Raw genomic sequence first — 55,193 nt, 5'->3', positions numbered from 1 at the left:
TCGGGGTGGCCGAGCGCCGCGTACGTGCCGCGCAGGTGCTTGGGGATCTTGGGATGGCTTATCGTCAGCCCGCGCACGTGCGCCTCGTAGATCACCGTGTCGTGGTACGGCGTCGCCGGCGGCCGGTCGTGCCCCCACCCGAAGAACGGGTTGATCACGATGGACCGCGGCACGTACGGGGACGAGTCGGCGTCGTTGCGCGTGTCCGGCTGGCCGAACCGGTAGCCGTAGACCGCCTCGTGCCAGTCGACGCCGCCCTCGATCGCCATCGCGTACGGGTCGAGCAGCAGCTTGTTGGGGTTGCAGCGCAGCCCGCGCGCCGGCTCGTACGGCCCGTGCACCCGGTAGCCGTAACGCTGGCCGGGGCCGATGCCGGGCAGATAGCCGTGCCAGATGAACCCGTCGACCTCCGTGAGCGGCACCCGCGACTCGACGTTGTCCTCGTCGAACAGGCACAGCTCCACCGCCTGAGCGACCTCGGTGTAGAGCGAGAAGTTCGTGCCCGCGCCGTCGTAGGTCGCCCCGAGAGGATAGGGGTCTCCAGGCCAGATCTCGATCATCGAGGCTCCCTTGCGGTCTTTCCCCATGTTCTGTTCCCCCGCTCCGCCGGACAAGGCCACCCTGTTCCTTCCCACGCGTCCGTCCGGAATACTCCGAAAAATCGAGTGAGCCGCCTCCGACGGCGCGGTCTCGAAGGCGGCTCACGTGTTCGGCCCGGTGGGGGGTCTGGCGAGGTTCGCGGATCCGGTGCGCGGCCCCCGCGCACCGGATCCGCACCCGCGATCGGACGACGCGACGCTGCGCCCCCGATCCCCCGCGATCAGGACGGTCGATCCTCGCTCTGGCAGGAGCGAACGATCGTGGCAGCCGGGCCGACGAGCCCCCGTCGGCCCAGCCTTATGTGACGGACGGCCTCTGGTGAGCCATCACGCCAGGGAATGAACGCGGCATTTCGATCTCTGGTGGTTTGATCAAATCAGCCCCAGGGCATCCCCCTCTCTTACGGCTTGGCTGACTTTTACCCTCCGACGCCGGAATCCCACCCCGAATTGGCACTTGCCATAGGAACGTGCCGGTGACGATTACCTACCGCACATGCCTTCGAAACCGAACCCGGGGGTACGCTCCGGGGCAACCGGCCACCGCGCGGGAAGGGAGTGTGCGGCGATGACCATCCCCAACCCGACGCTCCGGCAGCGGCAACTGGCGATGCGCTTACGCGAGCTGCGCAACGAGAAGAACCTCAGCATCGCCGAGGTCGCCCAGCTCCTCCTGTGCTCCCCGGCCAAGATCAGCCGGATCGAGACCGCCCAGCGCGGCGTCAGCCTGCGCGACGTGCGCGACCTGTGCCGCCTGTACGAGGTCTCCCCCGCCGAGTCGGCCCAGCTCATGACGCTGGCCAAGGACGCCAGGCAGAAGGAGTGGTGGCAGTTCTACGACAACCGCGAGCTGCGGCAGATGCTCGGCCTGGAGGCGGAGGCCAGCGCCATCACCGAGTACGAGATCACCACCGTGCCCGGCCTGCTCCAGACCGAGGACTACGCCCGCGCCGTGATCCGCGGCTGGCTGCCCCGCATCGCGCCCGACGTGCTCGACGACCGGGTCAGGGTGCGGATGAAACGCCAGGAGTGGCTGCACCGGCCCGACACCCTGCGCTACTGGGTCCTGCTGGACGAGTCGGTGCTCTACCGGCACGTGGGCAGCCGGCAGACCATGCGTGAGCAGCTCGACCGGCTCATCGAGCTGAACGAGCTGCCGCACGTCACCATCCAGGTGATCCCGTTCACGGCGGGGGCGCACGTGGGTTTCGACAGCACCTTCCGGCTCATGGAGTTCGACCACGACTCCGGCATCGCCGACACCATTTTCGTGGAACATCAAATGGGCCTTTTCTACCTGGAGGCCGATAAGGTGGTCCGGCGTTTTCGCGAGATCATCGACCATCTGCGGGCCGAGGCCCTGGGCATCCAGGAATCGAAGCGGCGAATTACCGAGATGGCCGCAAGCTTCGGCTAGCACTCCGTCACGAGATCATCTCTTTTCTCCGGCCACCTGGCATGATGCCGCCGACACATCAAGAGCTCGCTTCCGTGGCAAGTGCCAGGTGCTACTGTTCATCCATTGGGACGCTTTCGCTCTCCACGTGAGATCGCCGGTGTCCGAGTTACACGTTCCAGCGCGCCCGGCGAGGTCCGACCGCCGCCGCGCCCATTGTCGATGCACGAGGGGGAGACAATGACGTCCCACCACCCTGACGTCCAGGCGGGTCCGCGCTGGCGGGCCGCCTCGCGCTGCAACAACGGAGAATGCGTCGAGGTCGCGTTGCTGTCCGCCGGCGAGATCGGCGTGCGGGACAACAAGAACCCGGCCGGCCCGGTCCTCACTTTCAGCGCCCGGGAATGGGACGCGTTCCTGCGTGGAATACGTCAGCCCGACTGAGCGCGCGGCGCTTTTCACGGCGGTCGTCCGCACGGACGCCCGCCTTTTGTTTTGTCCGGCTCAGGCGGGTGCACTGCCCCTTTTGTCGCCTGGTCATCCTCGGCTGTCAAGGTAAAATCACCTTCGGCTCAATACCTCTACAGCCGCCTTCAGGAGGTAATGGATGAAACGCCCACCTGCCCTTGACCAGGCACGCTGGCAACGGTGCAACAATGGCGACTGCGTCGAGGTCACCATGCTCGCCGACCGGGTCTGGGTGCGGGGAAGTCAGGACGCCAGCGGTGCCGTCCTGTCGTTCACCACCGACGAATGGGCCGCGTTCCTCGACGGCGTACGGCGCGGCCACTTCGATCTCGAACGGCTCGGGCCCCAGGTCTGACCGGCCACGACGTTCTCCGTCGGGCTTCGTCGGGGGCCATCGGGGTTTCAGGCCGCGGCCCCCGGCAATATGCCGACTCCATGGGCGGTTTCAAGAAGTTCTTACTCCGAGGCAACATCGTCGAGCTGGCCGTCGCCGTCATCGTCGGCGCGACCTTCAGCGGGCTCGTCCAGGCACTGGTCACCGATCTCATCACCCCGCTCATCGGCGCGGTGACCGGCGGCCGGCAGCCGAACTTCGCCGAATACTCCTTCACCGTCAACGGCAGCCAGTTCAAGTACGGCGACTTCCTCAACCACCTGCTGACCTTCCTGGTCATCGCGGCGGTCGTCTACTGGCTGGTCGTGGCCCCGATGACGCGGCTGATCCACCTGTTCGAGCACGACAAGGCCGCGACGACCAAGGAGTGCCCCGAGTGCCTGTCCGAGATCCCGGCCGAGGCCAGCCGGTGCGCCCACTGCACGGTGGAGCTGGTGCCCCAGTCCGAGAAACCGCGCTGAACCGTACATCACGGACTCTTGACCCCAGTGGCGCGCCGGCACGGTGGTCGTTCGGCAAGATGGACCGATGAGCGTTGAGTTGATGGTCTGGGACGAGCCCGTGCCGATCAGCAGGGATCAGGCCCGGACCACGTATCTGGCGGTGAAGCGGAGCGACCCCGTCGAGGGGGACGTGCCCGACGTCGCCAAGGAGCTGCCCGGGCAGGTCACCCTGTACCCCGGGCACGTCCTGGTGACGATGGACCTGGACACGATGGACGAGAGCTCGGCCCAGGTGTTCACCACAGCCCGCGCGCACGGCCTGGTCTGCTACGACCCCCAGCGCGACCTGGTGCACAACGTGGCCCCGCTCGGCGTGTACGAGGGCATGCAGCTCCACACCGGCGACGGGATGGTCGTGCACGATCCCGACCTCGGGCTGGTCGACGACGTCCTGGCCACCCTGTCGCCGCAGAACCCGTTCGTCGCCCTGGTGAACTTCGGCCGGCACTTCCTCCAGGTCTCCCCCGGCTACGAGCTGGAGTACAAGGAGGGCACGATGGTCCGCGCGGTGGTGCCCGAGCTGGCCGAGGTGCGGCAGGCCTTCCACGAGTACGCCACCGGCGAGCGCGGGTTCCTCACCCGCCACGCCTGGACTCAGGCGTAGACCTGGGCGAACAGCTCCGGATCGACGTTCCCCCCGGACAGCACGGCCACCGTGCGCCCGGCGGGGACGCGTCCCGACAGCAGGGCGGCGGTGGTCGCCGCGCCGCTGGGCTCGGCCACCAGCCGGGCCGTGCGCGCGATGTGCCGCATGGCCGCCCGAAGCTCGTCCTCCGACACGGTGACGATGCCTTCGAGGTGCTCGCGCAGATGGGCGAAGGTCAGCTCGGACACCTGGTGCACGCGCAGCCCGTCGGCGATGGTCCGGAACGTGCGGGCGGTCTCCCAGGCGACGACGCGCCCGGCCGCCAGGCTCTCGGCGGCGTCGGCGGCCAGCTCGGGCTCCACGCCGTACACGCGCACGTCCGGCCGCAGCGCCTTGACCGCGGCCGCGACGCCCGCGGCCAGCCCGCCGCCGCTGACCGGCACGAGCACCGCCTCGACGTCCGGCAGGTCCTCGACGATCTCCAGCCCGATCGTGCCCTGCCCGGCGATGATCGCGCGGTGGTCGTAGGGCGGGACCAGCGTCAGGCCGCGCTCGCCGGCCAGCCGCTCGGCCGTCACCTCGCGCTGGTCGGGCGGCACGACCACCAGCTCGGCGCCCCACCCCTCGATGGCCGCCGCCTTGACCGCCGGGATGCCCTCGGGCACGACGACCACGCACGGCACGCCGAACCGCGCCGCCGCGAACGCCAGCGCCTGGCCGTGGTTGCCGGAGGAGTGCGTGACGACGCCGGCGGGACGCAGCTCGGCCAGCGCGTTGTAGGCGCCGCGGATCTTGAACGACCCGACCGGCTGCAGGCTCTCGGGCTTCAGCCACGCCTCGCCCATCCTCAGGAGCGGCGTGCGCACCGCGGTTCCGTCGATCCGGCCGGCCGCCGCGCGGATGTCGTCGATCGTCACCAGGTCCATACGGTCACTCTAGGCTCGGACCGGCACAATTCGGCCAGCTCCTGCTCCATGGCAGGATCGCGAGACATGAGAACTCTGTACCCGCCCATCGAACCCTACGAGTCCGGCCTGCTCGACGTGGGTGACGGCAACCAGATCTACTGGGAGGTCTGCGGCAACCCCGACGGAAAGCCGGCCGTCATGCTGCACGGCGGGCCGGGCGCCGGGTGCAGCGCCAACCACCGCCGGCAATGGAACCCCGAGCTGTACCGCATCGTCCTGTTCGACCAGCGCAACTGCGGGCGCAGCCTGCCGCACGCCAGCACGCCGGGCACGTCGCTGGCCGCCAACACCACCTGGAACCTGGTGGCCGACATGGAACGGCTGCGCGAGCACCTGGGCATCGAGCGGTGGCAGGTGTTCGGCGGGTCGTGGGGCAGCGCGCTGTCGCTGGCCTACGCCCAGACCCACCCCGACCGTACGACCGAGCTGGTGCTGCGCGGGATCTTCACGCTGCGCCCGCACGAGCTGCGCTGGTTCTACCAGGAGGGCGCCAGCTACCTGTTCCCCGACCTGTGGGAGTCGTACCTGGCGCCGATCCCCGTCGAGGAGCGCGGCGACCTCATGGCCGCCTACCGCGCCCGCCTCGAAGGCGACGACGACGCGGTCCGGCTGGCGGCGGCCAAGGCGTGGTCCCAGTGGGAGGGCGCCACGATCACGCTGCTGCCCGACCCGAGCCTGGTGGCGGAGTTCGGCGAGGACAAGATGGCGGTGTCGTTCGCCAGGATCGAGAACCACTACTTCCACCACGGCGGCTGGTTCGAGCCCGAGCAGCTCATCAAGAACGTCGACCGCATCCGGCACATCCCGGCCGTGATCATCCAGGGCCGCTACGACGCCTGCACGCCCATGGCCACCGCCTGGGACCTGCACAAGGCCTGGCCCGAGGCCGACTTCCAGGTGGTGCACGACGCCGGGCACGCGGCGACCGAGCCCGGCATCGTCGACCGGCTCATCGCGGCGACAGACGGCTTCGCGCGAGCCTGACCGCGGGGGTGACCGCGCCGACCAGCAGCAGTGCGAACAGCGGCGCGAGCACCAGGCCGAGCAGGAAGCCGCCGGCCACGTCGTGCGGGTAGTGCACGCCGACGAACACCCGGGAGAAGCCCATCAGGGCGGCCAGCGGCAGCACCACCCAGGCCAGGGTGCGCCAGACGAGGATGAGCGTGCCCGCCGCCCCGGCGGCGATCACGGTGTGGTTGCTGGGGAAGGACCAGTCCGTGGAGGGCGGGCAGGCCGCGATCGTGGCGATGCCGCCGCGGCACGGCCGGTCCTCCCGGACCAGCAGCTTCACGCCCTCGCTCACGACGTACGCGCCCACCACCCCGGCCGGCCCGGCGATGGCGAGCGCGAGGTCGCGGGCGGGGGCCTGGCGGGCCCGCCACCAGCACACGAGGAACAGCGCCGCGAAGATGAACAGGCCGGCGTCCGTGCCGAACTCGGCGAGGGCGTGCAGCCACCCGGGCGTGGTCAGGGCGAAGTCGACGATGTCGCGGTACACAGGTGTCCAATCCGTGAACGGGTAGTGGACACGACCTTATGAACTTTGATCGTCAAATGCTTCGACCGAAAGGGCGATTCCGGTCCTTACCCAAGATACTGGCGCACGAGGAGGGCACGCCGCTGCTCCAGCTCTCCCTCGGTGATGAGGCCGCGGTCGAACGCCTCGGCGGTGGCGTCCCGCTCGGCCAAGTAGTACGCGGCCATGATCTCGCTGCGCAGCGGGGTGAAGCCGCGCTCCACGCAGTCGGAGAAGACGGTGACCTTCTGCTCGACGACGCCGGCGGGGACGGTGCACGTCAGGTCGTGCGCCTTGAGCTGCTGAACCGCTTCACGAAGGGTGACCGGGCCAAGGGACCCGTTGAAACGGGTGTCAAGGGTGATCTTCACTGTTTTTACGCCTCCAATCGTTTCAAACGCATCGGCAGAGACCGCGTATTCCCAGTTCAGAGCGGGTAAGGAGGCAAACGTGATCGGAGAGCACGTGATCGTCGGCTACAGCAACGACCCCGGTGGGCGGGACGCCCTCGCGCTCGGGGCCGCCATCACCCGGCTGACCGGGGGCGAGCTCACGGTGGCGTCGATCTATCCCCCGGGCAGCCCCGGGCTGGCCGTCGAGGCCCAGGCCAACCTGGCGCACGCGGGTGAGGAGCTGGGCGTCGTCCCGGCCGAGTACATGGCGTTCGAGAGCCGGGGCACCGGCCGCGGGCTGTCGGTGCTGGCCAGCAGGATCAGGGCCGACCTGATCGTGGTCGGCTCGGCGAGCGGCGGCCAGTACGGCCGCATCGCCGTCGGCAGCACCGCCGACCACCTGCTGCACCTGTCGCCGGAGGCGGTGATGCTGGCGCCCTCGGGCTACGTGCCGCCCGACGAGCCCGCCCGGCTCACCCTGGCCTACGTCCACCGGCCGCAGTGCGACGCGGCGGTCGAGCGGGTGGCGCAGGCGGCGCTCCGGTTCGACGTGCCGCTCCGGCTGATCACCCTCGACCTGCGCACCGAGAACCAGGGCAAGCTGCGCGACGACCTCGCCCTGGCCGTACGGCTGGCCTGGGAGAGCACCGGCATCGAGGCCGAGTCGGAGGTGGCCGAGGGCCACGACGTGCAGGCCGCGCTCAAGGACGTCGAGTGGCTGCCCGGCGAGCTGCTGGTCTGCGCCGCCGGCGAGGACGCCCAGCCCCACCGGGTGTTCCTGGGCGAGCTGGCGATGAAGGTGCTGCGGTCGTCGTCCTGCCCGGTCACCGTGCTGCCGCGGGGGTTCTCCTAAGCTTCTGGGCGTGCGTGTCGCCCGATTGATCGTCGTCGTGGTGCTGGCCTCGCTGGCCGGCGTCTACGTGGTGGCCGGCGCCTGGGGGGCGCTGCCGGTGCTGGCCGCGCAGTGCGCCTTCACGCTGCGGGCCAGGAAGGGGTGGCTGCTCGCCGTCCAGGGCGTGCTGGTCTACGCGGTGACGCTGGGGCAGGGCGCGTCCGTCGCGATCCTGGGCTTCCTCGCCGGATCGCTGCTGGTGACGCGCTGGTGGGCGCTGGCGCCCGCGGTGGCCTTCAGCGGCGTCGTGATCCACCACTGGCGCAATTCCGGGGACGCGGTCTCCACGACGGACCTCGCGATCACCACGGTGCTGGTGTCGCTGGTCGTGTTCGGCCTGATCCGGCTGGTCGAGCGGGTGGCGGAGATGGAGGCCACCCGTCCCGCGCTGGCCGCGGCGGCGGTGGCCGAGGAGCGGCTGCGCATCGCCGCGGAGCTGAGCGACGGCCTCGGCCGCGGCCTGGCCGCGATCAGGGCGGGCGCGCGGCGGGCGCTGGCCGCGCCGCGGGACGCGGCCGGGACGCTCGGCGAGGTGGTCGCGACGGCCCGGCTGTCGCTGGCGGACGCCCGCGCCGCGGCGGCGAGCTACCGCGCGATGTCCCTGGCCCCCGAGCTGACCACCGCCCGCGCCCTGCTGGAGGCGGCCGGCGTCGGCGTGGAGGTGCGCGCCGCCCACACCGAGCCGCTCGGCCCGGCGGGCGCGCTGCTCGCCTCGGTGCTGCGCGAGGCGGTCACGGACGTCGCCCGCCGCGGCACCGCCACGGTGTGCGCGATCGAGACCTGGGAGGAGCCGGAACGAGCCCAGGTGCACCTGCGCGTGGCCGACGACGGCCGCCGCACGGCCGAGGACGACGACGACGGCGGGCTCGCCGACCCGGCGGGGCTCGCCCGCCAGGTGGCGGCGGCGGGCGGCACCCTCGCCCGCGGCCTGTCCGGCCGGGGCCGGTACACGGTGGAGGCCGTGCTGCCCGCCACGCGCCCGCCCGCGGCGGCCCGGCGCGAGCCGCCCGACGTCTCGGTGGTCCTGCTGGCCGCCGTGCTGGTCGGGTTCAGCGTCAAGGCGCTGCTGCAGATCCCGGCCGGGCTGCTGGTCCCCGCGGTCGCGGCGCTGGCCGTGATCGTCGTCATGCAGCTGCGCTCGGTCGCCGGCCGCCACATGGTGGCGCTGGGGGTGATGGCGGCGCTCACCTTCGCCCCGATCCCGGTGTTCGGGCCGATCTGGCTGGGGACGGCGGGCTTCCTCGCCGGTCCGGTGCTGCTCGCCTTCCGCCCGCGCACGGCCTGGCCCCTGACGGCCGCCATCCTGGCCGCCGTCTGGACCGTCGCCTCCCTGTACGAGCTGCCCGGCCGCGTCAACATCACGGTGAGCACGCTCACCACCGGCCTGGTGGTCTACAGCCTGCTGCGCCTGGCCCAGCTCGCCAAGGAGCTGCACGCGGCCAGGGAGAGCCTGGCGCGTTCGGCCGTCGTCGAGGAGCGCCTGCGGGCCGCCCGCGACCTGCACGACCTGCTCGGCCACAGCCTGGCCGCCATCCTGCTCACCTGCGAGCTGGCCCGCCGGCTGCCCGACCCCGTCCGGGAGCTGGAGAACGTCGTCGCCATGGCCGCGCACGCCGAGCACGACCTGCGCTCGGTCACCGGCGAGCAGCGCGAGCTGTCCTTCGCCGCCGAGGCCGAGTCGGCCGGGAAGGTGCTGGCGGCGGCCGGGGTCGAGGTCACCCTGCGCCTCGCGCACCCCGAGCTGCCGGCCGACGTCGAGACCGTGCTCAGCGCCGCGCTGCGCGAGGCCGTGACGAACGTCCTGCGCCACAGCGCCGCGCGCGCCTGCGTGATCTCCACCTCCGCGGCCGGCGGCGAGGTCGGGCTGGTCGTCCGCAACGACGGCGCGGCCACGGCGGCCCCCCGTCGCGGCTCGTCCGGGCTGGGCAACCTCACCACCCGCCTGGCCACGCTGGGCGGCCGGCTCACGACCGCCTGCGAGGACGGCTGGTTCCGGCTCGACGCGCGCGCTCCGCTAGATCCAGCCGGCCTCGGTGGCGATGCGCACGGCGTCGGTGCGGTTGCGCGCGTTTAGCTTGGCCACGATGGCCGTCAGGTAGTTGCGCACGGTCCCGGCGGTCAGGTGCAGCCGCCGGGCGATGTCGGGGGCCTCGGCGCCGCCCGCCACCAGCCGCAGCACGTCGGCCTCGCGCGGCGTGAGCGGGTTGTCGGCCAGGTCCCAGGCGGTGACCGCGAGCGACGGGTCGAGCACCCGGCCGCCGCGGGTGACCTCCCTGATCGCCGCGACCAGGTCCTCCGGCGGGGCCGTCTTCAGCAGGAAGCCGTCCACCTGGGCGGCCAGGGCGCGCTTGAGATGGCCGGGCTTGCCGTAGGCGGTGAGCATGAGCGTGCGGCACGAGGGCACCCTGGCCCGGATCTCCGCCGCGGCGGCCAGCCCGTCGAGGGTGCCGGGCATGTCGATGTCCAGCACGGCCACGTCCGGCCGGTGCGCGGCGGCGGAGGCCACGGCGGCGTCACCGGACTCGACCGCGGCCACGATCTCGAAGTCGGCCTCCAGGCCGAGCAGGGTCGCGAGCGCGTGCCTGATCACGGCCTGGTCCTCGGCCAGAAGTACGCGAATCACCGGACATGTCTATCAGTCCGCGCGCAGCACCCGGTCGTACAGGTCGAGGTAGCGGTCGGCCATCACGCCGGGCGAGAAGCGGCGCCGGGCCTCGCGGCGGCACTCCTCCGGATCGATCTCGTCCACCCGCTGGACGTACTCGGCCAGCTCCTCCTCGGTGTCGGCGAGGAAGCCGGTGCGGCCGTGCTCGATGATCTCGGGCAGGCAGCCGCGGCGCAGGCCCACCGGCGGCACCCCGAGCGCCAGGGCCTCGACGACCGCCGTGCCGCCCGGCTCGTCCCACTGGATGGGGAAGAGCGCGGCGCGGGCCGAGGCGTACAGGTCGTCCCTCTCCTGGCCGCCGACCGCGCCGACCCACCTGACCAGGTCGCCGTCGAGGTAGCCGGACACCTGGTCCAGGTGGTAGCGCACGTCGGGGTGGCTGTGCAGCGGGTGGTAGGGGTCCTGCAGGACGACGTCCAGCTCGGCCTGGCTGTCCCGGCCGCAGACCGGACCGGCCACGACCAGCGGCAGGCCGAGTTTCTGGCAGATCCGGGCGGCCACGTGCTGGCCCTTGAGGCCGCAGATCCGGCCCATGATCACCAGGTGCTCGCCGCGCTCGGCGCGGACGTCCTGGTCGGCGAGCGGGGTGGCCAGGTAGACGGAGCCCAGCGAGGCCGCGCGCAGGGCCTCCGGGGCGCGGGCGAGCTGCGAGTCCGACACCCCGTTGACCGCGATCGAGCGCGGGAAGGCGCCGTAGAACGCCGGGTGTTTGCGCAGGTCCCAGTGGAGGGTGTGGAGGACCGGCGGCCCGCCCAGCGCGGCCAGCACCGCCGGCCCGACGACCTCCACGTGGTCGTGCACGAGGTCGATGTCGTCGCGGGCGCGCAACTCGGCGGCCACCCGCGCCTGGTGCGCGTGCGCGATCCCCATGACCTGGTTGTACGGCTTCTGCAACTCCGCGAACTGGCCCTCGTCGTAGACGGCGATCAGCTCGTCGGCCTCCAGCGTGCTCGACGCCACGGAGGCCAGCACGACCTCGACGCCGCGTTCGCGCAGCGCCGGGACCAGGGTGGCGACGACGTTCTCGATGCCGCCGTAGCCGGGCGGCGGGACCGCCAGCCACGGTCCCGCGTTGATCAGCACCTTCACGCGACGTCCTCCTCCAGCATGAGCGAGGCGAGCGGCGGCCGTTCCGCCACTCCCACGTCCACCAGGCCGGCCCGCCCGTCGAGACCGAACTGCAGCAGCGTGTGAGCCGGGGGTGTCGAGGACACCACGCGGCCCTGGCGTTCCAGCCGGGACCACGCGGTGAGCATGATCTGCCCGGCCATCCGGCCGAGCGCGTTCACGGACTGGTGGCCGTGCGCGCGGGAGCCCAGGTCCACCTGGGCCATGGCGTCGAGTCCCACCAGTTCCAGGAGGTCGACGAGGAGGCCGAACTCCACGCCGTACTCGGTGACGAAGGGCACCTGTTCCAGCACGTCGCGCCGGGCGGCGTACTCGCCGCCGAGGGGTTGGCGAAAGCCCGCCAGCTCCGGCCAGAACAGGTTGAGCAGCGGTCTGGCCACCAGCTCGGTGACCCGGCCGCCCGCGCCGCGCCTGGGCACGCCGTCCTCGCCGGTGAAGGGCCGTTCGTACGTCGCCTTGACGAACTGGGTGCCCGGGTTCACCAGCAGCGGACCGACCAGCCCCGACACGAAGTGCGCGCCGAAGTTGAGCAGGTCCGAGTCGACGAACGCGACGATGTCGCCGTGGGAGGCGGCCAGGCCCTTCCACAGCGCCTCCCCCTTGCCCGACAGGCGCGGCAGGTGGGGCAGCACCTCGTTCTGCGCCACGACGCGCGCGCCCGCCGCGCGTGCCCGTTCCGCCGTCGCGTCGGTGGAGTTGGAGTCGACGACGAGGATCTCGTCGACGAGTGGCGCCTGCTCCACCAGTTCACGTCTGATCACGGTGACGATGTCCCCGACCGTGCGCTCTTCGTCGCGCGCCGGCAGGACGACGCTCACCGTTGTGTTTCCCTTGGCCTCGATTAAGGCATCCACCGGCCATTCCGCGGCCGTACTGGAATGCGGGCCGCACCACTCCTGGGCCCTGGCCAAGGCTCGCACATCTGTCTCCATGCAGTCAGCCCCATCTCATAGGGGCACGACCCCTGCCCGATCTATGCGCCTTCGAACATCCTTGTTTGTTAACCCCTAGACGTGGCATATGTCGGGTTGTGTCCCCAATTACCCGTGTCGGCATCATTGGTGCCGGAAATGTCGCCGCTCGCCACGCAGATGTCCTGTCCGGCTTCCCCGATGTGACGATTGCCGGGGTGGCCGACACCGATCTCCACAAGGCTGAGGCGTTGGCCTCCGCGCACGGCGCCCCCGCCTACGGCGACCATGCCGGCCTGCTGGAGGCCGGCGGTCTCGACGCTGTCTACGTCTGTGTGCCTCCTTTCGCGCACGGTAACCCTGAATACGACGTCTTGTCGTGCAATCTCCCGATTTTTGTGGAAAAACCCCTTTCTCTCGACCTCAAAACCGCAGAAAACATCGCGGCCGAAATCGACCGGCGCGGGCTGCCGTCCGCCGTCGGCCACCACTGGCGCTACCTCGACATCGTCGACCGGGCCAGGGAACGGCTCGACGGCCGTCCCGTCCAGCTCGCGCTCGGGCACTGGCTGGACAAGGTCCCGCCGGTGGGCTGGTGGCTGAAGGCGAGCATGTCGGGCGGCCAGATCCTGGAGCAGGCGGTGCACGTCCTGGACCTGGCCAGGCTGCTGGTGGGCGAGGTGTCGATGGTGCACGCCGTACCGGCCGGGAACGCCGTGGACGGCGAGATCGACCGGGCCACCTCGGCCGTCATGAGCTTCGCGGGCGGCGCGACCGGCCTGCTGGCCACCTCCTGCCTGCTGCGCCGCAAGCACCGGGTGGGGCTGGAGGTGTGCGCCGACGGCATCGCGCTGGAGCTCAGCGAGACCCGGCTGCTCGTAGACGGCGAGGAGTCCGTCGAGGACGGCGGGCACGCCAAGACCCTCGTGGACCGCGCGTTCATCGACGCGGTGCGCGGGAAGGACGCCGACGTGCGCGCGCCGTACGGCGAAGCCCTGCGAACCCACCGCCTGGCCGTCGCGCTGGCGCGCTCCGCGGCGGAACGGAGGCCGGTGATGCTGGATGACTGAGGCGACGAGCACGATCCTGAGCATCGAGGCGCCCGGCGAGGTGTGCCTGGTCGAGGAGAAGCTGCCCGGCCTGCCCGAGGGCGGGTTCATGGTCGCCACCACGCACAGCGGCGTCTCGGCGGGCACCGAGCTGACCTATCTCAAGGGCGCCAACCCCTACCTCACCTCGGCCTGGGACCCGGCGCTCGGGCTGTTCCTGCCGGGCACGCCGTCGGTGGCGTACCCGGTGCGCGGCATCGGCTACATGCAGGTGGGCGTGGTCGCCGAGACCCGCACCCGGGCCGTGGCCGAGGGCGCGCGGGTCGCCATGGCCTACGGCCACCGCACGGCGTACGTGGCCGACCCGATGGCCGACCGGTTCGTCGTGCTGCCCGGCGACATCGACCCGCTGCTCGGCATCTACGTCGCTCACATGGGCCCGATCTGCGCCAACGGCCTGCTGCACGCGGCCGCCGACCTGCACGGCCCGGCCGTCCAGCACCTGGGCGACGGCGTGCGCGGCCGCCGCGTCGCGGTGGTGGGGGCGGGCGTGGTGGGGCTGCTGACCGCGTCCTTCGCCCTGTCCTGCGGGGCCGCCGAGGTGGTGGTCGTGGACGAGACCCGGGCCAGGCTCGCGGTGGCCGAGGCGATCGGCGCGCAGGTCCTGGCGGCCCCCGACGACGACCCGGCGGTGACGCTGAAGCGCCGCTGGCGGCACGCCCCGGGCGACCGCGGCGCGGACCTGGTCTTCCAATGCCGCGGCCAACCGCGGGCGCTGGCCCTGGGGCTGCGGCTGCTGCGCCCGCAGGGCACGCTGATCGACCTCGCGTTCTACACCCAGGGCGCCGACGAGGTGCGGCTGGGCGAGGAGTTCCACCACAACGGGCTGGCGCTGCGCTGCGCGCAGATCGGCCGGGTGCCGCGCGGCCTCGCGCACGCCTGGGACCGGGAACGCCTGTCGCACGAGACGATCGGCCTGCTCAGGGAGCGCGGGAGGCTGCTACGCGAGCACCTGGTCACCGACGTCGTCGGCTTCGGGGAGGCCCCCGAACTTCTGACCGATCTCGCGGCCCGACGGCGGCAGGCCGTCCAGGCCGTGCTCAGCCACGACGTCGAGGATGAGGGCCGCTGACCAGCTGAAGTCCCGGCAACCGTGGCCGCGCAGCGTGAACGGGTTGAAGTACTCGCGGAAGCCGGAGTGGGCGACGGCGTGGATCATGCCCTCGGCGAGCAGGTCGGCCAGGTCGGGACGGCGGTCCCGGAGCCCCTGCCAGACCAGCCAGGTCAGGTTGATCCAGCTCGGCCCGCGCCAGTAGCGGGCCGGGTCGAACTCGGCCGTGGCCGGGGCGTGGCTGGGCAGCACGCCGTCCTTGAGGGAGAACTTGTCGAGGGCCGTGCCGATCAGCGCCTCGGCGATCTCCGTCGGCAGCCCCGGGAGCATGAGCGGCACCAGGCCGGCGGCGCTGCCCGAGCGGATCAGCCGGCCGGTGCGCAGGTCGCGGGGGCGGAAGTGGCCGTCCTGGTAGAGGTGGTCGACCATGGCCGCGGTGACGGCGGCGGCCTCGCGCCGGTGGGGCCCGGGGTCGTGGCCGCACACCTGCGCGATCTCGGCGAGCGCCGACTCGGCCACGCCGTACGCGGCGTTGAACAGCGGGTCCTCGATCTCGAACGCGCCGGCCCGCTGGTAGCCGCTGTCGCGGTAGGCGCCGGCGAGGGCGACGTACCGCTCGTAGTCGCGGTCGGTGGGGCGCTCGTCGGCGCTGACGGTGTTGAGGTCCCGGCGGACGAAGCCGGTCGCACCGGTCACCACGGCCCGCAGCGGCAGGTCCCAGGCCGGGCTGTTGTCCATGCCCGACTCCCACGGGTGGACGATCGAGATCAGGCCCTCGGGCGAGCGGCGGGAGGCGCGCAGGAACTCCTGCTGGGCGACGAGCTTGGGGTAGATCCTGGCCAGGAACGCCGGGTCGGGCTCGGCCTGGTGCACCTTCCAGGCGGCCAGCGCGTGCACCGGCGGCTGCACGATGCCGGAGGTCGCCGAGCCGGACGGCGCGCGGGCGCCCCAGAACTGCGGGCCGGGGAAGTAGGCGCCCTCGGGCACGACGGGGTTGAACACGATGTGCGGCACCCGGCCGTCGGCCCACTGGGCGCCGAACAGCGACAGCAGCTCCGCCCTGGCCCGCCGCGGCGACCAGCGGGCGTTGCCGATCGCGATGAAGGCGGAGTCCCAGCTCCACTGGTGGGGGTACAGCCGGCGGGAGGGAACCGTGTGGCTGCCGTCCCAGTTGGCGACGAGCACGCGTACGGCGTCGCGAAGGATCATAGGAATTTCCTGATGAAGGCCGCCGTCTGCGGGAGCACGATCTCGGGCTCGCCCCGCAGCCGGCATTCGAGGGCGAGGTAGCCGTCGAAGCCGACGGCGTCGAGCGTGGCGAGCTGCGCGCCCCAGTCGAGGTGACCGGTGCCGGGCTGGTTCCTGTTGGACTCGCTGATCTGCATGTGCGCGATGTACGGGGCCGCCTCCGCCAGGGACCGGCAGGGGTCGTCCTCCTCGATGTTCATGTGGTAGGTGTCGCCGACGATCCTGATCGAGTCCATCGAGCAGTACGAGACCGCGTCGGCCAGCGTGTTGACCATGTGGTTCTCGTACCGGTTGAGCGGTTCGAGCATGATCAGCACGCCGTTGCGCTGGGCGTGCTCGCCGAGGATGCCGAGCGCCTCGGCCAGCACCTCGCGGTCGTCCGCGGCGGTGCGCGGCGGCTCGAACGGCGGCAGCCGGAGCGAGAACTGGCCCCATGAGGCCGGGGTCATGACGCCGATGCCGCCCAGCTCGGCGATCACGGTGAGCTGCGACCTGAGCTGCTGGATGGCGTCCTTGCGCCTGGCCGGGTCGAAGTCGCCGATGAAGTGCGGCATCTCGACGCACACCGTCGGCATCACGACGCCGTCGGCCAGCGCCCGCTTCAGCTCGGTCAGCCGGCCGGCGAAGTGGAAGTCGCCCTTCCCCCTCAGCTCGATCGCGTCGAACCCGGCCTCCACCGCGAACGCGAACTTCTCCTGCAGGCTGCGGCCGGGCAGAAGCTGCTCCTGGGCGGCGAGCTTCATCGTGACTCCTCGAAGGTGAAGACGAGCTGGAGCACCTCGGACTGGTGCTTGTCGATCAGGTCGAACGCCTCGGCCGCCTGCTCGACCGGCACGAGGTGGGTGACCAGGTCGCCGACCTCGACCTCGCCCCGGTGCACGAGCTCCATGAACGTGCGCTGGAGGCGTTCGACGTCCCAGCGGTGGGCCAGCCAGGAGGCGACGCCGCCGATCTGGGAGGAGACGAGCTGCACCTGGTTGTGGTGGAACTCCTCGCCCAGCCGCAGCCCGATGCCGTCGCCCTGGTAGAAGCCGGCCGCCACGACCCGGCCGCCCTTGCGCACACTCCTGATGGCCTCCTGGAGGCCCAGGTGGTTGCCGCTGAGCTCGATCGCGGTGTCGGCGCCCTCGATGCGCTTGCGCAGGAACTCGGCGACCGAGCCGGACCGCACGTCGAACGTCTCGGCGGCGCCGAACTTCCTGGCGAGTTCGAGCCGGTCGGGGATGGCGTCGGCGGCCACCACCCGGGCGCCGCTGAGCACCGCCATGCGGGTGGCGAGCAGGCCGATGACGCCCTGGCCGAAGATCGCGATCTGGTCGCCCAGGTGCACGTCGGCGGCGTGGACGGCGTTGAGCGCGATGGCGCCGACCCGGGCGAAGACGCCCGCGACGGGATCGGCCCCCGGCGGCAGGATGTGCCCGGCCAGCTTCTCGGCGGGGACGACGGCCTCGGCGCGGTGGCCCCAGATGCCCCACACGAGGCTGCCGACGGGCGGCTCGGCGACGTCGGGGGCCGCCTCCACCACCTCGCCGACCTCCTGGTAGCCCCAGCCGGACAGGGGGTAGGCGTGCGTCTGGCCTTCGAGGAAGAGCCGGCGCTCGGTGTCCCACTTGCGGGTGAGGTAGGGATTGGTGCCGCGATATGCGGTCAGCTCGGTGCCCGCGGAGACTCCGGAATAGAGGGTCCGCACCCGGACGGAGCCCGGCACGAGTTCGGCGGGCGACTCCAGGCTGACGCTGACACGGCCTGGCTCTTGGAAGGTGATGACGCGCATACCCCACACTTACGCTTTTTGATCAAACAAAAGTCAGAGATTTAGTGTTTGTTTGCACACCATAGTTGCGCTCGAAACACTCGTAAGTCTACGACTTCCGTCGATCGCGGCCGATGGAATCCAGGTTTCCGGTAGGGCGCGTTCTGGAAAGAGACCTTACCGACATGTCACGCCCCGTCTGTCCACCTGATCCGGAAGCGCCAGAAGCACTTGTCCGGGCAGCAACCGGATGACCGAAATGAGATCAGACCAGATCGTTTCGAGGTGGGCGTCCGTGATCGGTTCTGGGGAAGATTTGCCGGATCGCCGACCAACCTTTTACCGAAAGCCCTGATGACGCGCGGGGGCGGCACGGCGAGGGTACAGGCCGGTCTCGTTCTCGCCTACGCCAGGTGCCTGGCCCTTTTCTGCGGGTAAGTGCGGCATATCCCCAACCAGAGGAGCGTGCCATGCCGAACAGGGTCACCGCCGTCCTCTCCGTCGCACTGCTGGCCTCGGCCGCCCTCACGGCCTGCGGCGACGGCGGCGAGCAGCAGTCCGGCGCGAACCAGATCACCGTCTGGACCGAGGAGAACCTCGGCGACCGGATGGCCGTGCAGAACCAGATCATCGCCGAGTTCACCAGGAAGACCGGGATCAAGGTGAAGCTGGTCGGCGTCGGGGAGGACCAGTTCAGCCAGACCGTGACGGCCGCCGCCGCCGCGGACGACCTCCCCGACGTCATCGGCGCGCTGCCGCTGGCCTCCATCCGCGAGCTGGAGGCCAACGACCTGCTGGACACCGGGACGCCGGGCCGGATCGTGGACAAGCTCGGCAGGGACTCCTTCTCGCCGCGCGCGCTCGAACTGGACTCCTCGGGCGGCAAGCTGCTGGCCGTGCCCAGCGACGGGTGGGCGCAGCTCCTGCTCTACCGCAAGGACCTGTTCGACAAGGCCGGGCTGGCGCCGCCGGACACCTACGAGGCGCTGGAGGCGGCGGCGGCGAAGCTGAACGCGGGTGGGGTGGCGGGCATCACGCTGGCGATCGCGCCCAAGGACTCCTTCACCGCGCAGAGCTTCGAGCACGTGGCGCTGGCGAACGGCTGCCAACTAGTCGACAATTCCGGAAATGTCACGCTCGACAGCCCACAGTGCGTGAAAGCCTTCGATTTCTACGCAAAACTGGCGAAGAACTACTCGGTCAAGGGCAAACAGGACGTCGACTCCACCAGGGCCACGTACTTCTCCGGGAAGGCGGCCATGATGATCTGGTCGTCCTTCATCCTCGACGAGCTGGCGGGGCTGCGTAAGGACGCGCTGCCGAGCTGCCCCGAGTGCCGCGCCGACCCCGAGTGGCTGGCGAGGAACACCGGCGTGGTCACGGCGCTGAAGGGCCCGGGCGCGAGCGCGCCCGCCCAGTACGGCGAGATCGTCTCCTGGGCGGTGCTGCGCGGCGCCGCCGCCGATCCGGCCGCCAAGTTCGTCACGTACATGATGGACGAGGGCTACGAGCGCTGGATCGGGATGGCGCCCGAGGGCAAGTTCCCCACCCGCAAGGGCTTCGCGGACAAGTGGAAGAAGCTGCCCGCGGGCGTGGACACCAAGAAGCCGCTGTCGGAGGTCTACCCGGCCGACGTGCTGGACGCGCTGCGCAGGAGCCCCGACACCTTCGCCCGCTGGGGCATCCCGCAGGGCCAGGGCAAGCTGGTCGGCGCCACGATGGGCGAGCTGCCCGTGCCCAAGGCCCTCAGCCAGGTGGCCGACGGCTCGCTGACCCCGCAGGCCGCCGCCGCCCAGGCCAAGAAGGACGTGGAGACCATCAAGCGCGGGATCCGGCAATGAGCGCACCCCGCACCCTGCGGCAGCGGGAAGGGCGGGCCGGGCTGGCGCTGATCTCGCCCACGCTGGTCATCACGCTGGTCGTGGTGGTGCTGCCGCTGCTGTGGGCGATCATGCTGGCCTTCCAGGACGTGCGGCTGATCAACATCCGCCGGGCCGGCGTCTTCGGGCACTACACGCTGGAGAACTTCACGTACGTGATCTCCGAGCCGGGTTTCTGGGCGTCGCTGGTCAACACCCTGATCTACACGGTGGCCGGGACGGCCTTGTCGATCGCCATCGGCCTGGTGACCGCGCTCGCCCTGCGCGCCAGGTTCCCCGGCCGCACCCTGGTCAGGGCCTCGATCCTGATCCCGTACGTGGCGCCGGTGGTGGCCGTGGCCTTCCTGTGGGAGACCATGCTGAACCCCCAGTACGGCATCGTGAACACCTGGCTGAAGGAGCCGATCGCCTTCCTCACCCAGGCCCAGGGCGACCTCCTGGGGCTGAAGGTGCCGGTCGCGCTGCTCACGGTGATCGCGTTCGAGGCGTGGCGGTACTTCCCGTTCGCGTTCCTGTTCATCCTGGCCCGGCTCCAGGCGCTGCCGGCCGAGCTGGAGGAGGCCGCGGTCGTGGACGGCGCCACCCCCACCCAGCGCTTCCGGCACGTGATCATGCCGCAGCTCTGGCGCATCGTGGCGCTGCTGGCGGTGCTGCGGTTCGTGTTCACCTTCACCAAGTTCGACGACGTCTACCTGCTGACCGGCGGCGGCGCCGGCACCGAGGTGGTCAGCGTGCGCGTCTACAACTTCCTGACCGCCCGCGACGACATCGGCGCCTCGGCCGCGCAGGCGATCGTCCTGGCCGTCGTCCTCGTCGTGCTGCTGGCCGTGTACCTGCGCTTCTTCTCGGGAGGCGATCGTGAGCAGGGATAGGTTCGAGCGCGCGCTGTTCGCGGTGCTGCGGCCGGTGGTCATCGTGTTCCTCTTCGCCGTCACCGGGCTGCCGTTCCTGTACATGGTGACGCTGTCCGTACGGGACATCCAGGAGCTCATCCTGGAGCCCGGCTCGGTGTGGCCACGGCACTTCACCCTGGACACGTACGTGAACGTGCTGACCACGCAGGGGTTCCTCACGTTCATCAGGAACAGCGCGGTCGTGGCGGTCGCCTCGGTGGCCGCCACGCTGCTGATCTCGATCCCGGGCGCCTACGCCGTCGCGCGGCTGCGCTTCTTCGGCCGGCGGCAGGTGCACTTCCTGTTCCTCGCCGTCTACCTGTTTCCGGCGATCGTGCTGGCCATCCCCCTGTTCGTGCTGTTCACCATGCTGGGGCTCAGGGGATCTCTGGTCGGACTGATCCTGGTTTATATCGCGCAGACCGTGCCCGTCACGGTATACATGCTGCGCAACTACTTCGAGACCGTGCCGCAGAGCGTGGAGGAGGCGGCCGCGATCGACGGCTGCTCGCGGCTGTCGACCATCTGGCGGGTGGTGCTGCCACTGTCCAAGCCCGCGCTCATGGCAACCGGCCTCTACGCGTTCATGATCGCGTGGAACGAGTTCCTGTTCGCCCTGCTGTTCCTCGTGGAGCGGCGGGAGAGCTGGACGGTCTCCCTGGGGCTCTCTCAGCTGGCGGGGAGCATAGAGATCCCCACGACGGTGCTGATGGCAGGATCCGTGGTGCTGACGCTGCCCATCGTGATCGTGTTCTTCGCCAGTGAACGCCTGCTGACGGAGGGCCTCACGGCAGGAGCGGAGAAGGGATAGACATGCTGACGGCAGGGCAGGTCCTCCAGCTCATCCGCGATGGCTCCTGCCGTACCCGCAAAGATTTGATCGAGTTCACCGGCCTGTCCCGGTCGACCGTCACCGACCGGGTCGACCGGCTCATCGCCGCCGGCTACCTGCACGAGTCCGGCGTCGGCGCCTCGGGCGGCGGCCGGCCGCCCTCGGTGCTCGACGTCGACGCCGGCCGGCGGCTGATCCTCGTGGCCGACCTGGGCGCCACCCACGCCCGGGTGGCGCTCACCGACCTCGCCGCCCGTCCGATGGCCGAGGAACGCGCCGAGATGCGCATCGACCGCGGGCCCGAGCCCGTGCTGACGTGGGTGCGCGAGGCGTTCCAGCGCCTGCTGGACAGGGCCGGGCGGCCGGTCGGCGACGTGTGCGGCATCGGGCTCGACCTGCCCGGCTCGGTCGACCACACCGGCGGACGGGTGATCAGGTCGTTCCTGATGCCGGGCTGGGACGACCACCCGATCAGGGAGGCCGTCGGGCGCACGTACGACGTGCCCATCCTGGTGGAGAACGACGCCAACGCGATGGCCCTCGGCGAGTGGTGGTCGTCCTGGCGGGAGACCGACTCGCTGGTCCTGGTCAAGGTGTCCACCGGCATCGGCACCGGCATCGTCCTCGACGGGCGGATCTACCGGGGCGTCGAGGAGGCCGCGGGCAACATCGGGCACGTCCGCATCCGGGAGAGCGACGACCGGGTGTGCACCTGCGGCTCGCGCGGCTGCGTGGCCTCGCTGGCCGGCGGGCACGCGATCGCGGCCGACCTGGGCCGGGAGACCAGCCGCGACGTCGTGCGCCTGGTGCAGGCCGGCGACCCGGCGGCGATCGCGCGCGTCCAGGAGGCGGGCCGCACGCTGGGCGTGGTGCTGGCCACCGCGGTGAGCCTGCTCAACCCCGGCGTGCTGGTGCTGGCCGGGGACATGGCCGAGACGGAGGAGCACTACCTGACCGGGATCAGGGAGATCGTCTACCGGCGGAGCCTGCCGTACACGACGCGCAACCTGGAGATCGTCACCAGCAGGCTCGGCGACCGGGCGGGGATCGTGGGCATGGCGGTGATCGTCATGGAGCACGTGCTCTCCCCCGCGGCCGTGGACGCCGCGCTGGCCGCCGTCGGCTGATCAGGCCCGCGCGCGCGGCAGGGCGGTGGCGGCCTCGGTGAGCGAGGGGCCGTACCAGGTCAGCAGGCGGCCGCTGACCAGCGCGCAGTCCACGCCGGGGAACGCCTCGGGGCCGTCGTCCGCGCTGAAGGCGTAGGGCTCGTCGGGCAGCACGACCAGGTCGGGGCGGTTGCCGGTCAGCTCGGGCAGCGGGATCTTCGGATAGCGGTCGGGGTGGGCGGCGTACAGGTTGTCCACGCCGAGGTGGCGCAGCACGTCCCCGGTGAAGGTGTCGCGGCCCACGACCATCCAGGGGCGGCGCCAGATCGGCACGATCGCGGTGCGCCGCGGGCCGTCCGCGGGGGCTCCCCACGCCTGGCGGGCCTCGGCCAGCCAGGCCGGGCGGTCCGTACGGCAGGCGTGCGCGAACATGCGCTCCAGCGAGGTGAACGCCTGCTCCAGCGTCTCGATCCTGGTCACCCACACCGCCACGCCCGCCGCGCGCAGGGCCTCGACGTCGGGCGCGCGGTTCTCCTCGGCGTTGGCCAGGACGACGTCCGGGCGCAGGCGCAGGACGGCGTCGAGGTCGGGGTTCTTGGTGCCCCTGACCCGGGCCACGTCCAGGTCGGCCGGGTGCGTGCACCAGTCCGTCGCCCCGACCAGCGCCTCCGGGACGGTCGCCGCCACGGACTCGGTCAGCGACGGCACCAGCGACACGATGCGCCGGACGGTCTGGGGTACCTCCACAGGGATCCCTGTGTCATCGTGGACCACGGCACCACCTTAGGTTGCGTTTTCCTGAAATATGCGTAGCACCACTCTTATGTCGGTATAGATCCGTAGAATCCCGGTAAAGATCGTTAAAACTCTGTGATCGGGGGCTCGACGGTTGGAGCACGAGGCATCGGACTTCGATCCGAACACGCCGAACGTGGCACGGCTCTACGACTACTACCTCGGCGGCAAGGATCACTTCCCGGTCGACCGCGCGGCGGCCGAGCGCATCCTCGCGGTGGCGCCCGAGGTACGGGCGGCGGCGCGGGCCAACCGCGCCTTCCTCGGCCGCGCCGTCCGCCACCTCGCCGAGTCCGGGATCAGGCAGTTCCTCGACATCGGCACGGGGCTGCCGACCCAGGGGAACGTGCACGAGGTCGCCGCCAAGGTCGCGCCCGGCTCCCGCGTCGTCTACGTCGACCGTGACCCCGTGGTGCTGGTGCACGCCAGGGCGCTGCTCACCGGCCACGGCGAGGACACGACAGTGGTCGAGGGCGACCTGCGCAACCCGGGCGACATCCTGCGCGACCCGGAGGTGCTGCGGACCATCGACTTCAGCCGGCCGGTCGCCGTGCTGCTGGTGGCGATCATGCACTTCATCGAGGAGTCCGACGACCCGGAGCGGATACTCAAGACCCTGCGTGAGGCCATGGCGCCGGGTAGTTACCTGGTCATGTCCCACGGCACCAGCGACGCCCGTCCCGACGCGGTCAGCACGGGCACCGAGGTCTACCGCAACGCCACCGCGCGGCTGGCGCTGCGCAGCCGGGCCAGGATCAGGGAGCTGTTCGAGGGGTTCGAGCTGGTGGAGCCCGGCCTGGTGTGGCTGCCCGAGTGGCATCCGGACCAGGCGGACACGATCGACTTCATGGACCACCCCGAGTCGTCGCTCATCGTGTGCGGCGTGGCCAGGAAGCTCTAGGACACGCCCATGGACCTCGGCCTCGCCGTCCCGCAGTACGGCGGGTTCGCCGCGCTGAGCAGCGTGACGCGGGTGGCCCGCGAGGCCGAGGCGATGGGGTTCGCCGGCCTGTGGGCGGGCGACCGGCTGCTGACGCCGCTGCGGCCCAAGGACCGCTATCCCGGGGGCGACGGCAGCGTGCCGCGGGCCCATCGGGTGTTCCTCGACCCGTTCGCGGTGCTGGCGGTGGCCGCGTCCGTGACCTCGTCGGTACGGCTGGGCACCAGCGCGCTCAACGCCTGCTGGTACCCGCCGCCGGTGCTGGCCCGCTCGCTCACCACGATCGACCACCTGAGCGGCGGCCGGCTGGCGGCGGGCCTCGGCCTCGGCTGGTCCTCCGACGAGTACGCCGCCGTGGGCGTGCCCTGGAAGGGCCGGGCCGAACGTTACGAGGCCACCCTCGACGCCCTGGAGGCGATCTGGGGCACGGACCCCGTGACGTTCGAGCACGACCTGTGGACGATCGCGCCCAGCCACATCGACCCCAAGCCGGCCCGCCGCCCGCCGCTGCTGCTGGCCGGGTTCGCCCCGGAGGCGTTGCGCCGGATCGGGCGCAGGGGCGACGGCTGGCTGACGGCCGCGCTGCCCGTGCCCGTGCTCCTGTCGATGTGGGAGACGGTCAGGGACGCCGCCGAGCGCGCCGGACGCGACCCGGACGCCCTGCGCATGATCCTGCGCTCCAACCCGGTGATCACCGGCGACGGCGCCCCGCCGCGCAGCGGCACGGTCGCCCAGATCGCGGCGTACCTGTCGCGGGCGGCGGAGGCCGGGGTCCACGAGGTCGTCCTGGACCTCCAGCACACCGCCGCCGACGACGACCACCTGCTGGAGCTGGCCGCCGACTTCCGCGAGCGTCTCGGCGCGGATTGAGCGCGGATTGAGCGCGGTTTGAGCGCGGTTTGAGCGAGGTTTGAGCGCGGGGTTACTTGAGCGCGGACAGCGCGCCCTCGTAGTCGGGCTCCTGGGTGATCTCGGGCACCAGCTCGGAGTAGACCACGTTGTCGTCGGCGTCGATCACGACGACCGCGCGCGCGGCCAGGCCGGCCAGCGGGCCCGACTCCTGGGCCACGCCGTAGTCGGCGAGGAACTCGCGCCCGCGCATGAGCGAGAGCATGGTCACCTTGTCCAGGCCCTCGGCGCCGCAGAACCGGTTCTGGGCGAAGGGCAGGTCGGCCGAGACGCAGAGCACGACCGCGTCGGGGTGCTCGGACGCGACCTGGTTGAAGCGGCGCACCGAGGCCGCGCAGACGCCGGTGTCGACGCTCGGGAAGATGTTGAGCACCTTGGTCTTGCCGGCGAAGTCGGCCAGCGTGCGGTCGGACAGGTCGGTGCCGACCAGCTTGAAGGCGGGCGCGGCGTCGCCGGGCTTCGGGAAGGCGCCGCCCACGGTGATCGGGTTGCCCTTGAAAGTGACGTCGGACATGAAAGCCTCCTGATAGCGATGTTCCCCGACCAGCGATCCTAGCGGCGCGATCTCCCCCGCGCCGTAGCGGCTCGGGCACGGCACAGCGACGACCCAGCGACGGCCCGGAAGCGGCCCGGAAGCGGCCCGGAAGGGCGCACGGGCGGCACGGCGACGGCCCGGCGGGCGGCGCCCGCCGGGCCGTCGTCCGTCGCCTGCGCCTAGACGTTGCGCCGGTACTGGCCGCCGGCCTCGAACAGGGCCTCGGTGATCTGGCCGAGCGAGCAGACCCGCGCGGCGTCCATCAGCACCTCGAACGCGTTGCCGTCGGACATCGCGACCTCGCGCATCCGGGACAGCTCCGCGGGCGCCTGCGACCGGTTGCGCTCGTGGAAGGCGCGCAGGCGGTCGAGCTGCGACTGCTTCTCCTCCTCGGTGCCCCTGGCCAGCTCCAGCTTGTGCGGGTCGGACTGCTCGGCGCCGGGGTTGCGGAAGGTGTTGACGCCGATGATCGGCAGGGATCCGTCGTGCTTGCGCATCTCGTACAGCATCGACTCGTCCTGGATCTTGCCGCGCTGGTAGCCGGTCTCCATCGCGCCGAGCACGCCGCCCCGGTCCGACAGCCGCTCGAACTCGGCCAGCACGGCCTCCTCGACCAGGTCGGTCAGCTCGTCGATGATGAACGAGCCCTGCAGCGGGTTCTCGTTCCTGGCCAGGCCCCACTCGCGGTTGATGATGAGCTGGATCGCCATCGCCCGGCGCACCGAGTCGGCCGACGGGGTGGTGACGGCCTCGTCGAAGGCGTTGGTGTGCAGGCTGTTGCAGTTGTCGTAGATGGCGATCAGGGCCTGCAGGGTGGTGCGGATGTCGTTGAAGGACATCTCCTGGGCGTGCAGCGACCGGCCCGAGGTCTGGATGTGGTACTTGAGCTTCTGGGAGCGCTCGGCCGCGCCGTAACGCTCGCGCATGGCCACCGCCCAGATCCGGCGCGCCACCCGGCCGAGCACGCTGTACTCGGGGTCCATGCCGTTGGAGAAGAAGAACGACAGGTTCGGCGCGAAGTCGTCGATCCGCATCCCCCTGGCCAGGTACGCCTCCACGTACGTGAACCCGTTGGCCAGCGTGAACGCGAGCTGGCTGATCGGGTTGGCCCCCGCCTCGGCGATGTGGTAGCCGGAGATGGAGACCGAGTAGAAGTTCCTGACGCCGTTCTGGATGAACCATTCCTGGATGTCGGCCATCATCCGCAACGAGAACTCGGTGGAGAAGATGCAGGTGTTCTGCCCCTGGTCCTCCTTCAGGATGTCGGCCTGGACCGTGCCCCTGACCGTGGCCAGCGTGCGGGCGCGCAGGTCGCGGGCCTCCTGCTCGTCGGGCTCGCGGCCCTGCTCGGCGCGGAAGCGGTCGAGGGCCTGGTCGATCGCGGCGTTGAGGAAGAAGGCCAGGATCGTGGGCGCCGGGCCGTTGATCGTCATGGACACCGACGTGTTGGGCGCCGCCAGGTCGAACCCGTCGTAGAGCACCTTCATGTCGTCGAGCGTGGCGATGGACACGCCCGAGGTGCCGACCTTTCCGTAGATGTCGGGACGCAGGTCGGGGTCGTGGCCGTACAGGGTGACCGAGTCGAAGGCGGTGGACAGCCGGGTGGCGGGCTGGCCCTCCGACAGCAGCTTGAAGCGCCGGTTGGTGCGGAACGGGTCGCCCTCGCCGGCGAACATCCTGGTCGGGTCCTCGTCGTCGCGCTTGAACGGGAACACCCCGGCGGTGAACGGGAACGACCCGGGCAGGTTCTCCGAGCGCAGGAAGCGCAGCAGGTCGCCGTGGTCGCTGAAGCGCGGCAGGGCCACCCGCGGGATGCGGTTGCCGGACAGCGTCTCGCGCCAGAGCGGGGTGTGGATCTCCCGGTCGCGGATCTTGACGACCAGCTCGTCGCTGCGGTACGCCTCCTTGATCGCGGGCCAGCCGTCGAGCAGCCGCCGGCTCTCCTCGCTCAGCTCCCCCTCGGCCTGCTCGGCGAGCCCGGCCAGCCGCGCGTCCTCGCCGTCCAGGAGCTCCCGTACGGCGGCGAGCTGCTGACGACGGCGCGCGACCTCGGCCTGGGCCAGCGTCTCGGCGTGGTAGCTCCGGACGGAGTCGGCGATGTCGGACAGGTAGCGCGCCCGGGCGGGCGGGACGATCGCCGCAGCCGCCTTGGAGGTGCGCTCGGTCACCACGGGCAGCAGCCCCGGCCCGGCGTCCGCCAGCAACAGGCCTTTGAGGTGCTGGTAGAGGGCGGTGACGCCGGCGTCGTTGTAGCGGGCGGCGATCGTGCCGAAGACCGGCATGTCCTCCGGCGACTGCCCGAACGCCTCCCGGTTGCGCACGAGCTGGCGGCGCACGTCGCGCAGGGCGTCCTCGGCGCCGCGGCGCTCGTACTTGTTGATGACGACGGCCTCGGCAAAGTCGAGCATGTCGATCTTCTCCAGCTGGGAGGCGGCGCCGAACTCGGGCGTCATGACGTAGATGGGCACGTCGACGTGCGGGACGATGCCGGCGTCGCCCTGGCCGATGCCGGGGGTCTCCACGATCACCAGGTCGTAGCCGGCCGCGCGGCACGCGGTGACCACGTCGTCGAGGCAGGCCGGGACCTCGTTGGCGGCCCCGCGGGTGGCCAGCGAGCGGAAGTAGGTCTGGGGGCCCAGGCTGTTCATCCTGATGCGGTCGCCGAGCAGCGCGCCGCCGCCGCGCCGGCGGGTGGGGTCGATGGCGAGGATGGCGATGCGCAGCTTGTCGTCGTTGTCCACCCGGAACCGGCGGACCAGCTCGTCGGTGAGCGAGGACTTGCCCGAACCGCCCGTGCCGGTGATGCCCAGCACCCGCGCCGGGCGCTCCTGGACGGCGACCGCCGCCTTCAGCCCCTCGGCCAGCCCGGCGGGGGCGCGGCCGGACTCCATGAAGGTGATCGCGCGGGCCAGCGCCGCCTGGTCGCCCGAGAGCACGGCCTCGACCGACGGCGGGTCGCCGAGCTCGTGGTCGCACTCCTCGATGAGCTTGTTGATCATGCCGGGCAGGCCGTACCGCTGGCCGTCCTCGGGCGAGAAGATGCGCGTGACGCCCCGCTCGTGCAGCAGCTCGATCTCCTCGGGGACGATCACGCCGCCACCGCCGCCGTACACCTTGACGTGGCCCGCGCCGCGCTCGCGCAGCAGCTCGACCAGGTAGGTGAAGAACTCGACGTGGCCGCCCTGGTAGGAGCTGATGGCCACGCCCTGGACGTCCTCCTGCACGGCGGCCGTGACGATCTCGTCCACGGACCGGTTGTGGCCGAGATGGATCACCTCGGCCCCCTGCGTCTGGAGGATGCGCCGCATGATGTTGATCGCCGCGTCATGGCCGTCGAACAGCGCCGCGGCGGTCACGAAACGGACAGGGTACGCCGGAACGTGCACGCCTGATCACTCCTTTGTGAGGGGACCCCTCCTGCGAAGATACTAGGACGTCCAACTATTTCGGTAGTAGGACGTCCTCGTAGCTCCTTCCGGTCTGGGTAAGGACTGCCCCAGGGGGTGACGCCGATGCGCGCGTTGACGTTCGAGCCGGGCCGGCAGGGGACACTAGAGGTGGAAGAGGTGCCCGATCCGGAGCCAGGGCCAGGGGAGCTCCTCGTGCAGGGGCTGGCGCTGGGGGTCTGCGGCACCGACAGGGAGCTGGCGGCGGCCGAGTACGGCTGGGCGCCGCCCGGCAGGAGCCGCATGGTCATCGGCCACGAGTCGCTCGGCCGGGTGCTCCAGGTGCCCGACGGGTCCGCCTTCTCCCCCGGCGACCTGGTCGTGGGCGTGGTGCGCCGGCCCGATCCCGAGCCGTGCGGGGCCTGCGCGCGGGGCGAGTTCGACATGTGCCGCAACGGCCGCTACACCGAGCGCGGCATCAAGGAGATCGACGGCTACGCCAGCGAGCGGTGGGCGGTCGAGGCCGGGTACGCCGTCCGCCTGGACCCGTCGCTGGAGAGCGTGGGCATGCTCGTCGAGCCGACGTCCGTGGTGGCCAAGGCGTGGGAGCACATCGAGCGCATCGGCTCGCGGGCCTGGTTCGAGCCGCGCACGGTGCTGGTGACCGGCGCGGGGCCGATCGGGCTGCTGGCGGCGCTGCTGGGCCGGCAGCGCGGGCTGGAGGTGCACGTCCTGGACCGGGAGGCGGGCGGGGCCAAGCCCGCGCTGGTGGCCGACCTGGGGGCGACGTACCACGTCGGCACCGGCCTGGACGCCTTCGCCGACGCCAAACCGGACATCATCATCGAGGGCACCGGGGTGGGGCAGCTCGTCATGGAGGCGCTGACCTGCACGTCCGCGGCCGGGATCGTCTGCCTGGCCGGGCTCGGCGCGGGCGGGCGCACCCACCGCCTGGACGTCAGCGAGATCAACCGGGACATCGTCCTGGAGAACGACGCGATCTTCGGCACGGTCAACGCCAACCTCCGCCACTTCAGGGACGCCGCGACCGCCCTGGCCCAGGCGGACCGGAGCTGGCTCGAACGCCTGGTCACCCGCCGCGTCCCCCTCACCCGGGCGAAGGAGGCGCTCGCCCACGAGCCCGGCGACGTCAAGGTGGTCCTCGACCTCACCAGTTGATCCCCGCGGCCTCAGTTCTTCGGGGCGCCTCAGTTCTTCGGGGTGTAGGGCTTGCGGCGGTTGGCGGGAACCTGGGCCGCGCCCGTCCGGCCGTCGCGCGGGGCGGGCACCTCGGGCGCCGTCGCCCGGACGGCGCGTTGCCGGAGCGCGGCGGAGGCGGACGTCCTGGCCTGCGTGGAGGGGCCGGCCGCCGGGGCGGTGCCCACGCGGATCGCGGCGGCCTCGCGCGGCGGCGGGGCGGGCGTGGGCACGTTCACCGGCGGCGCCCATTCCTCGTCACCCCTCGTCCGCGCGGCGCCGCGGCCCTCTGGCGCGTTCCAGAACCGCAGCCAGCCGAAGCGGCGATGGACGCCACGACGGCGGCCGGTCACGCGTAAGGAGAGCACGACGGTCACCAGCACCATCGCGACCAGCAACGCGGGCGGCGTGCCCAGGACGTCGAGCGGCGAGGACCGGCCCACGTCCGAGCGCGGCGCGGGCACGAAGGGCCGCTCGGTCGACCGGATCTCGGTCGCCTGGTCGGCCGCGGCCTTGACCACCCGGGGAAGGCCGTAGCCGACGACCTTGTCGGTGTCCCTGACCTTGCGCTTGAGCCAGACGCGGTCGACGTTGGCCTCGATGGTGTGGATCTTCTTGCCCTCGACCCGTTCCACGATCCCGACGTGGTCCACGCCCTTGTAGCTCTTGCCGCCGCCCCAGTCGAAGAAGACCAGCGCGCCGGGCTCGGGCCGCTGCGCCCAGGCGTTCTGCTTGATGAACCAGGCGGCGTGCGAGGGCGTCCAGGCGAACTGCCCGACGTACGGGCCGAGGCCGGTCCTGTCGGCCGCCCAGGCGATGAACATGTCGCACCAGGGCGCGTTGCGGTACTGGGTGTCCTGGACGCGATCCGCGTACCACTGGCCGAATTTGGTGGTCTGGCCGCTCTTCTCCTTGTAACCGAGTTCCTGCCGTACCTGCTTCAGCAGCGCGTCCGCGATCGGGTCCAGGGTGACTCCTCCCCGAAAAACCGACAAATCACGATGGACTGTAGTAGCGCCATCGCGGGATTGCTCGAATCATTCAGAAAGCGTCTATTTATCGGCCCATATTTCGGCATTGGGACGCATGCGACTGCTGAGACGGGTGGTGCGCCGCCCGTCAGGTCCCCGCGCCCACGCGGTAGACGCTCACCTCGCCCGCGCCCGGCGCCACCACGTCGGCCACGATCACGGTGACGTTGTCGGGCGAGCCGCCCTCGTTCGCCAGGTCGATGAGCCGCTGGACGGCCGCCGCCGGGTCTGCCACCGTGGTCAGCACCTCGTGCAGGACCTCGGGCCCGAGCACGGTGGTGAGCCCGTCGGAGCAGAGGAGGTAACGATCGTCAGGCTCGGCCTCGCGCAGCGCCATGTCCGGTTCGGCCCTGCCCTCGCTGCCCAGGACGCGCAGCACCATGGAACGCCGGGGGTGCACGGCGGCTTGATCCTCCGTTATCCGCCCTTCGTCCACCATCGACTGCACAAGTGTGTGATCCTTGGTCATCTGATAGAGCGCACCATCACGAAGCAGGTATCCGCGGGAGTCACCCAGATGAGCAAGGGCGAACCGGTAGCCGTCCCACAGCATGGCGGTCACCGTGGTCCCCATCCCCCGGCGGGCGGGGTCGATGTCGGCCAGTTCGACCAGCCTGCGGGCCGCCTCGTGCACGGCGCCCTCCAGGGCCGCCTCCAGGTCCGAGCCGGTCTCGGGAAGCGTGGCATCCAGCTCGCGCATGACGGCGATCGCCGCCGAGCTCGCCAGCTCGCCTGCCGCGTGCCCGCCCATGCCGTCGGCAACCACGAGCAACCGGCCACTCGCATAGCCGGAATCCTCGTTCTGCTCCCTGCGACGGCCCACGTCTGATCCGGCGGCATAGCGGATGTTGTGCTTCATACCCAGCAGTAAATCATTGGTTGAAAGACTTCACAAGCAGATGCGCTGAAGACTCTTGTGAACTACTGTGGCCTCATGAGCCACGACCCGACCGTGAACGCCGGGGACATCGCCCGGCTCGCCGGTGTCGGGCGTGCCGCGGTGAGCAACTGGCGCCGCCGCCACGACGACTTCCCCCAGCCGATCGGCGGAACCGCGAACCAGCCGCTGTTCTCGCTGCGGCAGGTCGAGTCCTGGCTGCGCCGCTATGGGAAGTCCTACCAGGTCTCGCTGGGAGATCGGGTGTGGCAACGCCTGAAAGCCGCCGGCGATCTGCGGCTGGGCCAGCTGGTCGCCCAGGCTGGAACGTTGCTGACCAGCGGTGAGAGCGAGCTGGAGCCCGAGCTGGCCGGGCTCGTGTCGGAGCTGGCCGAGCGCCACGGCGCGCTCACGGCCTACGAGTTCCTCTGCGAGCGTTACCTGGAGGCCCACTCCCGCCAGCTCTCGGTCACCCGCCACGACGTGGCCGAACTGATGCTGCGGCTGGTCCGGGCCGAGGGCGCCACCGTCCTCGACCCGGCCTGCGGGGTCGGCACCCTGCTCCTGCCGCCCGCCGGCGCCCTGCCCACAACGCTGCCCACCGCGCTGCCCGCAGCGCTGCCCGGCGGGGCGGAACGGTCCGAAGCCGTTCCCGGCGACCCCGCGCCGGCCGCGGGCGACGACCCGCCGCCGGGCCGGCCCGCCCGGGTGCTCGGGCAGGAGCTCAGCGAGACCTCGGCCGCCATCACCGCCGCCCGCCTGCGGCTGCGCGGCATCGAGGCCGACATCGTGGCCGGCGACTCCATGCGGCTCGACGGCTTCCCCGAGGTCAAGGCCGACGCCGTGGTGTGCGATCCGCCGTTCAACGAGCGGGCCTGGGGTTACGAGGAGCTGACCGGCGATCCGCGCTGGGAGCACGGCCTGCCGCCGCGCGGCGAGCCTGAGCTGGCCTGGGTCCAGCACTGCCTCACCCACGTCCGGCCCGGCGGCCTGGTCGCCGTGCTCATGCCGCCGGCCGCCGCGAGCCGCAAGGCGGGCCGCCGGATCAGGGCCAACCTGCTGCGCGCCGGAGCCCTGCGCGCGGTGGTGGCGCTGCCCGGCTCCGACCTGTGGTTGCTGCGCCGGCCGAAGGCGGGCGAGCGGCCGCCGTCGGAGGTGCTCATCCTCGACGCGACGGCCGACCTGGCGCCGGTCGAGGCCGCCTGGCTGGCCTACCTCGACGACCGCTCCGACCAGACGGTGCGCATCATCGACCTGCTGGCCGACGAGGTCGACATGACCCCGGCCCGCCACCAGCGCCGCGACGACGTGGGCCGGGCCTTCGCGCAGGCCCGCGACCGGTTCCTGGCCGCCGCGGCCGTCCCGCCCGACCTGAAGGTGCTCGACCAGCCGCTCGACCAGCCGTCCACGACGCTGGGCGACCTGATCAAGGAGGGCCTGGTGAGCACGTCCCAGGCGCCGCCCAAGATGGCCGCCGACGGGGGTGACGTGGCCGTGCTCACGGCCGACGACGTGCTGCGCGGCGGCGCGCCCTCCGGCCTGACCACCATGCAGCCCGGCCTGATCGTGATCCGTCCTGGCGACGTGGTGGCCTCCTACTCCGGGGTGCGGGTGATCACCGACGGCGGCGCGGTGCTCGGCCCCCACCTGACCCTCTACCGGGTCGACGCCCGCCGGCTCGACCCCGACTTCCTGGCCGGCTTCCTGCGGGCCGCGGGCGGCCGGGTGACCACCGGGTCCAGCAGGTTCGACGTGCGCCGCACCCGCGTGCCGCGGTTGTCGCTGAAGGAGCAGAAGGCGTACGGGGAGGCGTTCAGGCAACTGGCCGTGCTGGAGGACGCGCTGCGCGAGACGTCGACCCTCGGCCGCACGCTGATCAGGCTGGGCCTCGACGGTCTGGCCGACGGCCATCTGCACCCGCAGTCCTGACGGTGTAGTTTTTCCCGAAAGGCTGCGTGGAGGGGCGAATGGTCATCGGCGACCGCTATGAGCTCGACGACCTCCCCCTCGGGCAGGGCGGGATGGGCGCGGTCTACGCGGGCCACGACCGCCACCTCGACCGCAGGGTGGCGGTGAAGCTGCTCAGACTGCCGAGCGGCCCCGACCACGAGCTGGAACGCCGGTTCATCCGCGAGGCGCGCATCCTGGCCAGGCTGGAACATCCGGGCGCGCCCGTGCTCTACGACTTCGGCACCCACGAGCAGCGGCTCTACCAGGTGATGCAGTTCATCGAGGGCGTCACCGTGGCCGACGTGGTCAGCGAGCACGGCCCGCTGCCGGTGCCGTGGGCGGCGGCCATCGCGGCCCAGGCGTGCGCGGTGCTGTCGGCGGCCCACGCCCTGGCGATCTGCCACCGCGACCTCAAGCCGACCAACCTCATGCTCTGCCCCGACGGCAGCGTCAAGGTGCTCGACTTCGGGCTCGCGCTGCTGCGGGACGCCGACGTCACCACGTTCACCCGCATCGGCCAGATCCTCGGCACGCCGGCGTACATGGCCCCCGAGCAGATCCAGCACGGCGTGGCCGAGCCGCGCAGCGACCTGTACTCGCTCGGCTGCGTCCTGCACGAGATGCTGACCGGGCACCAGCTCTTCACCGGGCCGACCGACTACGTGGTGTTCGAGCAGCAGGTCAAGGAGCGTCCGCCGGCCATCCCCGGGCTTCCCGACGAGCTGGGCGCGCTCCTGGCCGAGCTGCTGGAGAAGCAGCCGGAGAACCGGCCGGCCGACGCCGACGAGCTGTACGAGCGGCTGGCCCCCTTCGCCGTCGAGCTGCCGATGCTGCCCGGCTTCCTGACCGAGGCGCCGAGCCCCGGCCGCATGTACGCCCGCATGGTGGGCCGCGTGCTCAGCCGCCGGTCGTAGCGCCCGGGAGCGCGGCGAAGGCGGCGATCAGGGCGTCCCCCAGGCGGTCGCGCCAGCAGTAGCGGTCGTGGCCGCCCTCGAACTCCCGGTAGTCCGCCGCCGCGCCGAGCACGGCCCGCAGCCGCTCGGTCGGGCCGTGCATGTCGTCGTCCTCCAGGCTGCCGAGCTGGAGGTGCACGCGCGGCGCCGGGCCCCTGGCCAGCTCGCCCGTCAGCCATTCGGGCTCGGGGCCGTCCGGCCACCAGAACGAGCCCGACTGCGACACCGCCGCCGCGAACCTGCCGGGATGCCGGTGGGCGGCGTAGACGGCGGTGAGCCCGCCGAGACTCTGGCCGGCGATCACGGTGAAGCCGTCGTGGGGCAGGGCGTCCACGAACCCGGGGTCGCAGGTGAGCCGGGCCGTGCGCTCGGGGCCCGACTCGACCAGCCAGGCCCGGACCGGCGGGATGCGGCCGGCGGCGATGAGGTTGTCGAGGATGACGGGCAGGTCCTCGGTCCACTCCTCGCCGTCGAGCGCCACCAGCGAGCCGACCGGCGGGAGCGCGGGCTCGTACCGGAACCCGGGGGGCTCGCGGACGAGCCGGTGGCGGCGCCGGCCGGGGACCAGCCACGGTGACGACGGGGTCGTCTCGGCGATCGAGAAGCCCCGCCACAGGCGGGGGTTGAGCGGGTCGGCGACCGGTGCGCCGTCCACCTGGAGGTGGTAGGAGGCGCGCCAGCCGCGCCGCACGCGGAACGTGCGGCTCCAGAGGCCCGGCGCGCGCTCCAGCAGGGCGTCGATGCCGTCGGGACGCAGCCTGCCGGCCAGGACGCGCACCTCACGGGCGGGACCGTGCCACAGGAACGTGACAGCGTCGTGCTCGTCGTCGAGCCGGGCGACGACGGGCGTGACGGGTGTGCCGCTCCGGCCGGGCGCACCGGGGCGCGGAACCTGCAGGGTCTCGGGCGGAAGGTCGCTCGTCACGGCGGGCCGCTCCTCAGTCCGGTCGGACACGTTGCAGCACCCTACCCCACCCGCTCCCGGCCCGGCCCCTGAACGCGCTCTCTCGGTAACGCCGATCGTTATGCGGACCCCGTTGACAGGGCGGCGGGACGGCCGCGAATCTGGCGAGAGAGCGCTCTCTCACATCCCCCGTTCTCCCCCCAGGAGGGTTTCCATGACCCCTCGTGTCCGGCGGCTCGCCCTGCCCGTGCTCGCCGCGTCCCTGCTCGCGCTGGCGACGGCCTGCGGTGGCGGCGCAGGCCCCACCACCGAGGCGAGCGCCAAGCCCGGCGAGAAGATCAAGCTGTCCATCGGCCTCTTCGGCGACTTCGGCTTCAAGCCGCTCTACGAGGAGTACAACAAGACCCACCCGAACATCGAGATCACCGAGGCCGTCACCCAGTTCAACGACCACCACAACAACCTGGTCAAGCGCCTGGCCACGAACGCCGGCGCGGGTGACGTCGAGGCCGTCGAGGTGGGCTACATCAGCACCTTCACCTCCCAGCCCGGCAAGTTCGTCGACCTCAAGCAGTACGGGCTGGACAAACGCCAGGGCGACTACCTCGACTGGAAGTGGCAGCAGGGCCTCAGCAAGGACGGACAGCAACTCCTCGGCCTCGGCACCGACGTCGGCGGCCTGGCGATGTGCTACCGCAAGGACCTGTTCAAGAAGGCCGGGCTGCCGAGCGACCGGGCCGCGGTGAGCGCTCTCTGGCCCACCTGGGAGCAGTACATCGAGACCGGCAAGAAGTTCGGCGCCGCGAACGTCGCCGGCGCCAAGTTCGTCGACTCCCCCGGCGAGATCTTCCGCGCCATGGTCAACCAGGCTCCGGTCGGCCTGTACGACGCCCAGGACAAGATCATCGTGGACAGCAACCCCGACGTGAAGAAGGCGTGGGACCTGTCCAACCAGCTCACCCAGGAGGGCCTGACCGCCAAGCTGGCCGCCTTCACCCCGCCGTGGAACACCGGCTTCGCCAAGGGCTCGTTCGCCACGATCATCTGCCCCGCCTGGATGACCGGGTTCATCCAGGAGCAGGCCAAGGACGCCTCCGGCAAGTGGGACATCGCGACCGTGCCGGGCGGTTCGGGCAACAGCGGCGGCTCGCATCTGATGGTGCCCAAGCAGAGCAAGCACCCGAAGGAGGCGGCCGAGCTGATCGACTTCCTGACCTCCAAGGAGAACCAGGCCAAGGTGTTCAAGGAGGAGGGCACGTTCCCGTCGATCCCGGCGCTGTACGACGACCCCTCGATCCAGAACTTCACCAAGCCGTTCTTCGGCGACGCCCCCATCGGCAAGATCTACTCCGACGCCGCCAAGGCGCTCAAGCCGCAGCACCTCGGCCCCAAGGAGGCCGACGTCCGGGTGGCGATCGGCAACGGGCTCGGCCGGGTCGAGCAGGGCAAGCAGACGCCCGACGAGGCGTGGGCGCAGGTCCTCCAGGACGTCCAGAAGATCAAATGAGTACGCTCCCGCTGTCGGCGCCGGCCCGGCACCGGCGGCGTGGCGTGCGGCACACCCTCGACGTGAGGGTGTCGCCGTACGCCTACGTCGCCCCCTTCTTCCTGCTGTTCTGCGCCTTCGGGCTGTTCCCGCTGGTCTACACGGCCTGGGTGAGCCTGCACGACTGGACCCTGCTGTCGGAGGAGCACACGTTCGTCGGCGCGAAGAACTTCCAGACGCTGCTGGCCGACGGCTACTTCTGGAACGCCACCTTCAACACGCTGTCCATCGGCGTGCTGTCCACCGTGCCGCAGCTCCTGCTGGCCGTCTGGCTGGCCCACCTGCTGAACCGGCGGCTGCGCTTCCAGACGCTGCTGCGCATCTCGATGCTGCTGCCCAACGTCACCAGCGTGGTGGCCGTGGTGGTGATCTTCAGCCAGCTCTTCGGCCGCGACTTCGGGCTGATCAACTGGGTGCTGTCGTGGGTCGGCATCGGGAAGATCGACTGGGCGGCCGGCACCGCCACCTCGCACATCGCGCTCTCCGTGATGATCATGTGGCGCTGGACCGGCTACAACGCGCTCATCTTCCTGGCCGCCATGCAGGCCGTGCCGCGCGAGCTGTACGAGGCCGCCACCCTCGACGGCGCGAGCAGCTTCACCCAGCTGCGCCGCATCACCATCCCGATGATCCGGCCGACGATCATCTTCGTCGTCATCGTCTCCACGATCGGCGCGATGCAGATCATCGCCGAGCCCCTGCTGTTCGGCCAGAGCAGCGGCGCGGGCGGCGGCGCGGCCAGCGGCGGCCCGGACCGCCAGTACCAGACGCTCGCGCTGTTCGTCTACGAGCAGGGCTTCACCAAGTTCGACTTCGGGTACGCCTCGGCGGCGTCCTGGCTGATGTTCCTGGTCGTGGTGGCCGCCGCCGGGATCAACTTCCTGATCAGCCGCCGGGTGAAGGGCGGCACGACATGAGACTGCGCTACCTGACCCTCATCGCGGTCGCCTTCTTCTCCGCCTTCCCGCTCTACTACAGCGTCGTGGTGGCCTCGCGGCACAACTCGGCGCTGGCCGAGGTCCCGCCGCCGCTGCTGCCCGGCGGGAACCTCCTCGCCAACGTCGCCCGCGTGTTCGACACCGTGCCGTTCGGGCTGGCGCTGCTGAACTCGGTCATCGTGGCGGGCTCGATCGCGGTCGCGGTGATGTTCTTCTCGACGCTGGCCGGGTTCGCCTTCGCCAAGCTGAGGTTCCGGGGCAGGAACGCCATGCTGGTGATCACCGTGGCCACCATGATGGTCCCGGCCCAGCTCGGCATCATCCCGCTCTACCTGCTCATGGTGAAACTGGAGTGGACCGGCACGGACTACGCGCTGATCGTGCCGGCGCTGGTCAACGCGTTCGGGGTGTTCTTCATGACCCAGTACCTGACCCGGGCGCTGCCGGACGAGCTGCTGGAGGCCGGGCGGGTGGACGGGTGCACGACGTGGGGCCTGTTCTGGCACGTCGTGCTGCCCGCCGCGCGGCCGGCGGCGGCCGTGCTCGGCATGCTGACGTTCATGTCGGCGTGGAACGACTACTTCTGGCCGCTGGTCGTGCTGAACCCGGACAACCCGACCGTCCAGGTGGCGCTGTCCACGCTTGCCAGCGGTTACGTCAACGACTACGTGCTGGGCCTGGCGGGCACGGCGGTCGGCGTCCTGCCGCTCGTGGCGGTCTTCGTGCTGTTCGGCAGGCAAATCATCGGTGGAATCATGCAAGGAGCTGTTAAGGGATGAAGTTTCCCGAGGAATTCGTCTGGGGAGCCGCCACGGCCTCCTACCAGATCGAGGGGGCGGTCAAGGAGGACGGGCGCGGCCGGTCGATCTGGGACACCTTCTCCCACACTCCCGGGAAGGTCGCCGGCGGCGACACCGGCGACGTGGCCTGCGACCACTACCACCGGTACAAGGACGACGTCGCGCTGATGCGCGAGCTGCGGCTGCGGGCCTACCGGTTCTCGGTGGCGTGGCCGCGCGTGCAGCCGGAGGGAGCCGGGCCGGTCAACCCGCGCGGCCTCGCCTTCTACGACAAGCTCGTAGATGAACTACTAGCCGCCGAAATTTCGCCCTATGTCACGCTTTATCACTGGGACCTTCCCCAAGCCCTCGAAGACCACGGCGGCTGGACGAACCGCGACACGGCCTACCGTTTCGCCGACTACGCCCAGGCCGTGCACGACCGGCTCGGCGACCGGGTGACCCACTGGACGACGCTCAACGAGCCCTGGGTGTCGGCCTTCCTCGGCTACGGCAACGGCGTGCACGCGCCCGGCCGCCGCGACCCGGGCCAGGCCATGCGCGCGGCCCACCACCTGCTGCTCGGCCACGGCCTGGCGGCGAGCCGGCTGCGGGCGGCGGGGGCGCGCAGCATCATGCTCGTGGTCAACTCCGCGCCGGTGCTCACCCCGGCCCAGGTCAACGACCCCACGGCGGTCGCCGGCGAGGCGGACGCGGCCGCCGCCGAACGTGTCCACGCCCTGCTGACCAGGCAGTTCCTCGACCCGGCGGTGCACGGCAGGTACCCGGAGGAGGTCCTCGCGGCGGCGGCCCGCAACGGCGGGACCGCGCACGTGCACGACGGCGACCTGGAGCTGATCAACGTGCCGATCGACCTGGTCGGCGTCAACTACTACAACCCGTGCGTGGTCGAGTCGGGCCCGGGGCTGCCCGCCGACGCCGCCTGGCCCGGCTCCGACGGCGTGCGCTTCACCACGGCGGACGCGCCGGTCACCGCGATGGGCTGGCCGATCGTGCCCGACGGCCTGTCCCGGCTGCTCGTCCGGCTCTCGAAGGACTATCCGCAGGTCGGGCTCATGGTCACCGAGAACGGCGCGGCCTTCGACGACCTGGTCGAGGACGGCAGGGTGCACGACGACGAGCGCGTGGCGTACCTGGACGGGCATCTGCGCGAGCTGCACCGGGCCGTCGAGGCGGGCGCCGACCTGCGCGGATACCTCGTGTGGTCGTTGCTGGACAACTTCGAGTGGGCCGAGGGCTACCGGCGCAGGTTCGGCATCGTGCACGTGGACTACGCGACGCAGACCCGGGTGCCCAAGGACAGCGCCCTGTGGTACCGCGACGTGATCGGCAGGAACGGCCTGTAGATTTTTTCCGTGCTCTCCCTCTTGGTGCAGTCATGAGACGCCCGACGCTGGAGGCGGTCGCCGCCCGCGCGGGCGTCTCCCGCGCGACCGCCTCCAGGGTCGTCAACAACCAGACGACCGTCGCGCCGCACATCCGCGACGCCGTGCAGCGCGCCATCGACGAGCTGGGCTACATCCCCAACTCGGCGGCGCGCAGCCTGGTCACCCAGCGCACCGACTCGATCGCCCTGGTCGTCAGCGAGCCGGGCACCCGGGTCTTCTCCGAGGACCCGATGTTCTCCACGGCGATCAGGTCGGCCAGCTACGAGCTGGAGGCGGTCAACAAGCAGGTCGTGCTGATGCTGGCCTCCTCGCCCAAGAGCCACGCCCGGGTGGAGCGGTACATCTCGGGCGGCCACGTCGACGGCGTCATGCTGATCTCCATGCACGGCGCCGACCCGCTGCCGGCCGCGCTGTCGCGCCTGCGCGTGCCCGTGGTCTCCTACGGGCGGCCGGCCGTGCCGGTCGACATCCCGTTCGTCGACAACGACAACGTGGGCGGGGCCGAGGCGGGCGTCCGGCACCTGGTCGAGTCCGGACGGCGCAGGATCGCCACCATCGCCGGCCCGCAGGACATGATCGCCGGGCAGGACCGCCTGACCGGCTACCGCAACGTGCTGCGCGACTCCGACCGCCGCTCGATCGTGGCCGTGGGCGACTTCACCCGGGAGTCGGGCGCGATCGCGATGCGCCAGCTCCTCGGCGACGACCCCGCGCTCGACGCCGTGTTCGTGGGCAACGACCTGATGGCGGTCGGCGCGCTTCAAGCGCTGCGCCAGGCCGGGCGGCGGGTGCCCGACGACGTCGCGGTGGTGGGGTTCGACGACATCGAGGCGGCCAAGTACACCGAGCCGCCGCTGACCACGCTGCGCCATCCCATCGCCGAGCAGGCGGCGGCCATGGTCCGGCTGCTGCTCGGCCTGTTCGAGGGCGGCTCGCGGGAGCCGGTGATCCTGCCGACCGAGCTGGTGGTCCGTGAGTCGGCCTGAGCCCGCCGCAGCCGCCCGGGTGATCTCCGTCGGCGAGGCCGTGGCCGCCGCCGTCGCGGTGGCCGAGGAGCACGGCCTCACGGTGCGCGAGCCCGTCGTGCTGAAGGACTCCTACAACCTGCGCGTCCACCTGCGGCCGGCGCCGGTCGTGGCGCGGGTGCCCACGGTCACCGCCCTGGCCCGGCTCCGGCCCGAGGAGGCGATGCGGCGGGAGCTGGCGGTCGTGTCGTTCCTGCACGAGCGGGGTGCGCCGGTCGTGCCGCCGAGCGACCTGCTGCCCGCGCGGGTGCACGAGCGCGGCGGGGCGCTGGTGTCGTACTGGCGGCACGTCGAGCACGACGGGTCGCGGCCGGTGACGCCCGAGGTGTTCGGGCGGGCGCTGCGCGAGCTGCACGAGGCGCTGCGCGGGTATCCGGGCGCGCTGCCGCGCCTCGGGCCGGTCCTCGACGAGCCCGGTCACCTGCTCCGGGTGCTCGCCGCCGACCTGGAGCCGGCGGTGTCGGCCCGGCTCGCCGAGGCCCGCGCCGGGCTGGCGGCCCGGCTGCCGGAGGGCGGGCAGGCCGTGCACGGCGACGCCCATCCGGGCAACGTGCTGGTCACGCCCGCCGGCCTGCTGTGGAACGACTTCGAGGAGACCACGTACGGGCCTGTGGGCTGGGACCTGGCCTGCCTGCTCGGGACCGTGCGGCTCGACGGCCGCGCGGCCGTGCGCGCCTACGGCGCCGATCCCGGCGACCCGGCCCTGGCGGTGTTCGCGGAGGCGCGGGCGCTGCAGGCCGTCCTGTGGAGGCTGGTCAGGGCGCGGCGCTTCCCCGAGGAGCGGGCCGCCGCCCGCGCCGTCCTCGACGAATGGCTGCGCGACCCCGCCGGCCGCTGACCCCGGCCCGTTCTCAGACCGGTACGACGCCCTGCGCCGGGCCGAGGAAGTAGCCGCCGGTGGCGTCGAGCACGTGGCCGGTGATCCACCGGGCGTCCGGCCGGGCCAGCAGCGCCACGGCGTCGGCGATGTCCTCGGGACGGCCGATGCGGCCGAGCGCGGTGACCTCGGTGACGCGCCGCTCGGCGACGCCGTCGTGGTCCTCGCGCAGCCAGGCGTTCATGTCGGTCTCGGTGACGCCCGGGGAGACGGTGTTCACGGTGATGCCGCGCGGGCCGAGCAGCGGGGCGAGGGTGAAGCCGAGCGTGTCCAGCGCGCCCTTGGTCATCGAGTACACGACGTCGGGCAGCGCGATGCGCACGACCGCCGAGGACACGTTGATGATCCGGCCGCCGTCGTTCAGCAGCGGCAGCGCCCGTTCGATCACGAAGTACGGCGCCCGCACGTTCACCGCGAACACCCGGTCGAACTGCTCGGGCGTGACCGAGTTCAGCACTCCGCCCAGGATGGCGGCGTTGTTCACCACGATGTCCAGCCGGTCGTCGCGCAGTCCGTCGAACAGGGCGTCCACGCCGTCCTCGAAGGCGGCCTTGACGGCGTACGCCTGGCCGCCGGCGTGCTCGATCTCGGCGACCGTCTCCTTGGCCAGGTCGTCGTTGGTGGCGTAATGGACGATCACCCGGGCGCCGCCGGCGGCCAGGCGTCGCGCCACGGCCCGTCCGATGCCGCGCGAGGCCCCCGTGACCAGCGCGGTCCTGCCTGCGAACTCACTCAATGGTGCTCCTTCATCGGTGGAGCTCCATCGTGCGGCGGGGACGCCGCGGGCGTCCAAGACCGGCTGTTATAGCTTCTTGCTATGGATGCCCATATCCGGGATCTGCGGTATTTCGTGGCGGTCGCGGAGGAGTTGAGCTTCACGCGGGCGGCCACCGAGCGGCTGTTCATCTCCCAGCCCTCGCTGAGCAGGCAGATCAGGCAGCTTGAGCTGTCCCTGCGGGCCAGGCTGTTCGACCGCGACCGGCGGACCGTCGCGCTGACCGCCGCCGGGGCCGCGCTGCTGCCGCTGGCCCGGCAGATCATCGAGCAGTGGGAGGACGCGCGGCGCGCGGTGGCCTCGGCGCGCGAGGAGCGCACGCTGACCGTGGGGTTCCAGACGCGGATCGGGCGGGGGCTGGTGCCGTCCATCGTGGAGGCGCTGCCGGGGTGGGAGCTGCGCTTCCGCCAGATCACCTGGGCCGACCCGACCGTGGGGCTGGGCGACGGGCAGGTGGACGTCGCGGTCGCCTGGCTGCCCGTCCCCGGCGACGGCGTCTACGACTGGACGGTGGTGAGCACCGAGGAGCGGTGGGTGGCGCTGCCCGCCGGGCACCGGCTGGCCGGGCGGGCGGAGGTCGGGCTGGCCGAGCTGGCCGGCGAGCCGTTCGTCGCGCTGCCGCGCACGGCGGGGCCGATGCGGGACTTCTGGCTGGCCGCCGACCGGCGCACCGGCCCGGCGCTGGTCGGGGCGGAGGCGGAGACGGCGGAGGAGGCGTTCGAGGTGGTGGCGTCCGGGCGGGCCGTCGCGCTGGTCTCAGCCGGGAACGCCGAGCTCTACCGGCGCGACGACGTGGTGGCGCGGCCGGTGAGCGGCCTGCCGCCGAGCAGGCTGGCCATCGTCTGGCGGCGCGACGACCGCAGGCCGTCGGTGCGCGCGCTGGTGCGGGAGTTCGTCCGCTGCCTGTGCGCGTGACGGGTCAGGTCGGAATGGTGGCGCGGGCCCCCTCGACGTGGGCGGCCACGCGGTCGGCGCCGCACGACTTCGCCAGGGCGCGGGCCTCGTCGGCGAGCGCCAGCGCCTCGTCGTGCCGCCCCTGGGCGACCGCGATATGAATCAGCCCGACCTGGTTGGACGCGGCCTCGACCGCGTCCCGTTCACGGTCGGACGCGGCGAGCGCGGCGTCGTCCCCTGCGTAGATCCCGCGTTCGTAGAGCTCCCTGGCCCGCTCGATCCACATTCGCCCGAATGTACGGGAAGTCGAGGCCGTGACCAAGGAGGTGCACGGCGGCTCCGGTCAGCCGCGGGCCCGCGCCGTCGAGGCCCTGACCACCAGCTCCGGCTCGAACAGCAGTTCGTCGGCGGGCACCACGGCCTTGTCGATCTGGGCCACCAGCAGGTCGACGGCGGCCCGGCCCATCGCGTCGATCGGCTGGCGGACCGTGGTCAGCGGCGGCTCGGTGCAGTTCATCAGCGCCGAGTCGTCGAAGCCGATGACCGAGACGTCCCCCGGGACGTCGAGGCCGGCCCGCCTGGCCGCCCGGACCGTGCCGAGCGCGAGCAGGTCGCTGGCGCAGATCACGCCGGTCACGCCCTGCTTGACCAGCCTGGACGCGGCCGCGTGCCCGCCTTCCAGGGAGAACATCGTGTGCTCGACCAGCCGCGGGTCGCCGCCGCGGGCCTGGAACGTCTCCAGCTTGCGCCGGGAGGGCATGTGGTCCTTCGGGCCGAGCACCATGCCGACGCGTTCGTGGCCGAGCGCGCGCAGGTGGGACAGGGCCATCTCGGCGGCCACCACGTCGTCGCAGGAGACCTGCGGGAAGTCCAGCCGCTCGACGGCCGCGTTGACCAGGACGGTCGGCAGCTTGCGCTCGTGCAGCAGCTCGTAGTGGTCGTGCGAGGCGTCGGCCTGCGCGTAGAGGCCGCCGGCGAAGACCACGCCGCTGACCTGCTGCTGGAGCAGCAGATCGACGTAGTCTGCCTCGGAGACGCCGCCGACCGTGCGGGTGCAGAGCACCGAGGTGAATCCCTGCTGGGCCAGCGCGCCGCCGACGACCTCGGCGAAGGCGGGGAAGATCGGGTTCTGCAGCTCGGGGAGCACCAGGCCGACCAGGCGGGCCCGGTCGCCGCGCAACTGGGTGGGACGTTCGTAGCCGAGCACGTCGAGCGCGGTCAGGACGGCCTCGCGGGTGGCGTCGGACACACCCGGCTTGCCGTTGAGCACGCGGCTGACCGTCGCCTCGCTCACCCCGACCTTCTTCGCCACCTCTGCGAGTCGTCGCGTCATGCGCAAACTATACGGCCTCCCGCGTAAGCGCTTGCGATCACTTACGTAACCCTCGCCACCCCTTCCCACTCCCGCCCAGAGCGGCCTTCCCGGCAATTTCGGCGCAGCGGACGGGGGAAATGCGGAGTGCCGCACGACAATGACCAGTCAAATGTTTGCGCAATCACGTCAAGCGGTTGCGAAATCCTGCGTCACAACTCCGCCCTGGACGGCAAGCCTTGCCAGTCGCTCACACTCGTCATCGCCGCCGCGCTCAGCAGCGCGCCGCGGTGCAGCCGTTCCTGCGGCGTCAGGCCGTCGAGCGCGGCGCTGATGTAACCGGCCGCGAACGCCTCCCCCGCGCCCGCCATGTCCACCACGGGCACCTGCGGGACGGCCACGTCGTAACGCATGCGGTCGGCGCGCACGCTGGCGCCCTTGGCGCCCCGGTCGACCACCACCTCGCGCTCGGGGGTGAGGGCTGGCTTGACCAGGTCCAGCTCGTCCTGGGCGAGGAAGAGCAGGTGGGACCGGCAGGCCAGCTCGCCGAGCACCTCCTCGGCCTCCCGGACCGAGGGCCACAGCTCGGGCACGTAGTCGACGGCGAAGGAGATCATCACCCCGGCCGTCCGCGCCGCGCCCATGGCGGCGTGCACGGCGTCGAGCGCGTCCCTGCCCAGGGCCGCCGTGACGCCCGTCACGTGCAGCATCTTGGCGGCGCCCACCCGGTCCATCGGCACGTTGCCGGGCGACAGCCGGGACCCGGCCGAGCGGGTGCGGTACTGGGCGGTCACCGGCTCGCGGCCGACGCGCACCTCCCTGAGCACCATCCCGGTACGCGCCCCTTCGACCACCCGCACGTCCTCGACGTCCACGCCCTCGCCCTTGAGCACGGTCAGCGCCCTGGCGCCCAGCTCGTCGTCCCCCACCCGGGCGGCGTACGCGCATCGGTGGCCCAGCCTGGACAGAGCGATCACCAGGGTGAACTCGGGGCCGCAGACGTCCAGTCTGGCCTCGTTCTCGTGCCGCACCCGGCCGCTGGAGACCACCCCGAGCGGCTCGCCGAGCGCGTAGACGTCCGTCATGAGCCAGACTGTAGTTGGTCACGACTGCGCGGATTGATTTTTTCGCATAAGTCCTGGTTGGGACCGTGATCAAATATTTTCTGTATCTTTAGCGAACCTTTTCCCCAACTCGTGCCTCAAAGTAGTAGAGGAAGCCGGCGCGCCCCGGTGCCGGCTTCGAGTCGATACGGGGAGAGGAATCAGCACCCTCATGAGAAAGATCGCAGTAGGAATCATCACCGCCTTCGTCGGCGGGGCCATGTTGGTTTCCGGCGCGGGCGCCGCCTCCGCCACCGCGACCAAGCACGCCACCGAACTCAAGATCCGTGACATCACCCCCAACCCGGTCGTGGTGAAGGCCGGCAGCGAGACCACCGCGTACTTCGACATCGGCGCCAGCTCCGACGTCAAGAAGGTCACGCTGAGCGTGGCTCCGGAGGGCGACGTCCGCACCTTCCGTGCCAAGGACGTCAAGGACCTCGAGGGCTGGCGCTTCGCCGTCCCGTTCACCGAGGGCGACTTCGCCGGCAAGTGGAAGGCCACCGCCGTGGCCTTCGACAAGGACAACAAGCAGGTCGCCACCGACTCGGCGTTCTTCGCCGTCGAGATCCAGAAGGGCAAGGCCGACACCCGCATCACGCGCTTCACGGCCGACCCCTACAAGGTCCGTCAGGGCCGCTCGATCTACTTCTCCGGTCGCCTTCAGGTCGATGACGAAGGCTGGGAGGGCCTGCGCGGCGAGAAGGTCAGCGTCTACTACCGCGCCGACGGCTCCAGCGGCTGGAAGTGGGTCGCCTCGGCCAAGACGTCCTGGGGCGGCAAGTTCGCCACCAAGACCCGCGCCTGGAAGAGCGGCACGTTCAAGGCCGTCTTCGAGGGTGACGACGAGCTCAACAGCTCCGAGAGCCGTCGCGACTACGTCAAGGTCTACCGCTCCTGGCACCACCACTGATTGATCGCCGAGGCCCGGTTCCCCTGCGGGGAGCCGGGCCTCTGGCATTTCCGGATTCTTTTGCCGGAGAGGTTTATCGATCAGCGGATCGCCGCATGGACTGACCCATTTGCAAAAGAGGCGGCCCGCCGCCTCGCGGTCCCCGGCGTCGATCCGACAGGAGCCCCCACATGCCCCACCCCCTGATCGCCCTCGTCCTGAGCCTGACGAGCACGTTGGGGGCGGCCCCTTCGGTCCGTTACGAACCCGCCGGCACGGCCCGGGAGCAGCACGCGAGGAAGCTCCTGAAGGACAGCGGCGTGCTGCGCACCCGGCTCGGCGGCGTCCAGGTCGTCGCCCGCGGCTGCGACGCCCCCCGCGCCACCTGGAACGGCGACCGGCGGCGGATCACCATCTGCTACTCGCTGGTGGCCAAGATCGACCGCACGCTCACCGGCATCTCCGAGACGGAGGAGGCCGACCGGCGCACCACCGCCGCCCGCGTGGACGGCGCGCTGGCCGCCCTCTACCACCACCAGCTCGGCCACGCCCTGGCCGCGCTCAACGGCCTGCCCGCCGGCGAGCCGCGGGCCGACCGGTTCGCCGCGCTGACGCTCGCCGCGCGCGACGGCGGCCACGTGGTGGCCGCCGCCGAGGCCCGCCACCTGCTGGCCGCCCACACCCACGCCGACCACCTGTCGGGAACGGCCGCCGCCGCCACGTTCGCCTGCCTCCTGTACGGCGCCGACCCCGTCAAGTACGCCCGCATCGCCAAGGGCGGCTGGGTGCCGGCCCAGCGCGTCCCGTCGTGCCGCGCCGAGTACGAGCGGGCCAGGGCGGAACTGGGGTCACTGGCCGTGAAAGTCGGGGCCTGAGGGGTACGTCCGGATGTATGGCTGAGGAGCTGCTCAGGGACTTCGACCCGTTCGACATCTTCGACACCGAGGCGGCCCGGCTCGACCGGTTCTTCGACGGGCTCGACGAGGCGGGCTGGGCGCGTCCGTCCCGCTGCGCCGGGTGGTCGGTGCGCGACGTGCTGGCCCATCTGGCGGGCGAGGAGGCGTACAACCACGCCTGTCTCGACGGCACCGTGCAGGAGCTGCTGACCCGGGTGGCCGCCGAGGGGGTGACCGGGTTCAACGACTTCAACGAGTGGACCGTACGGCAACGCCGCGACGTGCCCGTCGAGGAGGTGCTCCAGGAGTGGCGCACCAAGAACGGCGAGACGCGCGAGCGTATGCGCGCCCTCGGCCCCGACGCGCTGATCGACACGGCGGCGGGCCCGTACCCGGTGGGGTTGCAGACCTTCCACTACGACTCCGAGTACGCCACCCACGCCGACGACGTCGGCGCGCCGGTGGCGCAGGAGGAGATCGACGACCGGACGTTCTGGCGGGTCGCCGTCGGGCGGTTCGTGCTGGCCGAGCAGGAGTCGAGGGCTCAGGTGGAGCAGACGGCCGAGCAGATCTGGGTGAGCGTCGACCAGGGCAGCGCGTCGTTGTCGTACCCGGAGTTCGTGGAGGCCACCGTGGGGCGGCTGCCGACCGACGGGCTCGACCCGCGGGTCGCCGCCGCGCTGCGGTGCCTGGCCTGAGAGGAGAGCGGGATGTGGCTGCGTAACCGTGCGGGCACCGAGCCGGTGACGGCGCGCAGCCCGCTGCGCGCCAGGCGGGTCCTGTCATGGATCGCCCTGGTGGTCGCCGCGGCCGCGGCGGTCTTCTTCGTGATCCGCGCGATGGCCACGGGTGAGCAGGTGTGGGTCTGGGAGGCCGCCCTGGCCGCCGCGGTGGCCGTGGTGGCCGCCGTGGACCTGGCGGTGCTCAGACGCCGGCGCGCCGGGCCGTCGGGCGGCGGGTCAGGTAGTGAGCACGGCCGGTGAGAAGGCGGGCACGGCCGGTCAGGTGGTGAGCACGTGGGTCAGGTCGTGAGCACGGCGGGTCACGTGGTGAGCACGGCCAGCAGGAGCAGCAGGATCACCGCGGCGGCCACCCCGAAGATGATCCAGACATGGGTCAGCGCCCACACTCGCAGCCGGTCACCGTAGGCCTGCGGGTAGTCGATGCCGTCGGACTCGATCCTGTTGATCGCCGCCACGCGCCGGGCCAGTTCGGGGTCGTCCCGTTCGAGCCCCTGCTCGATCTCAGCGAGGATGCGGCGTTCCCTTCCAGAGAGACCCATCGCGATCACCATTGCTCCCACGCCGGTGAAAGCCTTGTACCCACCGGTAGCCCCGGCATGCCCGCCCGGCGCCTCCTTGGCGTGACATGCCGAAACCCCCGGCCGTTCCGGCCGGAGGGCGCGGAACGGACGGGGGCGGGTCAAGCCTTGGCTGTCATTTCTTGCCGTAACGCTGGTTGAAGCGCTCGACGCGGCCCTCGGTGTCGAGGACGCGGCTGCGGCCGGTGTAGAACGGGTGGCTGGCCGACGACACGTCGACGTCCACGACCGGGTAGGTCCTGCCGTCCTCCCACTCGACGGTCCTGCTGCTCGTCAGGGTCGAGCGGGTGAGGATGGCGAAGCCGGCGCTCGGGTCGCGGAAGACGACTGGACGGTACGAGGGGTGCAGGTTCTTCTTCATGCCCCTCTCAACCCGGTGGCAATGGTTTTCATTCCCTCGCTTCCGGGTCCATCCCGAGCACGGTCCGGCCGCCGTCCACGGGGATCGTCGCCCCGTTGACGAACGAGGCGTCCGGCGAGAGCAGGTGCGCCACGACCGCGGCCACCTCGCCGGGGAAGGCGACCCGGCCGAGGGGGTGCACCCTGGCCATCTCGCGCTCGACGTCCACCACCTCGTCCGCGGTCCTGGAGGCCAGGAAGTCCTCGTAACGCTCGGTGGCCACCGAGCCGGGCGCGACGGCGTTGACCCTGATGCCGTACCGGCCGTACTCGACGGCCAGCGACCTGGTCAGGCCCTCGGTCGCGGCCTTCGCGGTGGCATAGGGCAGGCTGCCGGGAACCGCCCGCGTGGCCTGGTGGGAGGTGACGTTGACGATCGCGCCCGGCGTGCCCGCCGCGAGGAAGCGGCGGACGGCGACCGCGCAGCCCACCAGCGCCAGGTCCAGGTTGGCCGCGATCAGCTGCCTGACCTCGGCGATCGGGGCGTCGTGCACGGAGGCGTCCCGGAAGATCGCCGCGTTGTTGACCCAGCCCGCCAGCGTGCCGGCCTCCTCGGCCCGGTCGGCGGCCCAGGAGACCAGTTCCTCGTCGGCCGCGTCGCCCACCACGGGGATGACGCGCGGGCCCGTCCAGGACAGCGAGCCGCCGTCGCGGTCGATGACGACGACGGTGTCCTTCTCCCCCAGGAGCCGCTGGACCACGGCCTTCCCGATGCCACGCCCGCCGCCGGTCACCACGTAGGAAAGACTCATGCGTCCGACGCTACTCGCTCCCGGAGTGACCCTTCTCACCGTATTTCCGGCTGGTGAACGGGAACGAACCAGGACGTGATCGCCGTATCCGGTCCGAGGTCGCCGGCCCGCGTGGTCGGGGCGCTCGCGATCACGCAGACGGCCGGCTACGGCGTGCTCTACTACGCGTTCTCGGTGTTCATCCCGCCGATGGCCCGCGACCTGCGGACCGGGGTCGCCCAGCTCACCGGCGCGATCACGGTGTCGGTGCTGGTGTCCGCGCTGGTCGCGCCCTTCGTCGGACGCCTGCTCGACCGGCACGGCGGGCGCGCGCTGATGACGGCCGGGTCGCTGCTGGGCGGGCTCGCGGTGCTCGCCTGGTCGCAGGTGCGCACCGTGACGCAGCTCTACCTGGCGTGCGCGGCGCTCGGGATCGCCTCGGCCATGGTGCTCTACGAGGCCGCCTTCGCGGTGATCGTCGCCGGTTTCGACCCGGCCCGGCGGGCGCGCGCGCTGCTCGCCGTGACGGTGGTGGCCGGGTTCGCCTCCAGCATCTTCCTGCCGCTGACGGGGTTCCTCGTGGACCGGTACGGCTGGCGGCAGGCGCTGGTCGTCCTGGCCGCCGGGTACACGCTGACGGCCGTGCCGCTGCACGCGCTGGCCGTGCGGGGGCGGGGGACGTCCGCGCCGCCGGCCCGGCGTCGCGCGATCGTCGGCTCCGCGCTGCGCGAACGGCCGTTCTGGCTGCTGGTGGCCGCCTTCCTGGCCCAGACGGGCGCGGTGGCGGTCATGGGGGTGCTGCTGGTGACGTACCTGATCGCGCTCGGGCATCCGCCGCTGTTCGCGGCGAGCGTGGCCGGGCTGCTCGGCGTGTTGTCGGTGACCGGGCGGCTGGTCACGACGGGGCTGCAGAGCAGGTGGCCGGTGGCGCTGGTCACGGCGGCGATGTTCGCCGTCCAGGGGGTGGCCGCGCTGCTGCTGCCGCTGGCGGGCGACAGCGCGGCCGGGGCGGTGGCCGGGGTGGTGCTGTTCGGGCTGGGGTTCGGGGTGGCCACGATCGCCCGTCCCGCCCTGCTGGCCGACCGGTACGGCACGGCCGCGTACGCGACGCTGAGTGGCGCGCTCGCCCTGCCCGTCACGGTGTCCAAGGCCGTGGCCCCGCTGCTGTCGGCGGCGGTGGCGCAGGTCGCCGGATACCCGGCGGTGATGGCCTCGGTGGCGGCGGCCTGCGTGCTCGGAGCGCTCTCGCTGGTGGCCTACGATCGGTACGGGCGGGCGCCGGAGCGACAGGCCGCGTTGCCAGCCGAGCCGACCTGAGACCCGCGGTCCGCCGTCGGCGGAACTGACGGAACGTCGGCCGACGACCACGTAAGGTAGCCGCATGGATACCCCCACCGAGGCTCTCCACCGCGTCTTCGGTTACGACTCGTTCAGGGCGGGTCAGCAGGAGATCATCGACCACGTCGTCGGCGGCGGCGACGCGCTGGTGCTCATGCCCACCGGCGGCGGCAAGTCGCTGTGCTACCAGATCCCCGCGCTCGTGCGCCCCGGGGTGGGGGTCGTCGTCTCGCCGCTGATCGCGCTCATGCAGGACCAGGTCGACGCGCTGCGCGCGCTCGGCGTGCGGGCCGGTTTCCTCAACTCCACCCAGGACTTCGACGAGCGTCAGCTCGTGGAGGCGGAGTTCCTGGCCGGCGAGCTCGACCTGCTCTACCTCGCCCCCGAGCGGCTGCGCGTCGAGGCCACGATGCGGCTGCTGGCCAAGGGCGAGATCTCGTTGTTCGCCATCGACGAGGCCCACTGCGTGGCGCAGTGGGGCCACGACTTCCGCCCCGACTACCTCGCCCTGTCGGAGCTGCGCGAGCGCTGGCCGCAGGTGCCGCGCATCGCGCTGACCGCCACCGCCACCCCGGCCACCCACGCCGAGATCTCCACCCGGCTCGGCCTCGACCAGGCCCGCCATTTCGTGGCCGGCTTCGACCGGCCCAACATCCAATACCGCATCACGTCCAAGAGCGACCCCAAGCGGCAGCTCCTCGACTTCCTGCGCACCGAGCACCCGGGCGACTCCGGCATCGTCTACTGCCTGTCGCGCTCGTCGGTGGAGAAGATCGCCGCGTTCCTGACCGACCACGGCATCGCCGCGGTGCCCTACCACGCGGGCCTCGACGCCCGCACCCGCGCCGCCCACCAGTCCCGCTTCCTGCGGGAGGACGGGCTGATCGTGGTGGCCACCATCGCGTTCGGCATGGGCATCGACAAGCCCGACGTGCGTTTCGTCGCCCACCTCGACCTGCCCAAGTCGGTCGAGGGCTACTACCAGGAGACCGGCCGCGCCGGACGCGACGGCCTGCCCGCGACCGCCTGGATGGCCTACGGCCTGCAAGACGTCGTCCAGCACCGGCGCATGGCCCTGGAGGGCGACGAGGCCCACCGCCGCCGCCAGGTCCTCCACCTCGACGCCATGCTGGCGCTGTGCGAGACCGCCGGCTGCCGCCGGGTCATGCTGCTCGACTACTTCGGGCAGAAGGGCGCCGAACCCTGCGGCAACTGCGACACCTGCCAGAGCCCGCCCGAGTCCTGGGACGGCACGATCGCCGCCCAGAAGGTGCTGTCCACCGTGCTGCGGCTGAAGCGGGAGCGCGGCCAGAAGTTCGGCGTCGGGCAGGTGGTCGACATCCTGCTCGGCAAGAAGACGGCCAAGGTGCTCCAGCACGGCCACGACTCGCTGTCCGTCTTCGGCGTGGGCACCGACCTGGGCAACGCCGAGTGGCACGGCGTGGTCCGGCAACTGCTGGCGCAGGGCCTGCTCGCGGTGGAGTCCGACCACGGCACGCTGGTGCTCACCGACGCCAGCGCCGACGTGCTGCGCGGGCAGCGGGAGGTGCCGTTGCGCCGCGACACGGCCCGTCCGGCGTCCCGGGCGTCCAGGTCGTCGTCCGGGTCGTCCGGGTCGTCCGGGGCGAAGGGCCAGCCGGCCGCCGAGCTGCCCGCCGAGGCGGTGCCGCTGTTCGAGCGGCTGCGGGCCTGGCGGGGCGCGGTCGCCAAGGAGCAGGGCGTGCCCGCGTACGTCATCTTCCACGACGCCACGCTGCGGGAGATCGCCACGTCGTCGCCGTCCTCGCTGGCGGAGCTGAGCAGGGTCAACGGGGTCGGGGAGAACAAACTCGCCAAATACGGAGAGCAGGTCCTGGAAGTGGTTGGGGCGGCGGGCACAGAAGACGCCTGACGCCGTCCCGGTCAGCCCCGTCCGGCTCCGCTTGGCGTTGGGCGGGCCACGGTTCGGGGTGATGGCGACGGCCGCACGAAGAACGGTCGTCGCCATCACGCTGGCCGACCTGGTCGAGGCGCGTGGCCCGCGACCGGCCGGACGGATCCGGGCCCCGGTGTCCCTCTTTGATCGTACGGGGTGCCGCCGCCGGGTGGGGGGCCGGTCATGCCGTCAGTTCGGGTCGCGGCCGAGGTAGGCGAGAAGGTGGTCCTGGGCGGTGCCCAGCGGGGGCGGCCGCAGCCGGGCGGCGAACCGGAACGGGCGGTCCTCGTCGGTGACGAAGAGCTGGGCCAGGTCCAGCAGCTCTTCGGCGAGGGCGTGCGGGATCGGGCGGCGTTCGCCGCAGGCCCGCGCGATGTCCCAGCCGTGCACGGTGATCTCGATGGCGCCCGCCGCGGCCACCATCGGCGTCGTCATGGGCACGTTCCCCACCGCGATCATCCCGGCCCGGATCGTTCCCGTCCACGTGCCGAGCACCTCCGTCGCGCCGTCCCTGAGCAGCAGCGCCGGGTTCCCGGACGCCGGCCCGCCGACCGGCACCGGCCTGCGGGCGGTGGCGATGCGGCCGAGCGCGGCCTCGTTCAGGGCCTCGAAGGAGTCCTGCATGTGGTCCAGGAGCTCCTGGAGGTTCCAGCGGGAGCACGGGGTGGGCCGGCACAGGACGTGTGGGCTCACCACGCGCAGGCTGCCCAAGGTGTAGTGGATGGCCCGCTCCAGCAACGCCACCCCTGCCGTCAACGCCCGTGCCCGTTCGTCCATGTCGCCTCCTCGATACATACAGACCTTGAGGGAAGCGGAAAATCATCGGCCCTGGCGACGAAGTGCCGTTCACGCCCGGCGGGCAGAGCGGATGGGCCGGGCCTTCCAGCGGTCGCCGGCGGCGGCACGATGACGCCGTAAGGGGGCGCCGGGAGGAGCGCGAGTGCGGGCTTCTGGTGCGGCGGCCAGATCGTCCTGGATCGGCAAGGAGCGGGTGCCGCTGGTCGGGCCTGGTGCTCCCCCGTTGGAACCTTTCGGGCGGGTGGGGGGTAGGTGAGGGCATGAGGAAGATGGCGGTGTTTGCGGTGGCGGCGTTTCTGGCGGGGGCCGGGTGTGCGACGGCCGGGGGTTCCGGGACGGCGACGGGGGCAAGTGGCGGCGCCGGGTCCTCGTACGGAGGTGAGGGCGGCGCCGGGTCCTCGTACGGAGGTGAGGGCGGCGCCGGGTCCTCGTACGGAGGTGAGGGCGGCGCCGGGTCCTCGTACGGAGGTGAGGGCGG

55 protein-coding genes (1 of these 55 running past the window's edge) are annotated in these 55,193 nt (G+C 71.6%); 32 read left to right on the top strand and 23 right to left on the bottom strand.

Features of this window, described 5'->3' with window-relative positions; all coding sequences use genetic code 11:
* Positions 1–560, bottom strand: partial view of a glycogen debranching protein GlgX gene (glgX, locus tag AB0J71_RS24820; protein ID WP_352320335.1) — the 5' end (the start) only. It extends 1,534 nt beyond the left edge of the window; the window shows 560 of its 2,094 coding nt (coding positions 1–560); the start codon lies at positions 558–560; its stop codon lies off the left edge, out of view.
* A gap of 607 nt (positions 561–1,167) precedes the next feature.
* Between glgX and AB0J71_RS24815 the strand changes: the two genes are divergently transcribed.
* The 5 genes from AB0J71_RS24815 to AB0J71_RS24795 all read left to right on the top strand — a co-directional run bounded on the left by AB0J71_RS24815 (position 1,168) and on the right by AB0J71_RS24795 (position 3,964).
* Positions 1,168–2,016: a helix-turn-helix transcriptional regulator gene (locus tag AB0J71_RS24815; protein WP_352324307.1), complete on the top strand. Its 849-nt coding sequence runs from the start codon at positions 1,168–1,170 to the stop codon at positions 2,014–2,016.
* Between the two features lie 219 nt (positions 2,017–2,235).
* Positions 2,236–2,439: a DUF397 domain-containing protein gene (locus AB0J71_RS24810; protein WP_352324308.1), complete on the top strand. Its 204-nt coding sequence runs from the start codon at positions 2,236–2,238 to the stop codon at positions 2,437–2,439.
* A gap of 163 nt (positions 2,440–2,602) precedes the next feature.
* Positions 2,603–2,818 carry a DUF397 domain-containing protein gene (locus AB0J71_RS24805; protein ID WP_364416254.1) on the top strand — a complete coding sequence of 72 codons (216 nt, stop codon included), beginning with the start codon at positions 2,603–2,605 and terminating at the stop codon, positions 2,816–2,818.
* Positions 2,819–2,898: 80 nt separating this feature from the next.
* Entirely contained in the window at positions 2,899–3,318 is a 420-nt protein-coding gene (gene mscL, locus AB0J71_RS24800; RefSeq protein ID WP_364416252.1) for a large conductance mechanosensitive channel protein MscL, read from the top strand.
* Between the two features lie 67 nt (positions 3,319–3,385).
* A complete protein-coding gene (locus AB0J71_RS24795; protein WP_352324311.1) occupies positions 3,386–3,964 on the top strand; it encodes a hypothetical protein in 579 nt (192 codons plus the stop codon).
* On the opposite strand, the gene AB0J71_RS24790 is transcribed toward AB0J71_RS24795, so the two are convergent.
* The gene (locus AB0J71_RS24790; RefSeq protein ID WP_352324312.1) at positions 3,955–4,872 is read right to left on the bottom strand and encodes a threonine/serine dehydratase; all 918 of its coding nucleotides are present in this window, start codon (positions 4,870–4,872) and stop codon (positions 3,955–3,957) included. The genes AB0J71_RS24795 and AB0J71_RS24790 overlap by 10 nt on opposite strands.
* A gap of 66 nt (positions 4,873–4,938) precedes the next feature.
* On the opposite strand from AB0J71_RS24790, the gene pip reads away from it, so the two are divergent.
* Positions 4,939–5,898, top strand: a complete 960-nt coding sequence (gene pip, locus AB0J71_RS24785; protein ID WP_352324313.1) for a prolyl aminopeptidase — start codon at positions 4,939–4,941, stop codon at positions 5,896–5,898.
* Here pip and AB0J71_RS24780 read toward each other — a convergent pair.
* Positions 5,864–6,412: a phosphatase PAP2 family protein gene (locus AB0J71_RS24780; RefSeq protein WP_364416250.1), complete on the bottom strand. Its 549-nt coding sequence runs from the start codon at positions 6,410–6,412 to the stop codon at positions 5,864–5,866. The genes pip and AB0J71_RS24780 overlap by 35 nt on opposite strands.
* Before the next feature lie 86 nt (positions 6,413–6,498).
* Positions 6,499–6,801: a hypothetical protein gene (locus AB0J71_RS24775; RefSeq protein ID WP_364416248.1), complete on the bottom strand. Its 303-nt coding sequence runs from the start codon at positions 6,799–6,801 to the stop codon at positions 6,499–6,501.
* A gap of 79 nt (positions 6,802–6,880) precedes the next feature.
* Between AB0J71_RS24775 and AB0J71_RS24770 the strand changes: the two genes are divergently transcribed.
* Together AB0J71_RS24770 and AB0J71_RS24765 are read left to right on the top strand one after the other, a co-directional pair.
* Positions 6,881–7,675, top strand: coding sequence for a universal stress protein (locus AB0J71_RS24770; RefSeq protein WP_352324316.1), 795 nt, complete (start codon positions 6,881–6,883; stop codon positions 7,673–7,675).
* A gap of 10 nt (positions 7,676–7,685) precedes the next feature.
* Positions 7,686–9,788 (top strand): histidine kinase, encoded by a 2,103-nt coding sequence (locus AB0J71_RS24765; protein ID WP_364416246.1) that lies wholly within the window; start codon positions 7,686–7,688, stop codon positions 9,786–9,788.
* On the opposite strand, the gene AB0J71_RS24760 is transcribed toward AB0J71_RS24765, so the two are convergent.
* Genes AB0J71_RS24760 through AB0J71_RS24750 form a run of 3 tightly spaced genes read right to left on the bottom strand, consistent with a single transcriptional unit; the run spans position 9,729 to position 12,439 of the window.
* Positions 9,729–10,337, bottom strand: a complete 609-nt coding sequence (locus tag AB0J71_RS24760) for a response regulator transcription factor (RefSeq protein WP_352324318.1) — start codon at positions 10,335–10,337, stop codon at positions 9,729–9,731. The genes AB0J71_RS24765 and AB0J71_RS24760 overlap by 60 nt on opposite strands.
* Before the next feature lie 12 nt (positions 10,338–10,349).
* Complete coding sequence (locus AB0J71_RS24755; RefSeq protein ID WP_364416244.1) at positions 10,350–11,468, bottom strand: glycosyltransferase; 1,119 nt, start codon at positions 11,466–11,468, stop codon at positions 10,350–10,352.
* The gene (locus AB0J71_RS24750; RefSeq protein WP_352324320.1) at positions 11,465–12,439 is read right to left on the bottom strand and encodes a glucosyl-3-phosphoglycerate synthase; all 975 of its coding nucleotides are present in this window, start codon (positions 12,437–12,439) and stop codon (positions 11,465–11,467) included. The genes AB0J71_RS24755 and AB0J71_RS24750 overlap by 4 nt, the downstream gene beginning before the upstream one ends.
* 98 nt (positions 12,440–12,537) lie before the next feature.
* On the opposite strand from AB0J71_RS24750, the gene AB0J71_RS24745 reads away from it, so the two are divergent.
* Positions 12,538–13,488 carry a Gfo/Idh/MocA family oxidoreductase gene (locus AB0J71_RS24745; protein WP_364416242.1) on the top strand — a complete coding sequence of 317 codons (951 nt, stop codon included), beginning with the start codon at positions 12,538–12,540 and terminating at the stop codon, positions 13,486–13,488.
* Positions 13,481–14,599 (top strand): zinc-binding dehydrogenase, encoded by a 1,119-nt coding sequence (locus tag AB0J71_RS24740; protein WP_352324323.1) that lies wholly within the window; start codon positions 13,481–13,483, stop codon positions 14,597–14,599. The genes AB0J71_RS24745 and AB0J71_RS24740 overlap by 8 nt, the downstream gene beginning before the upstream one ends.
* A 1,184-nt stretch (positions 14,600–15,783) precedes the next feature.
* On the opposite strand, the gene AB0J71_RS24735 is transcribed toward AB0J71_RS24740, so the two are convergent.
* Together AB0J71_RS24735 and AB0J71_RS24730 are read right to left on the bottom strand one after the other, a co-directional pair.
* The gene (locus AB0J71_RS24735; RefSeq protein ID WP_364416240.1) at positions 15,784–16,569 is read right to left on the bottom strand and encodes a sugar phosphate isomerase/epimerase family protein; all 786 of its coding nucleotides are present in this window, start codon (positions 16,567–16,569) and stop codon (positions 15,784–15,786) included.
* Complete coding sequence (locus tag AB0J71_RS24730; RefSeq protein WP_352324325.1) at positions 16,566–17,600, bottom strand: zinc-binding dehydrogenase; 1,035 nt, start codon at positions 17,598–17,600, stop codon at positions 16,566–16,568. The genes AB0J71_RS24735 and AB0J71_RS24730 overlap by 4 nt, the downstream gene beginning before the upstream one ends.
* 449 nt (positions 17,601–18,049) lie before the next feature.
* Here AB0J71_RS24730 and AB0J71_RS24725 point away from each other — a divergent pair, with 449 nt between their 5' ends.
* The 4 genes from AB0J71_RS24725 to AB0J71_RS24710 are packed head-to-tail and all read left to right on the top strand — an operon-like array spanning position 18,050 to position 22,311.
* The gene (locus AB0J71_RS24725) at positions 18,050–19,420 is read left to right on the top strand and encodes an extracellular solute-binding protein (protein ID WP_364416237.1); all 1,371 of its coding nucleotides are present in this window, start codon (positions 18,050–18,052) and stop codon (positions 19,418–19,420) included.
* Positions 19,417–20,331 carry a sugar ABC transporter permease gene (locus tag AB0J71_RS24720; RefSeq protein ID WP_352324329.1) on the top strand — a complete coding sequence of 305 codons (915 nt, stop codon included), beginning with the start codon at positions 19,417–19,419 and terminating at the stop codon, positions 20,329–20,331. The genes AB0J71_RS24725 and AB0J71_RS24720 overlap by 4 nt, the downstream gene beginning before the upstream one ends.
* Positions 20,318–21,163 (top strand): carbohydrate ABC transporter permease, encoded by an 846-nt coding sequence (locus AB0J71_RS24715; RefSeq protein ID WP_364416235.1) that lies wholly within the window; start codon positions 20,318–20,320, stop codon positions 21,161–21,163. Before AB0J71_RS24720 ends, AB0J71_RS24715 begins: the two co-directional genes overlap by 14 nt.
* Positions 21,164–21,165: 2 nt before the next feature.
* Positions 21,166–22,311, top strand: a complete 1,146-nt coding sequence (locus AB0J71_RS24710) for an ROK family transcriptional regulator (RefSeq protein ID WP_352324331.1) — start codon at positions 21,166–21,168, stop codon at positions 22,309–22,311.
* Here AB0J71_RS24710 and AB0J71_RS24705 read toward each other — a convergent pair whose 3' ends face one another.
* Positions 22,312–23,037 carry a helical backbone metal receptor gene (locus AB0J71_RS24705; protein WP_364416233.1) on the bottom strand — a complete coding sequence of 242 codons (726 nt, stop codon included), beginning with the start codon at positions 23,035–23,037 and terminating at the stop codon, positions 22,312–22,314.
* Positions 23,038–23,179: 142 nt separating this feature from the next.
* Between AB0J71_RS24705 and AB0J71_RS24700 the strand changes: the two genes are divergently transcribed.
* Both AB0J71_RS24700 and AB0J71_RS24695 read left to right on the top strand, forming a co-directional pair.
* A complete protein-coding gene (locus tag AB0J71_RS24700; protein ID WP_352324333.1) occupies positions 23,180–23,986 on the top strand; it encodes an SAM-dependent methyltransferase in 807 nt (268 codons plus the stop codon).
* Positions 23,987–23,995: 9 nt separating this feature from the next.
* The gene (locus tag AB0J71_RS24695) at positions 23,996–24,895 is read left to right on the top strand and encodes a TIGR03619 family F420-dependent LLM class oxidoreductase (protein WP_352324334.1); all 900 of its coding nucleotides are present in this window, start codon (positions 23,996–23,998) and stop codon (positions 24,893–24,895) included.
* A 52-nt stretch (positions 24,896–24,947) separates the two neighbouring features.
* Here the strand turns inward: AB0J71_RS24695 and tpx are convergent, their stop codons facing one another.
* Positions 24,948–25,448, bottom strand: a complete 501-nt coding sequence (tpx, locus tag AB0J71_RS24690) for a thiol peroxidase (RefSeq protein WP_352324335.1) — start codon at positions 25,446–25,448, stop codon at positions 24,948–24,950.
* A gap of 200 nt (positions 25,449–25,648) precedes the next feature.
* Positions 25,649–28,855, bottom strand: coding sequence for a fused isobutyryl-CoA mutase/GTPase IcmF (gene icmF / locus AB0J71_RS24685; RefSeq protein ID WP_364416231.1), 3,207 nt, complete (start codon positions 28,853–28,855; stop codon positions 25,649–25,651).
* Between the two features lie 126 nt (positions 28,856–28,981).
* Here icmF and AB0J71_RS24680 point away from each other — a divergent pair, with 126 nt between their 5' ends.
* A complete protein-coding gene (locus AB0J71_RS24680; RefSeq protein ID WP_352329393.1) occupies positions 28,982–30,034 on the top strand; it encodes a glucose 1-dehydrogenase in 1,053 nt (350 codons plus the stop codon).
* Positions 30,035–30,063: 29 nt separating this feature from the next.
* Here the strand turns inward: AB0J71_RS24680 and AB0J71_RS24675 are convergent, their stop codons facing one another.
* On the bottom strand, positions 30,064–31,047 hold the full coding sequence (locus AB0J71_RS24675; RefSeq protein WP_364416229.1) for a CHAP domain-containing protein: 984 nt from the start codon (positions 31,045–31,047) through the stop codon (positions 30,064–30,066).
* Between the two features lie 124 nt (positions 31,048–31,171).
* Positions 31,172–31,942, bottom strand: coding sequence for a protein phosphatase 2C domain-containing protein (locus AB0J71_RS24670; RefSeq protein WP_357970990.1), 771 nt, complete (start codon positions 31,940–31,942; stop codon positions 31,172–31,174).
* A gap of 75 nt (positions 31,943–32,017) precedes the next feature.
* On the opposite strand from AB0J71_RS24670, the gene AB0J71_RS24665 reads away from it, so the two are divergent.
* On the top strand, positions 32,018–33,889 hold the full coding sequence (locus AB0J71_RS24665; protein WP_364389121.1) for an N-6 DNA methylase: 1,872 nt from the start codon (positions 32,018–32,020) through the stop codon (positions 33,887–33,889).
* Positions 33,890–33,927: 38 nt separating this feature from the next.
* Positions 33,928–34,824: a serine/threonine-protein kinase gene (locus AB0J71_RS24660; RefSeq protein ID WP_352320112.1), complete on the top strand. Its 897-nt coding sequence runs from the start codon at positions 33,928–33,930 to the stop codon at positions 34,822–34,824.
* Here AB0J71_RS24660 and AB0J71_RS24655 read toward each other — a convergent pair.
* Positions 34,808–35,818 carry an alpha/beta hydrolase-fold protein gene (locus AB0J71_RS24655; RefSeq protein ID WP_364416227.1) on the bottom strand — a complete coding sequence of 337 codons (1,011 nt, stop codon included), beginning with the start codon at positions 35,816–35,818 and terminating at the stop codon, positions 34,808–34,810. The genes AB0J71_RS24660 and AB0J71_RS24655 overlap by 17 nt on opposite strands.
* Positions 35,819–35,981: 163 nt before the next feature.
* Between AB0J71_RS24655 and AB0J71_RS24650 the strand changes: the two genes are divergently transcribed.
* Genes AB0J71_RS24650 through AB0J71_RS24625 form a run of 6 tightly spaced genes read left to right on the top strand, consistent with a single transcriptional unit; the run spans position 35,982 to position 42,302 of the window.
* Positions 35,982–37,274: an extracellular solute-binding protein gene (locus tag AB0J71_RS24650; RefSeq protein ID WP_364416225.1), complete on the top strand. Its 1,293-nt coding sequence runs from the start codon at positions 35,982–35,984 to the stop codon at positions 37,272–37,274.
* Positions 37,271–38,230 carry a sugar ABC transporter permease gene (locus AB0J71_RS24645; RefSeq protein ID WP_364416223.1) on the top strand — a complete coding sequence of 320 codons (960 nt, stop codon included), beginning with the start codon at positions 37,271–37,273 and terminating at the stop codon, positions 38,228–38,230. The genes AB0J71_RS24650 and AB0J71_RS24645 overlap by 4 nt, the downstream gene beginning before the upstream one ends.
* Positions 38,227–39,030, top strand: coding sequence for a carbohydrate ABC transporter permease (locus tag AB0J71_RS24640; RefSeq protein ID WP_352320105.1), 804 nt, complete (start codon positions 38,227–38,229; stop codon positions 39,028–39,030). The genes AB0J71_RS24645 and AB0J71_RS24640 overlap by 4 nt, the downstream gene beginning before the upstream one ends.
* Positions 39,027–40,397, top strand: a complete 1,371-nt coding sequence (locus AB0J71_RS24635; RefSeq protein WP_352320103.1) for a GH1 family beta-glucosidase — start codon at positions 39,027–39,029, stop codon at positions 40,395–40,397. Before AB0J71_RS24640 ends, AB0J71_RS24635 begins: the two co-directional genes overlap by 4 nt.
* A 32-nt stretch (positions 40,398–40,429) precedes the next feature.
* Positions 40,430–41,425, top strand: a complete 996-nt coding sequence (locus AB0J71_RS24630) for a LacI family DNA-binding transcriptional regulator (RefSeq protein ID WP_352320101.1) — start codon at positions 40,430–40,432, stop codon at positions 41,423–41,425.
* Entirely contained in the window at positions 41,412–42,302 is an 891-nt protein-coding gene (locus AB0J71_RS24625; protein ID WP_364416221.1) for a phosphotransferase, read from the top strand. Before AB0J71_RS24630 ends, AB0J71_RS24625 begins: the two co-directional genes overlap by 14 nt.
* A gap of 13 nt (positions 42,303–42,315) precedes the next feature.
* Here the strand turns inward: AB0J71_RS24625 and AB0J71_RS24620 are convergent, their stop codons facing one another.
* Entirely contained in the window at positions 42,316–43,077 is a 762-nt protein-coding gene (locus AB0J71_RS24620) for an SDR family oxidoreductase (protein WP_352320098.1), read from the bottom strand.
* Between the two features lie 81 nt (positions 43,078–43,158).
* Here AB0J71_RS24620 and AB0J71_RS24615 point away from each other — a divergent pair, with 81 nt between their 5' ends.
* Entirely contained in the window at positions 43,159–44,031 is an 873-nt protein-coding gene (locus tag AB0J71_RS24615) for a LysR family transcriptional regulator (protein WP_364416219.1), read from the top strand.
* 4 nt (positions 44,032–44,035) lie between these two features.
* Here AB0J71_RS24615 and AB0J71_RS24610 read toward each other — a convergent pair whose 3' ends face one another.
* From AB0J71_RS24610 to AB0J71_RS24600, 3 genes are all read right to left on the bottom strand, one after another.
* The gene (locus AB0J71_RS24610) at positions 44,036–44,296 is read right to left on the bottom strand and encodes a hypothetical protein (RefSeq protein ID WP_364416217.1); all 261 of its coding nucleotides are present in this window, start codon (positions 44,294–44,296) and stop codon (positions 44,036–44,038) included.
* A 57-nt stretch (positions 44,297–44,353) separates the two neighbouring features.
* Entirely contained in the window at positions 44,354–45,343 is a 990-nt protein-coding gene (locus tag AB0J71_RS24605) for a LacI family DNA-binding transcriptional regulator (RefSeq protein ID WP_352320092.1), read from the bottom strand.
* A gap of 191 nt (positions 45,344–45,534) precedes the next feature.
* Positions 45,535–46,407: a PfkB family carbohydrate kinase gene (locus tag AB0J71_RS24600; RefSeq protein ID WP_352320090.1), complete on the bottom strand. Its 873-nt coding sequence runs from the start codon at positions 46,405–46,407 to the stop codon at positions 45,535–45,537.
* Between the two features lie 190 nt (positions 46,408–46,597).
* Between AB0J71_RS24600 and AB0J71_RS24595 the strand changes: the two genes are divergently transcribed.
* From AB0J71_RS24595 to AB0J71_RS24580, 4 genes are all read left to right on the top strand, one after another.
* Complete coding sequence (locus AB0J71_RS24595; protein WP_352320088.1) at positions 46,598–47,338, top strand: hypothetical protein; 741 nt, start codon at positions 46,598–46,600, stop codon at positions 47,336–47,338.
* A 170-nt stretch (positions 47,339–47,508) separates the two neighbouring features.
* Positions 47,509–48,192 carry a DUF4344 domain-containing metallopeptidase gene (locus AB0J71_RS24590; RefSeq protein ID WP_364416215.1) on the top strand — a complete coding sequence of 228 codons (684 nt, stop codon included), beginning with the start codon at positions 47,509–47,511 and terminating at the stop codon, positions 48,190–48,192.
* Positions 48,193–48,209: 17 nt separating this feature from the next.
* Entirely contained in the window at positions 48,210–48,911 is a 702-nt protein-coding gene (locus AB0J71_RS24585; RefSeq protein WP_364416213.1) for a maleylpyruvate isomerase family mycothiol-dependent enzyme, read from the top strand.
* A gap of 12 nt (positions 48,912–48,923) precedes the next feature.
* A complete protein-coding gene (locus AB0J71_RS24580; RefSeq protein ID WP_364416211.1) occupies positions 48,924–49,196 on the top strand; it encodes a DUF6343 family protein in 273 nt (90 codons plus the stop codon).
* Between the two features lie 59 nt (positions 49,197–49,255).
* On the opposite strand, the gene AB0J71_RS24575 is transcribed toward AB0J71_RS24580, so the two are convergent.
* The 3 genes from AB0J71_RS24575 to AB0J71_RS24565 all read right to left on the bottom strand — a co-directional run bounded on the left by AB0J71_RS24575 (position 49,256) and on the right by AB0J71_RS24565 (position 50,685).
* Positions 49,256–49,495 (bottom strand): DUF3040 domain-containing protein, encoded by a 240-nt coding sequence (locus AB0J71_RS24575; RefSeq protein WP_357970963.1) that lies wholly within the window; start codon positions 49,493–49,495, stop codon positions 49,256–49,258.
* 154 nt (positions 49,496–49,649) lie between these two features.
* Positions 49,650–49,895 (bottom strand): type B 50S ribosomal protein L31, encoded by a 246-nt coding sequence (locus AB0J71_RS24570; protein ID WP_352320080.1) that lies wholly within the window; start codon positions 49,893–49,895, stop codon positions 49,650–49,652.
* A 28-nt stretch (positions 49,896–49,923) separates the two neighbouring features.
* Positions 49,924–50,685: an SDR family oxidoreductase gene (locus tag AB0J71_RS24565; RefSeq protein ID WP_352320078.1), complete on the bottom strand. Its 762-nt coding sequence runs from the start codon at positions 50,683–50,685 to the stop codon at positions 49,924–49,926.
* A 75-nt stretch (positions 50,686–50,760) separates the two neighbouring features.
* On the opposite strand from AB0J71_RS24565, the gene AB0J71_RS24560 reads away from it, so the two are divergent.
* A complete protein-coding gene (locus tag AB0J71_RS24560) occupies positions 50,761–51,981 on the top strand; it encodes an MFS transporter (RefSeq protein WP_352320076.1) in 1,221 nt (406 codons plus the stop codon).
* Positions 51,982–52,045: 64 nt separating this feature from the next.
* Positions 52,046–53,893, top strand: a complete 1,848-nt coding sequence (gene recQ / locus AB0J71_RS24555) for a DNA helicase RecQ (RefSeq protein WP_364416209.1) — start codon at positions 52,046–52,048, stop codon at positions 53,891–53,893.
* 213 nt (positions 53,894–54,106) lie between these two features.
* On the opposite strand, the gene AB0J71_RS24550 is transcribed toward recQ, so the two are convergent.
* Positions 54,107–54,694 (bottom strand): TIGR03086 family metal-binding protein, encoded by a 588-nt coding sequence (locus AB0J71_RS24550; RefSeq protein ID WP_364416207.1) that lies wholly within the window; start codon positions 54,692–54,694, stop codon positions 54,107–54,109.
* Positions 54,695–55,193: the final 499 nt, after the last annotated feature.

The organism is Nonomuraea sp. NPDC049637, assembly GCF_040675235.1.
GTDB lineage: Bacteria > Actinomycetota > Actinomycetes > Streptosporangiales > Streptosporangiaceae > Nonomuraea.
The sequence above is the reverse complement of the archived record's forward strand: the minus strand, read 5'-3'. Positions and strand labels throughout refer to the sequence as shown.

What these genes read in the sequence shown, in the direction of transcription:
- AB0J71_RS24635 (WP_352320103.1), top strand. Translation starts at nt 39,027, where the DNA reads ATGAAGTTTCCCGAGGAATTCGTCTGGGGAGCCGCCACGGCCTCCTAC.
- AB0J71_RS24565 (WP_352320078.1), bottom strand. Translation starts at nt 50,685, where the DNA reads ATGAGTCTTTCCTACGTGGTGACCGGCGGCGGGCGTGGCATCGGGAAG.
- AB0J71_RS24815 (WP_352324307.1), top strand. Translation starts at nt 1,168, where the DNA reads ATGACCATCCCCAACCCGACGCTCCGGCAGCGGCAACTGGCGATGCGC.
- AB0J71_RS24680 (WP_352329393.1), top strand. Translation starts at nt 28,982, where the DNA reads ATGCGCGCGTTGACGTTCGAGCCGGGCCGGCAGGGGACACTAGAGGTG.
- AB0J71_RS24570 (WP_352320080.1), bottom strand. Translation starts at nt 49,895, where the DNA reads ATGAAGAAGAACCTGCACCCCTCGTACCGTCCAGTCGTCTTCCGCGAC.
- AB0J71_RS24670 (WP_357970990.1), bottom strand. Translation starts at nt 31,942, where the DNA reads ATGAAGCACAACATCCGCTATGCCGCCGGATCAGACGTGGGCCGTCGC.
- AB0J71_RS24550 (WP_364416207.1), bottom strand. Translation starts at nt 54,694, where the DNA reads ATGGACGAACGGGCACGGGCGTTGACGGCAGGGGTGGCGTTGCTGGAG.
- AB0J71_RS24600 (WP_352320090.1), bottom strand. Translation starts at nt 46,407, where the DNA reads ATGACGGACGTCTACGCGCTCGGCGAGCCGCTCGGGGTGGTCTCCAGC.
- AB0J71_RS24750 (WP_352324320.1), bottom strand. Translation starts at nt 12,439, where the DNA reads ATGGAGACAGATGTGCGAGCCTTGGCCAGGGCCCAGGAGTGGTGCGGC.
- AB0J71_RS24630 (WP_352320101.1), top strand. Translation starts at nt 40,430, where the DNA reads ATGAGACGCCCGACGCTGGAGGCGGTCGCCGCCCGCGCGGGCGTCTCC.
- AB0J71_RS24610 (WP_364416217.1), bottom strand. Translation starts at nt 44,296, where the DNA reads ATGTGGATCGAGCGGGCCAGGGAGCTCTACGAACGCGGGATCTACGCA.
- mscL (WP_364416252.1), top strand. Translation starts at nt 2,899, where the DNA reads ATGGGCGGTTTCAAGAAGTTCTTACTCCGAGGCAACATCGTCGAGCTG.
- tpx (WP_352324335.1), bottom strand. Translation starts at nt 25,448, where the DNA reads ATGTCCGACGTCACTTTCAAGGGCAACCCGATCACCGTGGGCGGCGCC.
- AB0J71_RS24660 (WP_352320112.1), top strand. Translation starts at nt 33,928, where the DNA reads ATGGTCATCGGCGACCGCTATGAGCTCGACGACCTCCCCCTCGGGCAG.
- AB0J71_RS24590 (WP_364416215.1), top strand. Translation starts at nt 47,509, where the DNA reads ATGCCCCACCCCCTGATCGCCCTCGTCCTGAGCCTGACGAGCACGTTG.
- AB0J71_RS24585 (WP_364416213.1), top strand. Translation starts at nt 48,210, where the DNA reads ATGGCTGAGGAGCTGCTCAGGGACTTCGACCCGTTCGACATCTTCGAC.
- AB0J71_RS24665 (WP_364389121.1), top strand. Translation starts at nt 32,018, where the DNA reads ATGAGCCACGACCCGACCGTGAACGCCGGGGACATCGCCCGGCTCGCC.
- AB0J71_RS24725 (WP_364416237.1), top strand. Translation starts at nt 18,050, where the DNA reads ATGCCGAACAGGGTCACCGCCGTCCTCTCCGTCGCACTGCTGGCCTCG.
- AB0J71_RS24650 (WP_364416225.1), top strand. Translation starts at nt 35,982, where the DNA reads ATGACCCCTCGTGTCCGGCGGCTCGCCCTGCCCGTGCTCGCCGCGTCC.
- recQ (WP_364416209.1), top strand. Translation starts at nt 52,046, where the DNA reads ATGGATACCCCCACCGAGGCTCTCCACCGCGTCTTCGGTTACGACTCG.
- AB0J71_RS24790 (WP_352324312.1), bottom strand. Translation starts at nt 4,872, where the DNA reads ATGGACCTGGTGACGATCGACGACATCCGCGCGGCGGCCGGCCGGATC.
- AB0J71_RS24575 (WP_357970963.1), bottom strand. Translation starts at nt 49,495, where the DNA reads ATGGGTCTCTCTGGAAGGGAACGCCGCATCCTCGCTGAGATCGAGCAG.
- AB0J71_RS24595 (WP_352320088.1), top strand. Translation starts at nt 46,598, where the DNA reads ATGAGAAAGATCGCAGTAGGAATCATCACCGCCTTCGTCGGCGGGGCC.
- AB0J71_RS24740 (WP_352324323.1), top strand. Translation starts at nt 13,481, where the DNA reads ATGACTGAGGCGACGAGCACGATCCTGAGCATCGAGGCGCCCGGCGAG.
- AB0J71_RS24605 (WP_352320092.1), bottom strand. Translation starts at nt 45,343, where the DNA reads ATGACGCGACGACTCGCAGAGGTGGCGAAGAAGGTCGGGGTGAGCGAG.
- AB0J71_RS24695 (WP_352324334.1), top strand. Translation starts at nt 23,996, where the DNA reads ATGGACCTCGGCCTCGCCGTCCCGCAGTACGGCGGGTTCGCCGCGCTG.
- AB0J71_RS24710 (WP_352324331.1), top strand. Translation starts at nt 21,166, where the DNA reads ATGCTGACGGCAGGGCAGGTCCTCCAGCTCATCCGCGATGGCTCCTGC.
- AB0J71_RS24795 (WP_352324311.1), top strand. Translation starts at nt 3,386, where the DNA reads ATGAGCGTTGAGTTGATGGTCTGGGACGAGCCCGTGCCGATCAGCAGG.
- AB0J71_RS24720 (WP_352324329.1), top strand. Translation starts at nt 19,417, where the DNA reads ATGAGCGCACCCCGCACCCTGCGGCAGCGGGAAGGGCGGGCCGGGCTG.
- AB0J71_RS24645 (WP_364416223.1), top strand. Translation starts at nt 37,271, where the DNA reads ATGAGTACGCTCCCGCTGTCGGCGCCGGCCCGGCACCGGCGGCGTGGC.
- pip (WP_352324313.1), top strand. Translation starts at nt 4,939, where the DNA reads ATGAGAACTCTGTACCCGCCCATCGAACCCTACGAGTCCGGCCTGCTC.
- AB0J71_RS24730 (WP_352324325.1), bottom strand. Translation starts at nt 17,600, where the DNA reads ATGCGCGTCATCACCTTCCAAGAGCCAGGCCGTGTCAGCGTCAGCCTG.
- AB0J71_RS24580 (WP_364416211.1), top strand. Translation starts at nt 48,924, where the DNA reads ATGTGGCTGCGTAACCGTGCGGGCACCGAGCCGGTGACGGCGCGCAGC.
- AB0J71_RS24805 (WP_364416254.1), top strand. Translation starts at nt 2,603, where the DNA reads ATGAAACGCCCACCTGCCCTTGACCAGGCACGCTGGCAACGGTGCAAC.
- AB0J71_RS24735 (WP_364416240.1), bottom strand. Translation starts at nt 16,569, where the DNA reads ATGAAGCTCGCCGCCCAGGAGCAGCTTCTGCCCGGCCGCAGCCTGCAG.
- AB0J71_RS24640 (WP_352320105.1), top strand. Translation starts at nt 38,227, where the DNA reads ATGAGACTGCGCTACCTGACCCTCATCGCGGTCGCCTTCTTCTCCGCC.
- AB0J71_RS24810 (WP_352324308.1), top strand. Translation starts at nt 2,236, where the DNA reads ATGACGTCCCACCACCCTGACGTCCAGGCGGGTCCGCGCTGGCGGGCC.
- AB0J71_RS24615 (WP_364416219.1), top strand. Translation starts at nt 43,159, where the DNA reads ATGGATGCCCATATCCGGGATCTGCGGTATTTCGTGGCGGTCGCGGAG.